Below are 53,776 nucleotides of genomic sequence, written 5' to 3'. Positions count from 1 at the left end.
CGACCTGGTCGAGAACGCGCTCGTAGTCGGCGAGGGCGGCGTCCGGAACCTCGATCCCGAGGTCCTTCTGCGCACGGAGCACGGCGAGCCACAGCTGACGCTCCAGCTTCACCTTCTGCTCGGGGGACCAGAGGACGGCGAGCTCCGCGGAGGCGTAGCGGCCGGCCAGAACGTTGGGGATGCGGGGCTTCGCAGTCACAGCAGTCACGTGGACAGAGTTTACTGGTGGTTTCTGCAGGCCAGCGCCACGGTCCGGTGTGGAGCTTGCTACGAGACGCAGGTCACGCGCACGGGGGCGCCGGGGCTACGCACCCGCCGGGGGCTCGTACGGCAGGAGGTCGGGACGCTTGGGTGCGCGGCCGTCCCCCGAGGAGCGGCCGGTCAGGCGCCGTCCGATCCAGGGCCCCAGGTGCTCCCGGGCGAAGCGGGCGTCCGCGACCCGGCGGCTCGCCCAGCCGGGCCGTACGGCCGGGGGCAGCGGCGTGCGCCAGTCCTCCTCCGGCGCCAGGCCGAGCGTCTGCCACACGGCCTCGGCGACCCGCCGGTGCCCGTCGGGCGTCAGGTGGAGCCGGTCCACGTCCCAGAGCCGGGGGTCGCCGAGCGACGGCGCCCCGTACAGATCGACGACCAGGGCGCCGTGCTCGGCGGCGAGCCCGTCGATGTGGGCGAACAGCTCCTCCATGCGGGGCCGGAAGCGCTCCATGACCGGGCCGTTGCGGCCGGGGCTGCGCATGAGGACCAGCTGCCCGCAGGAGGGTGTGAGGCGTTCCACTGCCTCGGTGAGCAGGTCCCGCACGCGGACCATGTCGACCTTGGGGCGCAGGGTGTCGTTGAGCCCGCCGACCAGGGTCACCACATCGGCCTTCATGCCTGCGGCCAGGTCGACTTGCTCGTCGACGATCTGTCCGATGAGCTTGCCGCGCACGGCGAGGTTGGCGTAGCGGAAGCCGGGCGAGCGGGCGGCGAGCCGGCCCGCGAGGACGTCGGCCCAGCCCCGGTAGGAACCGTCGGGCTTCAGGTCCGACATACCCTCGGTGAAGCTGTCCCCGACGGCGACGAGACTGTTGTACGTGGCATTCATCTCCATGGCGGAGCGATCATACCGTGCGGTATGCGCGGGCGCCGTGGAGAACCCGGGAGGGGAGATCCGATGAGCGACGCGCTCCTGAGCACGCTGGCCGAGGCGCTGGCTGAGCTGGTGACGGCGGTCGATACCTCCGACGACGAGGTCCTCGATCCGGACACGGCCGTGAAGTGGCTGGAGAACACCGGGCACACCCTGTCCGGACTCGGGGCCGCCGACCGCCGCGCCCTCGACGGCCTCCTCCGCGAGGCCGCGCTGCGGCAGCCGCCCGGCCCCTGGCGCGAGGACCTCCTGAAGGTCTCCGAGGGCTTCGGGCTCACGGAGGACACCCACACGGCGGGCTGCGACGCGGCCCTGGAGGGCGCCCGGCGCTTCGCGGCGACCGTCCGCACGGCCGACCCCGCGACCCCCGTCCCCACCTGCCCCGGCTGGACCCTGGCGGACCTGACCCGGCACCTCGGCACCGTGCACGGCTGGGCCGAGCACGTCGTACGGACCGGGGCCACCGCCCGGGTCCTCGCCCGCGACGTCCCCCTCGACGCGCCCGGCGACCCCGCCGCGTACCCCGACTGGCTCGCCGCCCGCGCCGAGCGGTTCGCCGCCACCGCGCGCGGGGCCGACCCGGACGCCCCGGTCTGGTCGCCCGGCGCCGACCCGCACGTCCGCCACTACCCCCGCCACGTGCTCTTCGAGACCCTGGTCCACCTCGCCGACGCCGAGATCGCCGTCACCGGGGCGGCGGGACCCCTCGACCCCGGCACGGCGGCGGACGCCGTCGACCACTTCCTCGGGAACGCTCCGTACATCCCCTGGATCGCCGAGCCGCTCGCCCACCTCGACCGCGACGGCGCCGTCCTGCGCCTCGCCGCCCGCGACACCGGCGCCGTCTGGACCCTCACACTCGGCGGGGGCGGCTTCACCTGGAGCCGGGGGAGCCGGGGGAGCCAGGCCGGGCCGGGAAGCCCGGGGAGCGGCGGCGCGCGGCCGACCGCCGGTGTCACGGCGGACACCGGGGAGCTGCTGCTCCTGCTGCACCGCCGGTACGCGGCCGACGACGCGCGCTTCACGCACACCGGCGACCGCGACCTGCTCGACGACTGGCTCGCGGCCACAGCGCTCTGACACGCCGGAAGGGCCCCGGGATCCACTCCCGGGGCCCTTCCCTGCGGCGCGTCAAGGCGTCACGGCGCCGCGGGGCGCCCCACCAGCTCGCGCAGCACGTCCTCCATCGTCACGAGACCGGCCGGCTTGCCGTCCTCGTCGAGCACGGCCGCCAGGTGGGTCCGGCTGCGGCGCATCGCGGTGAGGACGTCGTCCAGCGGCGTCGCGGCCCGCACCCGGGCGATCGGCCGCAGCGCCGACACCGGGAACGGCAGGTCGCGCGGGGTGATGTCCAGGGCGTCCTTGACGTGCAGATAGCCCAGGATGCGCCGCTCGGCGTCCACCATCGGGAAGCGGGAGAACCCGGTCCGCGCCGACAGCGCCTCCAGCTCCTCCGGAGTGGTGCCGACCTGTGCGTACACCACCTTCTCGGCCGGCATCACGACGTCCCGCACGGGACGGCGGCCCAGTTCGAGGGCGTCGTGCAGCCGCTCGGCCGCCCGGTCGTCCAGGAGGCCCGCGTCGCCCGCGTCGGTGACCATCCGGGCCAGCTCGTCGTCCGAGAAGGTCGCCGCGACCTCGTCCTTGACGTCCACCCGCAACAGCCTGAGCAGGGCGTTGGCGAAGGCGTTGATCGCGAAGATCACCGGCCGCAGCGCCCGCGCGAGCGTCACCAGCGGCGGCCCGAGGAGAAGGGCGGAGCGCGTCGGCTCGGCGAGCGCGATGTTCTTCGGCACCATCTCGCCGAGCAGCATGTGCAGGTACGTCGCGACCGACAGCGCGATCACGAACGAGATCGGGTGCACGAGTCCGTGCGGGACACCGACCGCGTCGAAGACCGGTTCGAGCAGGTGGGCGATGGCCGGCTCGGCGACGATGCCGAGGACCAGGGTGCAGAGCGTGATGCCGAGCTGCGCCGCCGCGAGCATCGCGGAGACGTGCTCCAGGCCCCAGATGACGCTGCGCGCCCGCCGGTTCCCGGACTCGGCCAGGGGTTCGATCTGACTGCGGCGGACGGAGATCAGGGCGAACTCGGCGCCGACGAAGAAGGCGTTGACGACCAGGGTGAGCAGACCGATCAACAGCTGGATCGCGATCATCGGCCGGCCTCCCCGGACTCGTCCCCGGCGTCCTGCGCGGGGGCGTGCAGCAGCACGCGCGCGGCCCGCCGGCCCTGGGCGTCGACGACGTCGAGCCGCCAGCCGGCCAGCTCCACGCTGTCCCCGGCGGCGGGGATGCGGCCCAGCTCGTGGGCGACGACGCCCGCGAGCGTCTCGTACGGGCCGTCCGGCGCCCGCAGGCCGATGGCGGCCAGCTGGTCCGTACGGGCGGCGCCGTCGGCGGACCACAGCTCACGCCCGTCCGCGTCCTCGCCCGCCCGCGCCAGGTCCGGCGTCTCGTGCGGGTCGTGCTCGTCGCGCACCTCGCCGACGACCTCCTCGACGATGTCCTCCAGGGTGACGACCCCGGCCGTGCCGCCGTACTCGTCGATGACGACGGCCATGGTCTGCCTGCCCGACAGGCGGTCGAGCAGCCGGTCCACGGTGAGCGTCTCGGGGACGAGCAGCGGCTCGCGCAGCATCTCGCCGATCCGGCGGCGGGGCCGCTCCTCGGCGGGTATCGCGAGGACGTCCTTGATGTGGGCGATGCCGACGACCGCGTCGAGGCTGCCCCGGTAGACGGGGAAGCGGGACAGGCCGGTCGCGCGGGTCGCGTTGGCGACGTCCTCGGCGGTGGCCTGCACCTCCAGGGCGGTGACCTGCACGCGGGGCGTCATCACGTTCTCCGCGGTCAGCTCGGCCAGGTTGAGGGTACGGACGAAGAGCTCGGCCGTGTCCGCCTCCAGGGCGCCCTCCTTCGCGGAGTGCCGGGCGAGCGCCACCAGCTCCTGCGGGGAGCGCGCCGAGGCGAGTTCCTCGGTCGGCTCCATGCCGAGGCGGCGCAGGATCCGGTTCGCGGTGTTGTTGAGGTGGCTGATCAGCGGCTTGAAGGCGGCCGTGAACACGCGCTGCGGGGTGGCCACCACCTTCGCTACGGCGAGCGGGGAGGAGATCGCCCAGTTCTTGGGGACCAGCTCACCGACGACCATCAGGACGACGGTCGACAGGGCGGTGCCCAGGACGAGGGCGAACGAGGAGGCCACCGAGGCCGAGAGCCCGATCGCCTCCATGGGGCCGCGGAGCAGTGCGGCGATCGAGGGCTCGGAGAGCATGCCGACGACCAGGTTGGTCACGGTGATGCCGAGCTGCGCGCCGGAGAGCTGGAAGGTGAGGGAGCGGACGGCCTTGAGGGCGCCCGCCGCACCCCGCTCGCCGCGCTCGACGGCGGCTTCGAGCTCGCCGCGCTCGACCGTGGTCAGGGAGAACTCGGCCGCGACGAACGCACCGCACGCGAGAGCGAGCAGGAGCGCCACCACGAGCAGAAGCACTTCGGTCATCGGTTCACCTCCGTCCCATGATCAGTCAGCGGGAGGGGGATCGCTCGATGTCGATGGTCGGAACCAGTGCTACTGGGAGGCTCGCCCATGGGCGGACGCTCACACCTTTCGGTCGTCGGGATGAGTCACCATGGTAAAGGACCGGCAAAGTGGTGCGATGATCGGGCCGCTCTTACGAGGTGAACGGCTTCACCCACCGGCGCCACTGCTCCTGCCGCTCGTACCCCGCGGCTCCCCACGCGGCGTGCGCCGTCTCGTTCGCCACCAGGACCATCGCGTCCGCGCGACGCCCGCCGAGCGCCGCGAAACGATCCTCCGCCGCGCGCAGGAGCGCCGACGAGATGCCGAGCCGGCGGTGTGAGGGCAGCACCGCCAGCCGGTAGAGCGAGGCCCGCCACCCGTCCCAGCCGGCGATCACGGACCCCACGATCCGCCCGTCGGGCAGCGTGGCCAGGATCAGCGCCTCGGGATCGCGCTCCAGGAGCCGGGTCACCCCGCGCACGTCGTCCGAGATGGACGTCCCCTCGGCGGACTCCCGCCAGAACTCCAGCACGGCCTCCGCCTCGTCGCTCACGGCGGCGCGAATCTTCACATCGATCATGGCCCGATCCCATCACGCGGCACGGCGGCGCTGCCAGGGATTACCGCCGGGCCGTGCCCAGGACACAGGGCGAGGACGGCAGCCGGGGGCCCTGCTCCGGCACGTCGAAGGCGCGGTACGAGACGAGGTCGAAGCCGGCCGCCCCGATCGCCGCGACCGGGCGGCGGGCGGTGTGGCAGCCGCCGAAGAGCAGCGGCCAGACCGTGCGGTCCAGGACCCGCTGCACCCGTGCGAGGCCGGGCGTGTCCGCCGCCCCGTGCTCGAAGAACCGCAGCTCGCCGCCGGGACGCAGGACCCGCCGCAGCTCGGCGAGGGCCGCCGGCACGTCCCGTACGGTGCAGAGCACCAGCGAGGCCACCGCCGCGTCGAAGGATCCGTCCGGCCCCGGCAGCGACTCGGCCGTGCCCGCCACCACGGTCACCGGGACCGGAGCCCGGCGCGCGGCCTCCACCGCGAGAGCCCGCAGATGGGCCTCCGGTTCCACGGCGACGACCTCGGTGACCCCGGCCGGGTAGTGCGCGAAGTTCAGACCGTTCCCGGCACCGATCTCCACGACCCGGCCGGAGAGCCCGTCGAGCAGCTCGGTCCGCAGGGCACCGAGCCCGCCGCGCGCGTCGGCGGAGGCGCTGAACCGGGCGTAGAAGCGGGCGAACAGCGGATGGTGCACGCGCGGAGCGCGGGCCGCCGCGGGATCCGGAGCCATCACGGCCGCCCCTCAGCCCGTCACGAAGCAGAACTCGTTGCCCTCCGGGTCCCGCATGACCTGGAAGGAGCCCTGCTCGTCGGTGACGAGCCCGCCGACCGTGACCGCCCCGAGCGGCAGCACCTCCTCGGCCGCCCGAGCCGGGTCCGGCACCTCCAGGTCGAGGTGGAGCCGGTTCTTCGCGGACTTGCCCTCCGGCACCCGCTGGAAGGCGATCCGTACGAACTCCGGCGGATCCACGTACGACCAGTCGTCGCTCCGGTCGACGGGTTCGCCGCCGAGGAGCCCGGCCCAGAAACGGACGAGCGCCGCCGGGGCCCCGCAGTCGAAGACGATCTCCTGAACGTGTGCGCGCATGCCGTCAGCCTACGGAGACCGGGGCCGCGTGCACCCCCGCGAACGCCTCCGCGTCCCACGTGCCGCCGAGCTCCGGCGCCAGCCAGCCGCCCGCCGCCGCCCGGAACTCCGCCGGGTCGAGCGTCCCCGAACCCTCCGGTACGGCCCCGAGCAGCGGAGCGCCGGCCGCCTCCGGCAGGTCCCCGAGGTTGCAGCGCTCCGCGAGGTCCGGCGCGTCCGGCCAGCTGCCGACGACCACGCCGAGCTGCTCGATCCCGCGCGCCCGCAGCGCCTCGGCCGTCAGGGTCACCGAGTTGAGCGTGCCCAGACCGGCCTGGGCCACCACCAGGACCGGGGCGCCGAGCAGCGCGGCCGCGTCGGCGAGCGTGCCGCCCTCCTCGTCGAAGCGGACGAGGAGCCCGCCCGCCCCCTCCACGAGGACCAGGTCGTGCTCGGCGGCCAGCTCCCGGGCGGCCTCGGCGACCTCCCGGGGCCCGACCGGGGCGAGCCCGGCCCGGCGGGCGGCCGTCCCGGGGGCCAGCGGCTCCGGGAAGCGGCCCAGCTCGGCGGAGGCCACGGCGCCCGAGAGCCGTACGACCTCGTCCGCGTCGCCCCGCTCGTCCGGCCCGACGCCCGTCTGCGCGGGCTTCAGGACGGCGACGGACCGCCCGGCGGCCGTGGCGACGGCGGCGACGGCCGCGGTGACGACGGTCTTGCCGATCTCGGTGCCGGTACCGCTGACGACGATGACGCTCATGAAGGAAGGTGTCCTCTCTCGCTGATGTACAGGGGGCGACCGGGCGGGACCACGCCGATCGGGGCGCGGTCCCGCCCGCGGTCAGCCCGCGGCCGCGGCCGCCCGCACCGCCGCGCAGATCCGGGCCAGGTCCTCGTCGCCCGTCACGTACGGCGGCATCGTGTAGATCAGGTCGCGGAACGGGCGCAGCCACACGCCCTCCCGGACCGCCGCGCGCGTCGCCGCCGCCATGTCGACCTCGTGGTCGAGCTGGACGACGCCGATCGCGCCGAGCACCCGCACCTCGCGGACGCCCGGGAGCCCGGCCACCGGGGCGAGCCCGGCCCGCAGGCCCGTCTCGATCCGCTTGACCTCGACCTGCCAGTCCTGGGAGAGCAGCAGGTCGATCGAGGCGAGGGCGACCGCCGACGCCAGCGGGTTCCCCATGAAGGTCGGCCCGTGTGCCAGGACGGGGACCTCACCCTGCGAGATCCCGTCGGCGACGCGGCCCGTGCAGAGCGTGGCCGCCATCGACAGATAGCCGCCGGTCAGCGCCTTGCCCACGCACATCACATCGGGGGAGACCCCGGCCTGGTCGGCGGCGAACAGCGCGCCCGTCCGCCCGAACCCGGTCGCGATCTCGTCGAACACCAGCAGGACGTCGTGCGCGTCGCAGGCCTCGCGCAGCACCCGGAGGTACGCCGGGTCGTGGAAGCGCATCCCGCCGGCGCCCTGCACGACCGGCTCCACGATCACCGCGGCCAGCTCGTGCGCGTGCTCGGCGATCCGGGTCCGCAGCTGCTCCGCGTACGACTCCTCGTACGCGGCCGGCGGCGCGTCCAGGAACACCTGCCGCTGGAGCACCCCCGTCCACAGCTCGTGCATCCCGCCCTGCGGGTCGCACACGGACATCGGCTGCCAGGTGTCCCCGTGGTAGCCGCCGCGCCAGGTGAGGAGCCGCTGCTTCTCGGGGCGCCCCAGGGAACGCCAGTACTGCAGGCACATCTTGGCCGCCACCTCGACGGAGACCGAGCCCGAGTCGCTGAGGAAGACGTGCCGCAGCGGTTCCGGGGTGATCTCCACGAGCCGTGCGGCGAGCCGGACGGCCGGCTCGTGCGTGAGCCCGCCGAACATGACGTGGCTCATCTTCTCCAGCTGGCCGCGCACCGCCTCGTTGAGCACGGGGTGGTTGTAGCCGTGGATCGCCGACCACCACGAGGACATGCCGTCGACCAACTCGGCCCGCCCCTCGGCGGGTTCGGCGAGCCGGAGCCGCACGCCGGACGCGGACGCGACGACCAGCGGCTCCGCCCGGCCCGGCATGGGGCCGTAGGGATGCCAGACGTGCGCCCGGTCCAGGGCGAGGAGTTCGCCGTTGCCGAGGCGCTCGCCGTCACGCATTCGGCGCGAGGTCCGTGCCGGCGCCCCGGCGGCGCACGGCCACCAGGTCGGTGCGTGCCTCGTTCGCGGCGGGCGCCGCCGGAGCCGCGTGACCGCCGCAGGGGCCGCAGCCGCCGCCCTCCTCGCCGTGCGAGCCGCAGCCGGCCGAGGCCTCGGAGCCGCAGCCCGCCGAGGACGCCGTACCGCAGCCGCCCGTCGCGCCGGCCGCCGCGAGGGCGTCCGCGCGGTGCTTCGGCAGCGTGGTCGTGCCCGCGCCCTCCACCTCGAAGCCCGCGTCCGCGATCATGTCCAGGTCGGCCTGGCCGGCCTGGCCCTCGCTCGTCAGGTAGTCGCCGAGGAAGATCGAGTTCGCGATGTTCAGCGCCAGCGGCTGCATCGAGCGCAGGTGCACCTCGCGGCCGCCCGCGATCCGCACCTCGACGTCGGGGCAGACGAACCGGACCATCGCGAGGATCCGCAGGCAGCGCTGCGGCGTGAGGTTCCACTCCTTGGCGAGCGGGGTGCCCTCGAAGGGGATGAGGAAGTTGACCGGCACCGAGTCCGAGTCGAGCTCGCGCAGCGCGTAGACGACGTCGACGAGGTCCTCGTCGGTCTCGCCCATGCCCGCGATCAGACCCGAGCAGGCCGACAGACCGGCGGCGTGCGCCTTCTGCACGGTGTCCACCCGGTCCGCGTACGTGTGGGTCTTGGTGATCCCCTCGTACGTCGCCTCGGACGTGTTCAGGTTGTGGTTGTACGCGTCGGCGCCGGCCTCCCGCAGCCGCTCCGCCTGGCCGTCCGAGAGCAGACCGAGGCAGGCGCACACCTCGACGCCCTCGTTCTGCTCCTTGATCGCCTCGATCGTCTTCCCGACGCGCTCCACGTCCCGGTCCGTCGGACCGCGGCCGCTGGCCACCAGGCACACGCGCTTGGCGCCGCCCGCGACACCCGCCGCCGCGGCCTGCGAGGCCTCGTCCGGCTTCAGCCACGTGTACTTGAGGATCTCGGCCTTCGAGCCGAGCCGCTGCGAGCAGTACGAGCAGTCCTCGGGACAGAGACCCGACTTCAGGTTGACCAGGTAGTTGAGCTTGACCCGGCGCCCGAACCACTGACGGCGCACCTTCCCGGCCGCCGCCACCACATCGAGCAGTTCGTCGTCGGACGTCGCCAGGACGGCGAGCGCTTCTTCACGGGTCGGCAGCTCGCGCCGCAGCCCCTTCTCCACCAGTGTGTTCAGGAGGTCCATAACCGGAGATCCTTGCCTACCGCCCGCCCCCGGGCCAAGGAGGATCCGAACAAACGCCCCCGATAGAGGTGTGTGGATGACCACATCCCGACCTCGGCATCCTCCGGTTAGGGTCTGTGCGCTGCCTACAAAAGGATCGCCGCATGCCACGGGACGACGACGCGCGGGCCGGGGGCCCCCGCCGCACCGCCTTCGACTGGACCGACGCCGAGGCGCGCCGCCGGGCCGAGGCCGGTCTCGTACGGACGCTGCGGCCCCGTGCGGCCGAGTCGGACCTCCTGGACCTGGCGGGCAACGACTACCTCGGCCTCACCCGCCGCGCCGAGGTCACCGAGGCGGCGGCCGAGGCGGCCAGGCGCTGGGGCGCCGGCTCCACCGGCTCGCGGCTCGTCACCGGCACCACCCGGCTGCACACCCGTCTGGAGCGCGAACTCGCCGAGTTCTGCGGCTTCGAGGCGGCCCTCGTCTTCTCCTCCGGCTACACGGCCAACCTCGCCGCGCTCACCGCGCTCGGCGGCCGGGACGCCCTGATCGTCTCCGACGCCTCCAACCACGCCTCGATCGTGGACGGCTGCCGCCTCGCGCGCGCCGAGACCGCCGTCGTCCCGCACACCGACCCCGAGGCCGTCGCCAAGACCCTGGACGCGCACCCGGGGCGCCGGGCGCTGGTCGTCAGCGACTCCGTCTTCTCCGTCGACGGCGACAAGGCCCCGCTCCGCGAGCTCGCCGACGCCTGTCGCGCGCACGGCGCCGGGCTCGTCGTCGACGACGCCCACGGCTTCGGCGTCCTGGGCGACGGCGGCCGGGGCGCCCTGCACGAGGCCGGGCTCGCGGGCGACGAGGACGTCGTCGCCACCCTGACCCTCTCCAAGTCCCTCGGCAGCCAGGGCGGTGCCGTCCTGGGCCCGGCCCGGGTGATCGAGCACCTGGTGAACGCGGCCCGCACCTTCATCTTCGACACCGGGCTCGCCCCGGCCGCCGCGGGCGGCGCGCTCGCGAGCCTGCGTCTGATCGCGGCGGAACCGGGCCTCGCCGGGGGGCGCGTACGGTCGCCACGACCCTGCATGGGCTCCTCACGGAGGCCGGTCTCACCGCCGCGCGGCCCGACGCGGCCGTCGTCTCGGTCCACGCGCCCTCCCCCGAGGCGGCGCTGCGATGGGCGGCGGACTGCCGCGAACAGGGCCTCGCGGTGGGCTGCTTCCGGCCCCCGTCCGTCCCGGACGGCATCTCGCGGCTGCGTCTCACGGCCCGGGCCGATCTGTCGGACGCGGAGATCGGGCGCGCGGTGGAGACGATCCTGCGGACGATGCCGGCCGTCTGACATCCCGTCGGGAGGCTCAAGGGCGGTCACCGGCAGCAGAGTTCACCGCTTCGGGCGACAGATGGGGACATATCTTGGTGGAACGCCCGCTGGGGCGGCAGGATCGGTGGGACTCTGACGCGAAGCGCGATCCGGGGCCGAAGCCCCGGCGGGAAAGGGACAGCGTCGCCATGGCAGACCACCAGGAAGCATCCGTCACGCTGCCGAGCGATCCCGCGTCGGTCCCCACGGCCCGGCGGTACGTCGCGGAGGTCCTCGGCGGATGGGGCCTCGACGGCGCCGACGACCTGGCGGACGCGATCCGCCTGATGGTCTCGGAACTGGCCACCAACGCGGTCCTGCACACCTTCGGCCAGTCGCCGACCTTCACGGTCGACGTCCGCCTGGAGCGCGATGAGCGCCTGTACATCGGCGTCACCGACAGCCACCCGCGGTGGCCCCGGCGGCTTCCCGCGGCGGTCCAGCAGGACAACGGCCGGGGCATGGTCATCATCCGCTCCCTGGCGGCCGAGGCGGGCGGCCGGCTCTCGGTCACTCCGACCGAGGAGGGCGGCAAGACGGTCTGGATCACCCTCCCGTGGACCGGGGCGGCCGCCTCGTACGCCTGACGCCCCGGCTCCGGGGGTGCGGCGGCGCCACCGCACCCCCCGGACCGGGTCAGTGCCCGGCGGGCGTCATCGGACGCGGCCGTAGTAGACCTTCGACGTCCAGATCCTGTCGAGCTTCACCCAGGATCCCGTCTTGGGCGAGTGCCAGATCTTGCCGCTTCCGGCGTAGATGCCCACGTGGTAGACGCTCCCGCCGGAGTGGAAGAAGACCAGGTCCCCCTTCTGTCTGCTGGACGCGGAGATGTGCCGGGTCTTGTTGTACTGCTGCTGCGCGGTGCGGGGCAGCGACTTGCCCGCCTTCTTGTACGCGTAGAGCGTCAGACCGGAGCAGTCGAACCTCGTGGGTCCGGTGCTCCCGTACCGGTACGGGGCTCCCTTCTTGGACGCGGCGACGCTCAGTGCCTTGTTCGCGTATGTGGTGGCTGCCTGGGCCTCGGACGCCGCACCGGGTGCGAGCATCGTGCCGCCGACGGCGGCGAGGGTGAGAGCCGAGACGGCTCCGGCCCGGGACAGCAGGGACGGGACGTGCATCTGCGCAGTCATGCGCAACCCTTCGTCAGCCGCCTGCGAAGGATGACCTGTCGGGTTCGGGCTGGCGAAGATGCCCGGCCGCGGCTGCGGCTTCACCCCAAGGGACGGCCCCGCTGCGGAAACAGCGCGTACGTCCCGTACTGCTCGGGTCCTCCACTCCTGCCGATCCACTCCTGTCGACCAGACATCCGGGACAGCGGCAGGACTCGGCGTCCGCCCGGACCGCCCCGCCTCGGATGGCGGGGGCTTGTCGTCGACAGGGATCTTGACCCACACCGAGGGCGAAATCCGAGCTGAAACGGCGATATGTGAGGCTCCTCACGACTGATCCGTTCGGGTGGACAGGCTGCTTTCGTGATCGTCGGAGGTTTGGCCCACGAGCCTCGCACCAGCAACGGAGTGCCCGATTCCGCCAGATGCGTACACCTGTTGCGCAACTCACCCCGCACATATGTCGACTCGTCGACTACGCCGAACGGGGGAGCGATTCTGCGAGCCGTGTCGGCCGTCCGGGCCTCGACACGACATGCCGGAATGTCAACTCTCTGGTGTGCGGTGGATGGTGACGCGGCATGTGCGGCGCTCTCCGTCCAACACCCGCAGGGCGCGCGCCAGGGTGTCCGCGTGCACCTCGCTCTCGCCCCGCACATGCATGAGCGTCAGGGCCTCGCGCAGCGCCTCCGCGCGTCCCACCAGGGCCTGCGCCGCCCGTAGTGCCCCATAGGTATGCGTACTCCTGGATGGGTTGATCTTCCCCAGGAGGTCGACGACTTCGAGGTACGCGTCGATCAACTCGCCCTCGGCCCGCGTCAGCGCGGGCAGCGGCGGCAGCTCGGGCACCACGGCCGGCTCACCGCGCCGCGCCGGTGTCGCGCCGGCTCGTGATCACGTGGTCCACCAGGCCGTACGCGACGGCCGCCGGCGCGTCCAGGACGGTGAGGCGGTCGATGTCGGCGTCGATCCGCTCCGGGCTCCGTCCGGTGTACTCGGTGAGCATCCCGGCCACCAGGGCGCGCAGCCGCAGCAGCTCGCGCGCGTGGATGTCGAGGTCGCTCGGCTGTCCCTGGAGGGGTTCGTCCATGGCCGGCTGACGGAGGGTGATCCGGGCGCCGGGGAGGACGAGCCGCTTGCCGGGGGTGCCCGCGGCGAGCAGGACGGCGGCGGTGGACGAGGCCTGGCCCAGGCAGGTGGTCTCCACGTCGCAGGAGAGCGTCTGCATCGTGTCGTGGATCGCGGTCATGGCGGTGATCGAGCCGCCGGGGGAGTTGATGTAGAGCGAGATGTCCTGGCCGGGGGCCGCGTGGTCGAGGTGCAGGAACTGCGCGATGACGTCGTTGGCCGAGATCTCGTCGATCGGCGTGCCGAGGAAGACGATCCGGGCCTCCAGGAGCTTCGAGTACGGGTCGAGGGTCCGCGTTCCGAAACTGGTCCGCTCCGTGAACTCGGGCAGGACGTGGCGGGCGTCCATGGCTGAGCACCTCCAGCTGTCTGTAAAAAATGTACAGGACGTACAGACCGTAAGATGAGGAGCATGACCTACGAGATCCCGGTGACGCAAGCGCGGGCTGAGCTCGCCGACCTCATCAACCGCGTCGTCTACGGCGGCGAACGCGTCGTCGTCACCCGCCACGGGAAGCCGCTCGTCGCCCTGGTCTCCGCCGCTGACCTGGAGGAACTGGAGGCGGCCGAGAAGCCCGCGGACGAGCAGGTGGTCAGCTCGCTCTCCGGCCTCCACCCGGTCGACTCCGCTCCCGGCGAACAGCGCCGCTTCGGCATCGCCGCCCACCACCGCGAGCCCGGCGCCTCCTGACCGGCCCTCCCGGCGGGCATGAAGAAGCCGCGCACCCCCGTCCGCTACAGCGGGGGTACGCGGCCGTTCTCGGGTGCGGGCCTCAGCCCACCGGCACGGGCGCGGGGGCCCGCTCGGGTGCGGGGGCCGCGTCCGCTCGGCGCCGGGCGCCCAGCGCGGTCGCGGCCAGGCCCGCCGCCGCCCAGAGGGAGAGGACGAGGAGCGGGCCGCCCGCCGCCGCGCCGTCGAAGGCGGACACCGACCGGAGGGCCGAGCCCGCGGCGCCCGGCGGCAGCCACTGGCCGAGCGCGCCCACGCCGGTGGGCAGCAGTTCCGGCGCGCTCGACATCCCCGAGAACGCGTTGCCGAGCAGGATCGTCAGGGCGGCCGCGAGCCCGAAGCCGGGCTTCCCGAGGAGCGTGGCGAGCCCCGCGAAGGCCGAGCCGATCGCCAGGACGGTCAGGCCGAGGACCCCGGCCTCGGCCCACCAGCCGCCGTTCAGCGCGCCGAGCCAGCTGTCGGCGAGCGCCGCGCCCACGAGCCCCGCGAGCGCCGACGCGCCCACCAGGACCGCCGCGGCGCGTGCGCCGCGCAGGCCGAGCAGGACCGTGACGACGCCCGTGGCCGCTCCGGCGAGGGCCAGGGGCAGCAGACTCGCGCCGAGCACGGCGCCGCGCGGGTCGCCCGCCGGTGCCGCGACCACGTCCGTCACCGTGACCGGTGCCCCCGCCGGGGCCTGCGCGGCCACCGCCTCGCGCAGCAGTCCGGCCACGACGGGGCTCCCGGCCGAGGCCGTCAGGAGTTCCGTGCCGCCCGGGGTGACGACCATGGCTCCGTATACGTCGCGGTCCTCGATCGCGGCCCGGGCGGCGCCGGCGTCCGCGTAACGGTGGACCTCGAAGGCCCCGTCGTGCCGTCCGAGCTCCCGCTCGACCCCGTCGGCCGCGGTGGCGGGCCCGGCCACGCCGATCGGCAGGTCGCGCGGGGCGATGCGGGCGGCGGGCCAGGCGAAGACCGCGAGGACGAGGGCGGCGACGACGGGTATCAGCACGAGGACCGCGAGGGCTCTGCGCCCCGCGGCGGCCGAGGGGGCGGTGGCGGCGGACATGACGGCCTCGATTCAAAGAGAAGGATCGTTCGTTTTAGGTCGGCCCCAGCGTGCGCCGCCCCTCGGGAGTTGTCAAGAATGAACATTCGTTTTAGGTTCTGGTCATGGCACGTGTCTCCCAGGAACACCTCGACGCCCGGCGGCGCCAGATCCTCGACGGCGCCGCGCGCTGCTTCGCCCGCAACGGCTTCCACGCCACGTCCATGCAGGACGTGCTCGCGGAGGTGGGCCTGTCCGCGGGCGCGGTCTACCGCTACTTCCGCGGCAAGGAGGAGCTGATCGGGGCCATCGCGACCGAGGCCTTCACCTCGATCCGCGGCGCCTTCGAGGAGGCCTCCCGCGCCACGCCGCCGCCCACCCCCGACGTCCTCCTCGGTGCGGTCCTCCGGCTCTTCCTGGAGGAGCGGGTCGAGGGTGCCGACCGGCAGGCCTTCGCGCGCCTGATCATCCAGGTGTGGACCGAGACCCTGCGCAACGAGGAGCTGGCCGCGACCCTCTCCGAGGGCTACGACGGCATGCGGGTCGCCTGGACGAGGCTCGTGACCGCCTATCGCGAGAGCGGCCTGCTGCTCGCGGACGTCCCTTCCGACCATGTGGCACGCACCCTCATCGCCACCGCCCAGGGTTTCATCGCCCAGCAGGCGCTCTTCGGCGACGTGGCGGTCGAGGTCCTGGAGGACGGTCTGCGTGGCCTGATGTCGATGTCCGTGCCGGACGGCACTCCTCCGGTTCGATGATCATGAGATCGCAAAGCCGGAGTTAACGAGCCGGAAAAACTTCCGCCCTAACGTGCAATGTCTGGCCGCGCACCGCATCTTCGCAGTTCAACAAAGTGTTGACGGTCGGTAGGGTCCGCAGCTGTCCGGGTCCCGTCCCGGTCGACGACTGTGAGGTGGAAGAGTGCAACTGAGCCCGCACGAGCAGGAGCGCCTGCTCATCCATGTGGCGGCCGACGTGGCCGAGAAGCGCCGGGCCCGCGGTGTGCGGCTCAACCACCCCGAGGCCGTCGCGCTCCTCACGTCCCACATCCTGGAAGGCGCCCGGGACGGCCGCACCGTCGCGGAGCTGATGGCCTCCGGGCGCAAGGTGCTCACCCGTGACGAGGTCATGGACGGCATCCCGGAGATGATCCACGACGTCCAGGTCGAGGCCACCTTCCCGGACGGCACCAAGCTCGTCACCGTCCACGACCCCATCATCTGAGCGGCGGCCGACGATGATCCCCGGAGAGATCCTGTACGCGGACGGCCCCGTCGCCCTCAACGAGGGGCGCCCCGTCACCCGTCTGAGCGTGCTCAACGCCGCCGACCGGCCCGTCCAGGTCGGCTCCCACTACCACTTCGCCGAGGTCAACCCCGGCCTGGAGTTCGACCGCGCCGCCGCCCACGGGCGGCGGCTGCACATCGCCGCCGGAACTGCCGTCCGCTTCGAGCCCGGCATCCCCGTCGAGGTCGAGCTCGTGCCGATCGCCGGCCGCCGGATCGTCCCCGGCCTGCGCGGCGAGACCGCCGGCCCCCTCGACACCGCCGGCCCCCTCGACACCGCCGCCTCCTCCGGCACCACCGAACAGGACAAGGACGGCGACCGTGCCTGACCTCCACCGCGCCGTCTACGCCGACCTGTTCGGCCCCACCACCGGCGACCGCATCCGGCTCGCCGACACCGACCTCCTCGTCGAGATCGAGGAGGACCGCTGCGGCGGCCCCGGCCGCGCCGGCGAGGAAGCCGTCTTCGGCGGCGGCAAGGTCGTGCGGGAGTCCATGGGCCAGGCCCGGACCACCCGCGCCGAGGGCGCCCCCGACACCGTCATCACCGGCGCCGTGGTCATCGACCACTGGGGCGTCGTCAAGGCGGACATCGGCATCCGGGACGGCCGGATCACCGCCCTCGGCAAGGCCGGCAACCCCGACACCATGGACGGGGTCCATCCCGACCTCGTCATCGGCCCCGAGACCGAGATCATCGTCGGCAACGGCCGGATCGTCACCGCCGGGGCCGTCGACACCCACGTCCACTTCATCTCGCCGACCGTCGTCGAGCAGGCCCTCGCCACCGGTGTGACCACCCTCGTCGGCGGCGGCACCGGACCGGCCGAGGGCACCAAGGCGACCACGATCACGCCCGGCCCCTGGCACATGGCCCGGATGTTCGAGGCCCTGGACACCTTCCCCGTCAACATCGGCCTGCTCGGCAAGGGCAACACGATGTCCCGGGAGGCGATGCACTCCCAGCTGCGCGGCGGCGCGCTCGGCTTCAAGATCCACGAGGACTGGGGTGCCACCCCCGCCGTCATCGACGCCTGCCTGAGCGTCTGCGAGGAGACGGGCGCCCAGCTCGCCATCCACACCGACACCCTGAACGAGGCGGGTTTCGTCGGCGACACCCTCGCCGCCATCGCCGGACGCACGATCCACGCGTACCACACCGAGGGCGCCGGCGGCGGGCACGCCCCCGACATCATCACGGTCGTCTCCGAGCCGTACGTGCTGCCCAGCTCGACCAACCCGACCCGGCCGCACACCGTCAACACCATCGAGGAACACCTCGACATGCTGATGGTCTGCCACCACCTCAACCCGGCCGTCCCCGAGGACCTCGCCTTCGCGGAGTCCCGCATCCGGCCCTCCACGATCGCCGCCGAGGACGTCCTCCACGACCTGGGGGCCATCTCGATCATCTCCTCCGACTCCCAGGCCATGGGCCGGATCGGCGAGGTGATCATGCGGACCTGGCAGACCGCCCACGTCATGAAGAAGCGCCGCGGCGCCCTGCCCGGCGACGGCGCCGCCGACAACCACCGGGCCCGCCGCTACGTCGCCAAGTACACGATCAACCCCGCCGTCGCCCAGGGCATGGACCACCTCGTCGGTTCCGTCGAGCCCGGCAAGCTCGCCGACCTGGTCCTCTGGGAGCCCGCCTTCTTCGGTGTGAAGCCGCTCGTCGTCGTCAAGGGCGGCCAGATCGCGTACGCGCAGATGGGCGACGCCAACGCCTCCATCCCCACCCCGCAGCCGATCCTGCCCCGCCCGATGTTCGGCGCGCTGGGCCGTGCCGCGGCGGCCGGTTCGGTCAACTTCGTCGCCCGGGCGGCGATCGAGGACGACCTGCCGCGGAGGCTCGGGGTGCACAAGGAGTTCGTCCCCATCGGCTCCACCCGGCGGGTCACCAAGGCCGACATGCGCGAGAACGACGCCCTGCCCCGGGTCGAGGTCGACGCCGACACCTTCTCGGTCAGCATCGACGGCGAGACGGTCGAACCGGCCCCGGCCGCCGAACTGCCCATGGCCCAGCGTTACTTCCTCTTCTGATGTCGCGCGCGACCCTCCTCGTGCTCGCCGACGGGCGATTCCCCGCCGGCGGGCACGCCCACTCCGGCGGCGCCGAGGCCGCCGTCCGGGCCGGCCGCATCAATGACGCCGCCGGCCTGGAGTCCTTCTGCCGGGGCCGCCTGCACACCACGGGCCTCACCGCCGCGGCGCTCGCCGCCGGAGCCGCGCACGGACTCGACCCGTACGAGCTCGACGCGGCGGCCGACGCCCGTACCCCCTCACCGGCCCTGCGAGCCGCCGCCCGCAGACTCGGCCGACAGCTGATGCGGGCCGCCCGCGCCACCTGGCCGGGCCCCGAACTCGACGCGCTCGCCGCCGCGTTCCCGCGCGGCGCCCACCAGCCCGTCGTCCTCGGCACCGCAGCCCGCGGTGCCGGACTCGGCCCCGAGGACGCGGCCCACTGCGTCGCGTACGAGACGGTCGGCGGACCGGCGACCGCCGTCGTCCGCCTCCTCGGCCTCGACCCCTATCAGGCCACCGCCGTCCTCGCCCGCCTCGCACCCGAGATGGACCGGGTGGCCGAGCGCGCCGCCGCGGCCGCGCGGGAGGGGATCGACGCCCTGCCCGCCGCCTCCGCGCCGCTGCTCGACCTCACGGCCGAACAGCACGCGGCCTGGCCCGTCCGCCTCTTCGCCTCCTGAGACCCCTGGAGCCCACCCGTGCACCTCGACCACGCCCACACCCACCACGGCGCCGTCTCCGCCGACGCCCACCGCCCCGACGGCACCCGCCGCGCGCTGCGCATCGGGCTCGGCGGACCGGTCGGCTCCGGCAAGACCGCCACCGTCGCCGCCCTCTGCCGGGACCTGCGCGACACCCTCTCCCTCGCCGTCGTCACCAACGACATCTACACCCGCGAGGACGCCGAGTTCCTGCTCCGCAACGCCGTCCTGCCGCCCGAGCGCATCCAGGCCGTGGAGACCGGGGCCTGCCCGCACACCGCCATCCGCGACGACATCTCCGCCAACCTGGAGGCCGTCGAGGACCTGGAGGACACCGTCGGACCGCTCGACCTGATCCTCGTCGAGTCCGGCGGCGACAACCTCACCGCCACCTTCTCCAAGGGACTCGTCGACGCCCAGATCTTCGTCATCGACGTGGCCGGCGGCGACGACATCCCCCGCAAGGGCGGCCCCGGCGTCACCACCGCCGACCTCCTCGTGATCAACAAGACCGACCTCGCCCCGCACGTCGGATCCGACCTGGAGCGGATGGCCCACGACGCCAAGGACCAGCGCGGCGAACTGCCCGTCGCGTTCACCTCCCTGCGCGGCGAGAACGGTGTCGCCCCCGTCGCCGACTGGGTCCGGGCACAGCTCGCGGCGTGGACCGCGTGAGCCTGCGCGCCACCGCCCGGATCGCCGCCGACGCCGACGGCGGGCTGCCGCTCCTGGTGAGCGACGGCCCCCTCGCCCTGCGCCGCACCCGGGCCGCCGGACCTCACACCCGGGTCACCGTGGTCGGGGCGATGAGCGCCCCGCTCGGCGGCGACCGGCTCGCGATCGAGACCGAGGTACGGGACGGGGCCCGGCTCCAGGTCGACTCGGCCGCCGCCACCCTCGCCCTGCCCGGCCGGAGCGCCGACCCCGCCACGTACGACGTCCGGATCTCCGTCGGCGAGGCGGCGGTGCTGCGCTGGCTGCCGGAGCAGCTCGTCTCCGCCGCCGGCTCGCACCTGCGGATGCGCACCACCGTCGACCTCGCCCCCACGGCACGGCTCGTCCTCCGCGAGGAGCAGGTCCTCGGCCGGCACGGCGAGGAGCCCGGCACCCTCGTCACCCGCCTCACCGTCCGCCGCGCCGGACGCCCGCTGCTCGACCAGGAGCTGGCCTTCGGGCCCGGCGCGCCCGGCGGCTGGGACGGCGGGGCGGTCCTCGGGGGCCACCGGGCGACCGGACAACTCCTCGTCGTCGACCCGGCGTTCGCCGAGAAGCCGGTGGAGACGCGGCTGTACGGGGAGAACGCCGTGGTCGGCCCGCTCGCCGGGCCCGCCGCCCTCGTCACCGCCGTCGCCCCGGACGCGCTCACGCTGCGCCGCGTCCTCGACGAAGCACTTGCCGGACTTGCCCCGTTCTGACCGTCTCCATGTGTTCACCGCTCAGCGGTACACCGCTCACCGGTTATTGGTTCGGCAAAGAAACAGGCGTTCGCTCTATCATCGTGAGCCCCAAGGACGAAAGGATCCCCCGGACACACAGACTCCTTCTGGGGGAGGACCATTGAGACGCACAGCAGTGCTCGGTTCGGCCGGCACTCTGATAGCGGGCACGCTCATGGCGACCGCGCTCGCGGCGCCCACGGCCGGTGCCGCCACCGGCCATGACCGGGACGACGAGGCGCGAGGCGCGGCCGTCGCCGCCGCCCGGGCCGCGCAGGCCGGCATCGACTGGCAGGACTGCCCGGCCGACTGGGGCCTGGAGAAGCCGATCCAGTGCGGCTGGGTCACCGTCCCGGTCGACTACGCCGAGCCCAACGGCAAGAAGATCAAGATCGCGGTGGACCGCGCCAAGTCCACCGGCACCGCGGGCGAGCGCCAGGGCGCGCTGCTCTACAACCCCGGCGGCCCCGGCGGCTCCGGCCTGCGCTTCCCGCGCCGGGTCACCACCAAGAGCGCGCTCTGGGTGAACACCGCGAAGGCGTACGACTTCGTGGGCTTCGACCCGCGCGGTGTCGGCCACTCGGCGCCCATCTCCTGCGTCGACCCGACCGAGTTCGTCAAGGGCCCCAAGGCGGACCCGGTGCCGGACAGCGAGGCGGACAAGCTCGCCCAGCGCAAGCTGGCCGCCGAGTACGCCAAGGGCTGCGCCGAGAAGAGCGGCGACATGCTGCCCTACATGACGACGCGCAACACCGCCCGTGACCTCGATGTCATCCGGGCCGCGCTCGGCGAGAAGAAGCTCAACTTCATCGGCGTCTCCTACGGCACCTACCTGGGCGCCGTCTACGGCACGCTGTACCCGACCCACGTGCGTCGCATGATCGTCGACAGCGTGGTCAACCCGGCGAAGAGCAACATCTGGTACCAGGCCAACCTGGAGCAGGACATCGCCTTCGAGGGTCGCCTCAAGGACTGGATGAACTGGGTCGCCCAGAACGACGCCACCTACCACCTCGGGGACACCCTCGCGGAGGTCCAGCAGCAGTGGGTGACCCTGCGCGCCGCCGCCAAGAAGGCGCCGCTGGGCGGCAAGGTCGGACCGGCCGAGCTCATCGGCTTCTTCCAGAGCGCTCCGTACTACGACTCCTCGTGGGCCCCGGTCGCGGAGGCCTGGAGCGCGTACGCCGCCGGTGACCCGCAGCCGCTCATCGACGGGGCCGCCGCCGACCTCACCGACACCGCCGGCAACGCCGCGTCGGAGAACGGCAACGCCGTCTACACCGCCGTCGAGTGCGCCGACGCGCCCTGGCCGACGAGCTGGAACAGGTGGAACCGGGACAACTCCCGCCTCCACGAGCAGTACCCGTTCATGACCTGGGCGAACGCCTGGATGAACCTGCCGTGCGCCACCTGGTCCGGGCCTTCGCAGAAGCCGACCCAGGTCAAGACCGGCAAGGGCCTTCCGCCCGTGCTCATCGTCCAGTCCGAGCGTGACGCGGCCACGCCGTACGCCGGCGCGGTCGAGCTGCACAAGCGCTTCAAGGGCTCGCGTCTCATCACCGAGAAGGACGCGGGTTCGCACGGTGTCACCGGTCTGGTGAACCCGTGCATCAACCCGAAGGTCGAGACGTACCTGCTGACCGGCAAGGTCGACGCGACGGACCAGACGTGCGCCCCGCACGCCACTCCGAAGCCGTAACACCGCCCGGGACCGGGTGAGGGAGGGGCGGGCCGTCCGACGGCCCGCCCCTTCCGCCGTCAGCGCGAGGCCAGCCAGGCGTCCTCGGCCGCGTAGTCGAAGAAGTCCACCCCGTACTTCGCGAGACCCGGGAAGGCCTCGCGCCATTCACGGCCCTCCAGATGTCCGGCCAGCCAGTCGACCGTCGCGGGCAGCGACGCGGCGTACGACACCACCGGCCGGTAGCCCAGCTCCCGTTCGGCCGCCGTCATGTCGTAGACGACGGGGTGCGGCGCGGTCCACGGGGTGAGCCCCACCCCGTCCTCCGCCGGTGCCCCCTCGATCAGCACCGTCTCGCTCTTCACCCCCAGGACGGCGTCGATCGCCGCCCCGATCTCCGCCACCGTCGGCGCCTCCGGGTCGGCGCCGTTCAGCACGCGGCTGCCCGGGGCCGCCGCCGCGAGCCGGACGAGCTCGGCCAGGTTGTCCACGTGCGCCGGATGGAACCGCGAGGTGCCCCCGTACGACAGGAGGCGCACCGGCCTTCCGTCGAGTGCCCGCTTCACGAACCACAGCTCGCGCGGCCCCGGGCAGTACGGGCCGTGGATCGCGCCCGCCCGCAGCAGGGTCGTCGGCAGCGCGTCGCCCGCCGCCAGCAGCTCCCGCTCCAGGGCGATCTTCCGCGTGCCGTACGTGGTGTCGCCGGGCGCGACCGTCCGCCAGTCCTCCGCGACCGGCACCGGGAAGGCGGGAAAGCCGTCCGGCTGGTCCTGGGTGTCGAAGCTGCGGCCCCGCTCGTCCTCGTAGACCGCACCGCTCGACACCACCACCGCCGAGCCGATCCGGTCGGCGAGCCCGGTCAACTGCCGTCCGTGTCCACCGTCGTAGGCGACGATGTCCACGAGCACGTCCGTGCCCGCGCCGAGCGCCTCCGCCAGCGCGCCCTCCTCGTTCCGGTCGAACCGGACCGAGCGGACCTCCTCCGGCCACCTCTCGTCCCTCGCGCCGCCCCGCGAGGCGGCCGTCACCTCCCAGCCGTCCGCGACGAGCGCCCGCACGGCCGCCCGTCCCACCTGTCCCGTCGCACCCAGCACGAACGCGTTTCCCTTGGTCATGAGGAGGACGCTAGAGGGGCGCAGGGCGCCGGCCCAGGGGATTGCGCCGTGCGCGGATCCGCCCTCGGCGTCACCCGCGCGGGAACTATTCCGCCGCGTCGCCGCCGGACTCCGCGGCCTTCACCACCGCCGCGTACTCGTCCACGTACTCCTGTCCCGACAGGCGCAGGATCTCGTACATGATCTCGTCCGTCACCGCGCGGACCACGGCCTTCTCCCCGGCCGACCCGGCGAACCGGGAGAAGTCCAGCGGCTCCCCGAACCGGATGGTCACCCTGCGGATCCTCGGCACGACCTTCCCCGGCGGCTGGATCTCGAAGGTCCCCACCATCGCGCAGGGCACCACCGGGACGCCGGCGGTCAGCGCCATCACCGCCACCCCCACCTTGCCCTTGTACAGCCGTCCGTCGTGCGAGCGCGTCCCCTCGGGATAGATCCCGAGGAGTTCGCCGCGGCCGAGGACGCCGAGCCCCTCCCGGATCGCCGCCTTCCCGGCCTCCTTCCCCGACCGGTCCACCGGGATCTGCCCGGCGGCCCGGAAGAAGGCGGCCGTCAGCCGGCCCTTGAGACCCGGCCCGGTGAAGTACTCCTGCTTCGCGAGGAAGGTGATCCGCCGGTCCAGGACGACCGGCATCAGGAAGTGGTCCGAGAAGGAGAGGTGATTGCCCGCCACGATCGCGGCCCCGTCCTCCGGGATGTGTTCGAGCCCCTCGATCCGCGGCCGGAACAGCAGCCTGAGGAGCGGTCCGAGCAGGACGTGCTTCATCAGCTGGTAGAACACGCGCGACCCCCGTTCGACGTCCGTCACGCCCGTTGTATCCCCCCGCGGGCCCGTGGTCCACTGGTGGAGGAGCGTCACATGACAGGCGAGCGCGGGGTCAGGCGCCCCGGCCGCGTCCTCACCGCGCTGCTGTGCGCGCTGACGGCGGCCGGGCTGTACGGCTGCTCCGGCACGCGCCCGCCGGAGCCGAGCCCCACGCCGACGCCCGCGCCCGCCACACCCACCGCCCCCACGAGTCCCGCGACCCCCACGGCGCCCGCCGGCCTCTCGCCCTTCACGGGGCTCCCCGCGCGGTCCGCCCCCGTCCTGGCCGTCAAGATCGACAACGTGGCGGCGGCCCGCCCCCACACCGGCCTCGGCGCGGCCGACCTCGTCTACGTCGAACAGGTCGAGGGCGGGGTGACCCGGCTCCTGGCCGTCTACTCCTCACACCTCCCCGAACTCACCGGACCCGTCCGCAGCGCCCGCGAGTCCGACATCGCGCTGCTCGGCGACTTCGGCCGCCCGGTCCTCGCCTACTCCGGAGCCCAGTCCGCCCTGAACCCGCTGCTCCGGGCCGCGCCCCTCGACCTCGTCACCGAGAGCACCACGCCCCGGGCCTTCCGGCGCTCCGCCGACCGGCCCGCCCCGCACAACCTCTACCTGCGCCCCGGCCGCGCCCTCGCCGCCGCCCCCGGGGCCGGCGACGCCCGCGACATCGGTTTCCGCTTCGGGGCCGCCCCGCCCGGCGGCACCCCCGTCACGACCTCGACCGTCCGCTTCCCGGCGGCCCGCTACACCTTCACCTGGTCCGCCGCCGACCGCGCCTGGCGGGTGGCCATGGACGGCCGCGAGGCCCGTGCCACCGACACGGGCCCGCTCGCCCCGGAGACGGTCGTCGTCCAGCGCGTGACGATCCGGCCCTCCCGGTTCCACGACCGGCTCGGCTCGGTCTCCCCGTACAGCGAGACCGTCGGCAGCGGCACCGCGCTCGTGCTGCGCGACGGCCGCGCGTACGAGGCCCGCTGGTCGCGCCCGTCGGCCGGCTCCGGCACCACGTTCACCACCCCGGACGCAGCGCCCCTGCCCTTCGCCACGGGCCAGGTCTGGATCGTCCTGGCCCCGAAGGGCTAGGGGTCCCGCGCCGCCGATCAGACCGGGTTCGCGGCGTGGTCGACACGACACCCCCTGGGCCCACGAGCGGTCAGCGGCGCCCGCCCAGGTCCAGGCGGTCGGCCAGGCCGGCCGACGCGAAGGCCGCGATCAGGTCGTCGGCGCCCTCCGTGAAGTGGGCCCAGCTGTCGTAGTGGACGGGGACGACCCGGCGGGCGCCGAGGATCCCGGCGGCCTCGGCGGCCTGGGCGCTGTCCAGGACGATCGTCTCGCCGCCGAAGAGCACGGAGAAGCGGGGCGCGCCGGCGAACAGGACGGCGGTGTCGACCGGGGCGAAGCGCGCGGCGATCTCCTTGACCACGTCGAGCGAGGCGTTGTCGCCGCTGACGTAGACCGTGGGCAGTCCTTCCCCGGTCAGGACGAAGCCGACGACCTGACCGGTGACCGGCTCGATCTCCTCGCGGGCGCCGGGACCGTGGAGGGCGGGCACCCCGGTGACGGTGACGGTGCCGCCGCCGGGGCGGTCGAGCTCGACGGACTCCCAGTCGGCCAGCCCCCGGGCCCCGGCCCCGAGGCGCCGCCCGCCGCCCGGGGTGGTGAGGGTGAGCGGTACGTCGGCGAGCAGGGCCCGGCCCGAGGCGTCGAGGTTGTCGGGGTGCTCGTCGTGGGAGAGCAGGACCACGTCGACGCGTCCCAGGTCGGCGGGGGTGCCGCTGGAGGGCTCGGTCTTGACCAGGAGGCCGCCCGGCACCGGGTAGTCGCCGGGGGCGTCGAAGGTCGGGTCGGTCAGGAAGCGCAGGCCGCCGTACTCGAAGAGGGCGGTGGGGCCGCCGAAGACGCGGACGGGGAGACGGTCGCCGGCGGGGCTGGTGGCAGACATCGGGCACCTCACGGATGGAGAGCTGTTGATCCGTGAACCGTAGGTGCTTCTCACGGATCACCGCAACCCGTACCATGAGAATCATGAACGAGTCCGTGACCGCCGAACCGCCCCCGGACGCCCCCGGAGGCGACACGCCGCCCGCCGCACCCGGCGCCGAGCAGTACCCGGCCCTCGACCTCGCCAACAGCCTGATCGTCGCGCCCGGCGGGCACCGCACCGATCTCCTCGGCACGCCCGCCGCCGCGGAACAGTGGCTCGTCCGGCACGGCCTCGCCCCGGCCGGCACCGGCATGGCCGACCTGTGCGCCGCCCTGCTGCGCTCCCTGCGCGACCACGTCCGCGCGCTGCTGGCCGCCCACGTCGCCGGTCTGCCCGCCCCCGCCGAGTCGCTGGCCGCCGTCAACGAGGCGCTCACCCGGGCGCCCTGCGCCGCGCTGCTCCACTGGGACCCGGCCCGGGGCCTGTACCGCGAGGCGTCCCACCCCGTCACCCAGATCGTCGAGCACGCCCTCGCGGTACTCGCCGCCGACACCGCGGACCTGCTCACCGGCCCCGACGCCGAACGCCTCACCGCGTGCGGCTCCACGCCCTGCAACCGCTATCTGCTGCGCCACGGCCGCCGCCACTGGTGCTCGGTCCGCTGCGGCGACCGCGCCCGCGCCGCCCGCGCCTACGCCCGCCGCACCGGGGCCGCGACGAACTGAACCGGCAGTCCCCTCAGGGGCCCGCGGGCCCCTGAGGCCGGGGGCGGGGAGGAGGGGGCGAGGGTACGGCGCTGTCGGCAGCCGCCATCCCGATCGTCGCCACGACCAGCACCACCAGGCCGAACCAGAGCCAGCCGCTGCTGCCGAGCGCGACCGTGTAGGCCGTCGTCAGCAGCAGCGCGGCGCAGGTGAGCACCGTCATCGTCTTCGTGGGACCGGACATCAGCCCGCCTCCTCCCGACCGGGGCCGCGGAAGCCGTCCAGCCCATCGTGACCCCGCGAGAGGGGCGCGCGCTACTCCCTGGACGCTCCGGCGTGCGCCGGAACGCGAACCCGGGCCGGTCGGCCGGCCCGGGACATGGTCCGGCGGCGGCCGGGACGCCGGCCCGGACACGCGAACCGGGTCCGGCGCCGCGAGCGGCACCGGACCCGGAGGTGGTCCATGGAGGGACGGCGTCAGCGGCTCCGCGTCTGGAGCGAGGCCAGATACGCGTTGTACGCCTCCAGCTCCTTGTCGCCGTCCCGGTCCGCGGCCCGGTCCTTGCGGACCGCCTGCCGCTGCTCGGAGTGGTACCACTGGTAGACCAGCGCGATCAGCACCAGCACGGACGGGATCTCGCTGAACGCCCAGGCGATGCCGCCCGCCGCGTTCTGGTCGGTGAGGGCGTCGATCCCGAGCGAGGCCGGCGGGTTCTTGTACGCCTCCACCAGCGGCTGCGTCGCCATCATCATCGCGATGCCGAAGAACGCGTGGAACGGCATGCCCGCGAACAGCTCCAGCATCCGCATCACGTACCCCGGCCGGTGCGGACCCGGGTCCACGCCCATGATCGGCCAGAAGAAGATCAGGCCCACCATCAGGAAGTGCACCATCATGCCGATGTGACCGGCCTTCGAGCCCATCAGGAAGTCGAAGAGCGGTGAGAAGTACAGCCCGTACAGGCTCGCGATGAACATGGAGATCGTGAACGCCGGGTGCGTGATCACCCGCATGTACCGGCTGTGCAGCAGCTTCAGGAGCAGCTCGCGCGGGCCCGTCGAACCCCGGCCCGCCACCGGCAGCGCCCGCAGCGCGAGGGTCACCGGCGCGCCGAGCAGCAGCAGGATCGGCGACAGCATGGAGATCACCATGTGCTGCACCATGTGCACGCTGAACATGACCATGCCGTAGTCGTTGAGCTTGGTGCACATCATCAGCGCGACCGACAGCACGCCGACCGTGAACAGCACCGTCCGGCTCACCGGCCACGCGTCACCGCGCCGCCGCAGGCGCGCCACGCCCCACCCGTACAGACCGAGCGCCGCCAGGCATCCGATCAGGAAGAAGAGGTCGGGAGAGAACTCCAGGCCCCGCCCCAGCGTGAACGGCGGCAGATCCGTGGTCATGCCGTGCCCGCTGTGATCCATCCGTACACTCCTGGAGCCCGATTCGCGCTTGTTGTCCGCACCAGACTAGAACCGCCCCCGGCCGCGACTGCGACCGGGGGCGGTTGTGACGTCCGCGGGTCGTCAGAGCACGCACTCCGCCTCGGCGTACCGGTCGGCCGGAACCGTCTTGAGGGTCTCCACGGCCTGGGCCAGCGGAACCATCGTGATCTCCGTGCCGCGCAGCGCCGTCAGCATGCCGAACTCGCCGCGGTGCGCCGCCTCCACCGCGTGCCAGCCGAAGCGGGTCGCGAGGACGCGGTCGTACGCGGTGGGCGTGCCGCCGCGCTGGACGTGGCCGAGGATGACCGGGCGGGCCTCCTTGCCGAGGCGCCGCTCCAGCTCCACGGAGAGCTGGTTGGCGATGCCGGTGAAGCGCTCGTGGCCGTAGATGTCCGTGCCGGCGGTCTTGAAGTCCATCGAACCCTCGGCCGGCTTCGCGCCCTCGGCGACGACCACGATCGCGAACCGCTTGCCGGCCTCGAAGCGCTCGCCGACCCGGGAGGTCAGCTCGTCGATGTCGAAGGGGCGCTCGGGGACGACCACGGCGTGGGCGCCGGCGGCCATGCCGGAGTGCAGCGCTATCCAGCCCGTGTGGCGGCCCATGACCTCGACGACGAGGACCCGCTGGTGGGACTCGGCGGTGGTCTTCAGCCGGTCGAGGGCCTCGGTGGCGACGGTGACGGCCGTGTCGAAGCCGAAGGTGACGTCGGTGGAGGCGATGTCGTTGTCGATCGTCTTCGGCACGCCGACGATCGGGAGCCCCGCCTCGGAGAGCAGGTTCGCCGCCTTGAGGGTGCCCTCGCCGCCGATCGGGATGATGGCGTCGAGGCCGAGGTCCGCGACGTGGCCCCTGGCCCGCTCGACGCCGCCGACGAGGTGCGCGGGCTGGACCCGCGAGGAGCCGAGGATGGTGCCGCCCCGGGCCAGGATGCCGCCCACCGCGTCGAGATCGAGCTTGCGGTAGTCGCACTCCAGGAGGCCCTTCCACCCATCGTGGAAGCCGATGACCTCGTCGCCGTGGTCGACGACGGCGCGGTGCACGACGGAACGGATGACAGCGTTCAGACCGGGGCAGTCTCCGCCGGAGGTGAGCACGCCAATGCGCATAGCCCAAAAACCTTTGCAACGTGGGCCGACTCCCGGACCACGTCGTCCGGCTGGATCCCCGCCACCCTATCGCCGCAGGGTGGCGGGGCCGAACCGGATGTCCGCACAGTGGACAACGTACGTTCGTACGAGGGACCGCCGGCGGTGCGCGGATTGACTCAGGCGGGCTGCGTGGCCGCCGCGATGCGCTCGGCGCGCAGCGCCTCGTACCAGCGGTCGTCGGTCGGCGGCAGCGCGTTCACGTCGAGGGCCAGCTTCAGGAGCAGGTCCGCGATCTGCGGGTTCCGCGCCATGACGGGGCCGTGCATGTACGTGCCGAAGACGGTGTCGTTGTACGCGCCCTCGGTGCCGTCGCCGGTCCCGTTGCCGTTGCCGAAGACGGTCCGGGCGAACGGCCGGGCCGTCGGGCCGAGGTGGGTGATGCCCTGGTGGTTCTCGAAACCGGTGAGCTGGGGGAGGCCCAGGCGCGGGTCGATGTCCGCGAGGACGTCGCCGACGCAGCGGGCTCCCTCGCCGCGGGTCGAGATCACGTCGATGAGCCCGAGGCCGGCCTCGCGCTCGCCGAGGTCGTTGATGAACTCGTGGCCCAGGATCTGGTACCCGGCGCAGACCGAGAAGATGATCGCGCCGTTGGAGGCGGCCCGGCTCAGGCCGCCGTCCCGCCGCAGCCGCTCGGCCGCGAGCCGCTGCGGACGGTCCTCGCCGCCGCCGATCAGGTAGATGTCGCCCGAGGTCGGCACCGGCTGGTCGCTGCGGACGTCGACGCGCTCGACGCTGAGGCCGCGCTGTTCGGCACGGCGCTGGACGACGAGGACGTTGCCCTGGTCGCCGTAGGTGCTGAGCAGGTCCGGGTAGACCCAGACCAGGCGCAGGCTGCTGTCACTCATGCTGCATGTCCTCTACGGGTCAGTTGCCGACGCGGCGGCGGACGTCCTGGAAGGCGGTGTAGTTGGCGATCAGCTCGATCTGCCCGGGCGGGGCCATCGTGACGGCCTCGTCCAGCGTCTCGCAGACGCGGAAGTCCACGCCCGCGACCTCCAGGCGGACCGCGAGGTCCAGCTTCCGGTCGCCGATCACCATGATCGGGTGGCCGGCGAGCCGGCCGTAGTCCACGTCCCACAGCCAGGAGGTGTCCGTGCCGTCGGCGCCCCGCGCGTTGACGGAGAGGATCACCGGGGCGGGCGGCCCGTCGATGAGGGAAAACGTTTCGAGCCAGCCGGCCGGGTTCTTCGCCAGCAGCAGACGCAGGTCGCGGTTCTGGAAGGAGACCACGTCGTAGCGCCCGGCGACGGCCTGCACCTGGTACATGCGCTCCAGGGCCACCTGCGGCGGCACCCCGAAGACCGCGGCGACGGCGGCCGAGGTGGCCGCGTTCGCCTTGTTGGCGCGGCCCGGCAGCTGGAGCCGGATCGGCCAGGCCGAACCGTGCGGGTCGAGCACGTGGTCGCCGCTCAGCGCCCAGCTCGGCGCGGGACGGCGGAAGCCGCACTCGCCGCAGAACCAGTCGTCGCCAGGACGCTGCATCACGCCGCCGCAGGCGGGGCACGACCAGGCGTCGTCCTTCCACTCCTGGCCGGCGGCGACCCACACCACGTTCGGGGAGGAGGAGGCGGCCCACACGATGAGCGGGTCGTCGGCGTTGGCGATGACCACGGCCTTGGTGCCGTTGAGGCCCTCGCGCCACTTCTCGGCGAGCATCCGGGTCTCGGCCGCGCGGTCGAGCTGGTCGCGGGAGAGGTTGAGCAGCGCGATCGCCTTGGGCGTGGTGTCCCGGGCGACGCCGGCGAGGTACTTCTCGTCGACCTCGATCACACCGAACTTGGAGTCCGAGCCGCCGGCCAGCGCCGAGGTGATGCCGGCGGGCATGTTGGCGCCCAGGGCGTTCGAGACGACGGGACCGGCGGCGCGCAGTGCCTCCGCGATCAGCCGGGTCGTCGTCGTCTTGCCGTTCGTCGCCGACACCAGGACGACGTCCAGATGCTGCGCGAGCCGTCCGAGCAGGTCGGGGTCGAGCTTCAGCGCCACCCGGCCGCCGATCACCGATCCGCTGCCGCGTCCCGCCGCACGCGACACCGCGGCCGCGGCCTTGCCCGCCGTCACGGCCAGCTTGGCGCGCGGCGACAGCGGCTCTGGATTACCGGGGTGTCCAGACATCGTTCTTGTTCCTCCTTGCGTCGGTCCGGGCTCAGCCTATCGAGATCCGGCCAGCAGCCCGAACAGCGGCACCGTGGAGCGGCCGCACGAAACAGGGAGGTCACAGTGGACCGTACCCTTACCGCCATGCGAAACCGCCCCATCCCCGGCAGTTCCGGCCTCGTCCGAGCGATGACGCTCCTCGGCGACCCCGTGCTGCACACGCCCTGCGCGCCCGTCACCGACTTCGGACCCGAACTGGCCCGGCTCGTCGAGGACATGTTCGCCACGATGTACGCGGCGCACGGCGTGGGCCTGGCGGCGAACCAGGTCGGCGTGGGCCTGCGGGTCTTCGTGTACGACTGCCCCGACGACGAGGAGAACCGTCATCTGGGGCACGTGGTGAACCCGCGTCTGGTGGAGGCGGACGGCGACGAGATCCGTGGCCCCGAGGGCTGTCTCTCCCTGCCGGGCCTGGAGGCGCCGACGCCCCGCTTCGACCGCGCGGTGGTCGAGGGCGTCCGCCTGGACGGCTCTCCGATACGGATCGAGGGCACGGGTTTCTTCGCCCGCTGCCTGCAGCACGAGACGGACCACCTGGAGGGCGGGGTCTACGCGGACCACGTCACGGGGTGGCGCAAGTCACGCCTGATCCGCGCGATCCGCAAGGAGCCGTGGGGGAGCGGAGCGGACCGGATCGCCTAGGGGGGCGTCGCGGGCCGGGCCCGAGCGACAGCCTCCCGGCCGGGAGCCCCGGCCCCCGTCACGTCCGTCAGGTCGTGCCTAGAAGCCCGGACCGCCCGGGAGGTCGTCGGCCTCGGCGAGGCGGCCCCACAGGAGGTCGGCGAGGCTCTTGACGAGGTCCGCGCGGGAGCAGGGGCGTTCGCCGAGCCACCAGTCGCCGGCCGCGTGCATCATGCCGACGATGCCGTGCCCCCAGATCCGGGCCTGGGCCTCGGCGGCCGGGCCCAGGTCGACGCGCTCGGCGATGACCTGGCCGAGCTCCTCGCCCATGCGGCGCAGCAGCGGGGCGGAGTGGCGGCCGACGTCGAAGCCCTGCTCGGTCTGGTGCGTCTCCTCCGCGGGGTGCATCAGGAAGCGGTAGACCTGGGGCATCGCCTCGATGGAGGCCAGGTAGGTGTCGAGGGTGGCCTCGACGCGGCGGCGCCGGTCGGCGGGCGCGTCGAGGGAGGCCCGGAGCGAGGCGAGGAGCGCGTCCGTGTGCCGGGTGGCCAGGGCGCGGTAGAGCCCGCCCTTGTCGCCGAAGTGGCGGTAGAGGATGGGCTTGGTGATGCCGGCCTCGGCCGCGATCGCGTTCATGGAGGCCTTGGGGCCGTCCCGGAGCACCACCCGGTCCGCCGCCTCCAGCAGCTCGCGGCGCCGCTGCTCGGCGGGCGTCTGCTGGTCGGTGGTCCGGTGTGCGATGTCCATGTGCGTGTCTCCCCGCCCGTGCGATTCGTGAGGCTGTCGCAACGTAACACCCGGCCGGGATCCGGTGTCGGTCGGGCCGAACCGCTCCACCGCAGGTTGACAGCCTCTACCCGCCGGTAACACACTACTGTTACCGCAAGTAACGTCATGCTGGGAGGGAACATGGGCGAGTTCACGCTCGATCTCAACGAGGACCAGAAGCAGGTCCGCGACTGGCTCCACGGCTTCGCCGCCGATGTGATGCGCCCCGCGGCCGCCGAATGGGACGAGCGTGAGGAGACTCCCTGGCCGATCATCCAGGAAGCGGCCAAGCTCGGCATCTACTCCCTCGACTTCTACGCCCAGCAGTTCTTCGACCCGACCGGCCTCGGCATCCCGATGGCGATGGAGGAGCTCTTCTGGGGCGACGCGGGCATCGCCCTCTCCATCGTCGGCACCGGCCTCGCCGCCGTCGGCGTCCTCGCCAACGGTACCGAGGAGCAGATCGGCACCTGGGTCCCGCAGATGTACGGCGACGCGAACGACGTCAAGGTCGCCGCCTTCTGCTCCTCCGAGCCCGACGCCGGCTCGGACGTCGCCTCCATGCGGACCCGCGCCGTGTACGACGAGGCCAAGGACGAGTGGGTCCTCAACGGCACCAAGACCTGGGCGACCAACGGCGGCATCGCCAACGTCCACGTCGTCGTCGCCGTCGTCGACGCCGAGCTCGGCTCCAAGGGCCACGCCTCCTTCATCGTGCCGCCGAACACCCCGGGCCTGTCCCAGGGGCAGAAGTTCCAGAAGCACGGCATCCGCGCCTCCCACACCGCCGAGGTCGTCCTGGAGGACGTCCGCATCCCCGGCTCCTGCCTGCTCGGCGGCAAGGACAAGCTGGACGAGCGGCTGGCCCGCGCCCGGGAGAAGGCCAAGTCGGGCGGCGAGCGCGTGAAGAACGCCGCCATGGCCACCTTCGAGGCCTCCCGCCCGGCCGTCGGCGCCATGGCCGTCGGCACCGCCCGCGCCGCGTACGAGGTCGCCCTCGACTACGCGAAGACCCGCGTCCAGTTCGGCCGCCCGATCATCGAGAACCAGGGCGTCGCCTTCCAGCTCGCCGACATGGCCACCCAGATCGACGCCGCCCGCCTGCTCGTCTGGCGCGCCTCCTGGATGGCCACCGCCGGCAAGCCCTTCACCGCGGCCGAGGGCTCCATGTCCAAGCTGTACGCGAGCGAGGTCGCCAAGAAGGTCACCGCCCAGGCCATCCAGATCCTCGGCGGCAACGGCTACACCCGCGAGTACCCGGTGGAGCGCATGCACCGCGACGCCGCCATCTACACGATCTTCGAGGGCACGAGCGAGATCCAGCGCATGGTCATCAGCCGAGCCCTCGCGAAGTAGCCGAGCCTCCGCGAAGTAGCCGCGCCCTCGCGGAGCAGCCGCCGGCTCAGACGAGGCAGAACTCGTTGCCCTCGGGGTCCTGGAGGACCACCGCGTAGTAGTCCATGCCGTTCGGCTCGTCCATCGTGTACAGGACGGTCGCGCCGAGCGCCGTCAGCCGGGCCACCTCGCCGTCCACGCGCTCGCGCCGGACGGCGAGGGGGACCTCGCGGCCGCCCCCGACCTTCAGGTCGAGGTGGACGCGGTTCTTGACGGTCTTGGGCTCCGGGACGTGCTGGAACCAGACGCGGGGGCCCACGCCCTTCGGGTCGACGATCGACTCCGGGAGATCCCCGGCGTCCTCGCCGAGCTCGTCCTCCGGCACGCCGATCGCCTCCCAGTACGCCCGCCAGGTCGCGTGCCCGGCGGGCGGCGGGTCGGGCACGTACCGCAGGGCGTCCAGCCAGAAGGGCACCAGGCGCTGGGGGTCGGCGCAGTCGATGGTCAGTTGCAGGGTCAGCTCGGGTCGCTCCATGGAAAGGAGCTTCGCAGACGCCACTGACAACGGCACCGTGAGGACGGGCGGCCGGGCGTGTGGCGCCAACGGGCCGGAACCGACCCGCTGTTCGGCCCCGAACACCTGTGAGTTACTTCCTGAGGGACAATCACCGGGCCAGTGACGATCAAGGGGGAACCGATCATGGCCACGACCACCACCACCGGAACCGCAGCACCCCAGCTCACGGGAAGTCCGTTCCTCGGCTCCATGCTCGACCTCAAGCGGGACTCGCTGGGCACCTTCCTGCGGGCCCGGCGCGACCACGGGGACGTCGTGAAGCTGACCGCGGGCCCGCCCGGGATCCGCGCCGTCTTCTACGGCGTCTTCTCCGCGGAGGGCGCCCAGCAGGTGCTCGCCGGCGAGTCCGCCAACTTCCGCAAGGACAACGCCTTCTACCAGGAGATCCGCGAGTCCTTCGGCAACGGCCTGCTGACCAGCCAGGACGAGGACTACCTCCGCCAGCGCCGGCTCGTCCAGCCCCTCTTCACCAAGCGCCGCGTCGACAGCTACGCGGGGGCCGTCGCCGCCGAGGTCACCACCCTCGTCGGCGAATGGCAGGACGGTGGCGCGGAGACCGTCGACGTCCTCCAGGAGATGACCCGCCTCGCGCTGCGCGCGGTCGCCCGCATCCTCTTCGGCACCGACGTGGACGCGGCCGTGGAGATCGTCGAGCGCTGCTTCCCCGAAGTCGGTGCCTACGTGCTCCACCGCGGCTACTCCCCGGTCAAGTTCCCGCGCGACTGGCCCACCCCCGGCAACCGCAAGGCCGCCGACGTCCACCGGGCGCTGTACGAGGTCTGCGACCGGATCATCGCCGAGCGCCGCGCCTCGGGCCGGGCCGCCGGCGAGGGCGACGACCTCCTCACCCTGCTCGTCGAGGCCGAGAGCGCCGAGGACGGCAGCTTCGACGCCACCGAGCTGCGCGAACAGGTCCTCGTCTTCCTGCTCGCCGGGCACGAGACCACCGCCACCTCCCTCGGCTTCGCCCTCCACCTCCTCGCCCGCCACCCGGAGGTGCTGAAGCGGACCCACGAGGAGGTCGACCGGGTCCTCGGAGGCCGTACCCCCGGCGCCGCCGACCTCGACGCGCTGCCGTACGTCACCCAGGTCCTCAAAGAGACCATGCGCCTCTTCCCCGCCGCCCCGGCCATCGGCCGGCGAGCCGTCGCCGCCACCGTGATCGACGGCGTGACGATCCCGGCGGGCGCGGACGTCATCGTCTCCAGCTGGGTCACCCACCGGCACCCCGGCTACTGGGAGGACCCGGAGCGCTTCGACCCGGACCGCTTCACGCCCGAGGCGGAGGCGGCCCGCCCCCGGTACGCCTGGTTCCCGTTCGGAGGCGGCCCGCGCGCCTGCATCGGCCAGCACTTCTCGATGCTGGAGTCGGTGATCGCGCTGGCGATGATCCTGCAGAAGTACGGCTTCGAAGCCGTCGACACGGAGGTGCCCGTGGGCTCCGCGATCACCCTCACCACGCTCGGCCCTGCCCGCTGCCGCCTGGTGCCCAGGACGGCTTGACCGGGAGGGGGAGCGGCCCGGCCCGGGCCGCTCCCCCCGCCTCACGGCCGGGTCGCGACGACGATCGTCGCCCACCACTCCTCTGACGTGACGACGCGCGGGGTCAGACCGGCCGCGGACATCACCGCGAGGGCCGTCTCCGCCTGCCGCTCGCTCGTCTCCACCAGCAGGTGCCCGCCCGGCGCCAGCCACTCCGGCGCCTCGGCGGCGACCCGCCGCATGACGTCGAGCCCGTCGGTGCCGCCGTCGAGCGTGACGTGCGGTTCGTGATCGCGCGCCTCGGGCGGCAGCAGCCCGATCTCCCCGGTCGGTACGTACGGCACGTTCGCGACCAGGACCCCGACCCTGCCCCGCAGCTCCCGCGGCAGCGGTGCGAAGAGATCCCCCTCGTACACCCGGCCGCCGCGCGGCTCCACGTTCCGCCGGGCGCAGCGCACCGCCGCCGGCTCGATGTCCGAGGCGTGTACCTCCACGCCCTCGACCTCGGCGAGCAGCACGGCGCCGGCCGCGCCCGAGCCGCAGCACAGGTCGACGCAGACGGCGCCCGGCCGGGCCAGCTCCACCGCGTGGCCGACCAGGAACTCCGTACGCCTCCGGGGCACGAAGACCCCGCCGTCGACCTCGACGCGCAGCCCGGCGAACTCGGCCCAGCCCACGACGTGCTCCAGGGGCAGGCCCGAGGCCCGCCGCTCGACCATCAGGTCGAGTTCGGCGGGCCCGGCCGCGGTCGTGAGGAGCATCTCCGCCTCTTCCTCGGCGAAGACGCACCCGGCGGCCCGCAGCCGTTCGACAACCCCCAGGTCAGACAAGCTGGGCCTCGATCGCGGCGACGACCTCGGGAGCCTCGGGCTCGGTACGGGGACGGAAGCGGGTGACCTCGCCGTCACGCCCGACGAGGAACTTCTCGAAGTTCCACTGCACGTCACCGGCCTCGCCCTCGGCGTCGGCGACCTTCACCAGCTCCGAGTAGAGCGGGTGGCGGCCGTCGCCGTTGACGTCCGTCTTCTCCAGGAGGGGGAAGGACACGCCGTACGTGGCCGAACAGAAGGTCGCGATCTCGTCGGCGCTGCCCGGCTCCTGCCCGGCGAACTGGTTGCAGGGCACGCCGAGCACGGTGAAGCCGCGCTCCCCGTACGCCTTCTGCAGCCGCTCCAGACCGGCGTACTGCGGGGTGAGCCCGCACTTCGAGGCCACGTTCACCACGAGCACGGCCCGGTCGCGGTAGTCGGCAAGGGAGACCGGTTCGCCGGTCAGCGTCTTCAGGGGGATGTCGTACAGGCTCATGGGAGTGCTCCTCGTCGGAATAGGGTTTGATCTCAGCATGGGAGACGAACCACTGGCAATCGCGATCGATTCCACACCGGGGGAGGGACCGCGCCGGGTGCACTGCCGCCTCTGCGGCCGCCCCCTGACCGGCGCGGACTCCCGCCGTACGGGCCTGGGCCCCACGTGCGACGCCAAACTCCACCCGGCGCCCCCGGACATCCGCACCCGCCGCCACGAGGTGGAGCAGGACACGCTGCCGGGGATGGACGGGTCAGCCGGCTGAGGCGATCAGCTCGGAGTACGCCACCCAGCGCTCCTCGTGTGCGAGCGCGAGCAGCGCCGCCTTCCGCGCCAGCAGGGGATCGGGGTGCCCGGCGAGCCTGTCCACGGCGTGCCCGGCGAGCCATGCCTGGAGCTCGGGCAGGAGTGATTCGTCCTCCGCCCACCCGAGGACGGTCGAACCGTCGTCCCGGAGCAGATCTTCGATCCAGCAATCCACGAAGTCCGCCAGATGCCGGTCCTCGTTCCCGCCCCGGGGCACGGCGGCCCAGACGCGGAGCAGGGGCGCGAGCTGCTGGTGGAAGTCCACGCACAGCTCCCACACCGCGTTCACGCCGTGCACCGGCGCCGGATCACCGAGCGTCTCTCGCCACCACGCGTCGAGGAAGCCCTCGACCGCCGCCGCCTGCTCGGACGGCCAATCCCGCCAGGCGGTGCGGCCGAGCCCGGTGGGCATGTACCCCATCCCGGAGAACCGCCCGGCGGCGAGACAGGCGAAGAACTCCGGCAACAGCCGCCGGAGGACCGCCGGATGGTCGAGGAAGTGGTCGACCCCCTCGTGGATCAGCTCCCGCACCAGCTGGTCTCCGAGCGGAGCCCGGGGCACCGCGAGCAGCGACAGCTCCTCCTCCGTGTAGCAGCGCAGGCACCCCTCGGCGGGCGCCGTCATGCCACCGAAGACGGCCTCGACGCGATGGAGGGCGGAGGTCAGCGCAGCAGAGTTCATGGCGCGATCGTCCTTTGACGTGACTCCACCGGGCCGCGCCCGGCGAAGATCGCGACGCTACCAGCCGCCAAAACCGCTGGGCCACCCGTTTCCCGGCCCGTCAGGGTGGGCCGCGATGAGACCGAAACCCGAGCAACCGGAGTCCTGACCCGTGTCCACCCTGCGTGTCACCGCCGAAGTCCTCACCGTCCATCCCCATCCGAACGCCGACGCCCTGGAGCTCGCCCAGGTCGGGCTCTACCGGGCCGTCGTCGCCAAGGGGGCCTACCGGACGGGCGACGCCGCCGTCTACATCCCCGAGCAGGCCGTGCTGCCCCTCGCGCTCGTCGAGGAGCTGGGGCTCACCGGGCGGCTCGCCGGAGGGAACGCGGACCGCGTGAAGGCGGTGCGGCTGCGCGGGGAGCTGTCGCAGGGGATCGTGTGCCGGCCGGGCGCGCTCGCCGGTACCGACCTGGCGCGTGCGGCGGCCGAGGGGACCGACTTCGCGGAGGCGCTCGGGATCACCAAGTGGGTGCCGCCGATACCGCCGACCATGAGCGGGGACGTCGAGCCCGCGCCCGACCTGCTGCCGTGGGTCGACATCGAGAACCTGCAGCGGTATCCCGATGTGTTCGAGCCCGGCGAGCCCGTCGTCCTGACGGAGAAGCTCCACGGGACCGCGTGCCTGCTGACCTTCCACGCCGAGGAGGGGCGCGTACAGGTCTCCTCGAAGGGGTTCGGCGCGAAGGGCCTCGCCCTCCGCGAGGACCCGCGCAACCTGTACTGGCGCGCCGTCCACGGCCACGGCCTCGCCGCCGTCGCCGAACGGCTCGCGAAGCGCCTCGGCGCCCGCCGGGTGGGGTTCTTCGGCGAGGTGTACGGCTCCGGGGTGCAGGACCTCGCCTACGGCGCCGACGCCCGCTCCGAGACCGTCGGGTACGCCCTCTTCGACGTGTCGGCCGAGATCGACGGGCAGGTCCGCTGGTTCGACCCGGAGACCGTCCTCGACGCCGGTGAGGTCCCGCTCGTCCCGCGGCTGCACTCCGGGCCGTACGACCTGGACACCGTCCTCGCGCACGCGAGCGGCCGGGAGACCGTCTCCGGCCGCCAGACGCACCTGCGGGAGGGCGTCGTCATCAGGACCGCGACCGAGCGGTACAGCCCGGTCACCGGCGGCCGGGCCATCGCCAAGGCGGTCAGCCCGGCCTACCTGACCCGCAAGGGCGGCACCGAGTACGAGTGACCCGGGAGGGCCACGGCCGGTCACAGCTTCCGGAACAGGCCCTCCTGGACCACCGACACCAGCAGCCTGCCCTCGCGGTCGTAGATCCGGCCCCGCGCGAGTCCCCGGCCGCCCGTGGCGATCGGGGACTCCTGGTCGTACAGGAACCACTCGTCCGCCCGGAACGGCCGGTGGAACCACATCGCGTGGTCCAGCGAGGCCATGTCGAAGCCGCGCGGGCCCCAGAGGGGTTCGACGGGGATCCGCACCGCGTCCAGGAGCGTCATGTCCGAGGCGTACGTCAGGGCGCAGGTGTGGACGAGCGGGTCGTCGCCCAGTGGGCCCACCGCCCGCATCCACACCGCGCTCCGCGGGTCCGCGCCCCTGGCCTCCTCCGCGGTCCAGCGCAGCCGGTCCACGTACCGGATGTCGAAGGGCTGGCGCCGGGCCATCCGCTCCAGCGCCTCCGGCAGCGCGCCCAGGTGCTCGCGGATCTCGTCGGCGAGGTTCGGCAGGCTCTCCGGGTCGGTCAGGTGCCGCGGCGGCAGCTGGTGCTCGAAGGCGCCCTCCTCCGGCTTGTGGAAGGAGGCCGTGAGGTTGAAGATCGTCCGCCCCTCCTGGATCGCCGTGACCCGCCGGGTCGTGAACGACCGCCCGTCGCGCACCCGCTCCACCTGGTACACGATCGGCACCCCGGGCCGGCCCGGGCGCAGGAAGTACGCGTGCAGCGAGTGCACGGGCCGGTCACCCTCCGTGGTGCGGCCGGCCGCCACCAGGGCCTGCCCGGCGACCTGCCCGCCGAAGACCCGTTGCAGCGACTCCTGTGGGCTGCGCCCGCGGAAGATGTCGACCTCGATCCGCTCCAGGTCGAGCAGATCCACGAGCCTCTCGGCGGGATTGGTCACCACAGCACTCCTCTACAGCTCTCCGACGGACGTCACGCGGACCACCGCCCGGCCCTCCTCGTCGGAGGCGGCCAGGTCCACCTCCGCGCTGATGCCCCAGCCATGGTCGCCGTTCGGGTCGGCGAAGGTCTGCCGGACGCGCCACAGCCCGTGCGCCGCGTCCTCCTCGATCGCGAGCAGCTTCGGGCCGCGCGCGTCCGGACCCGTCCCCAGGTCGTCGTACTCGTCCCAGTACGCGTCCATCGCCTCGCCCCACGCGTCCGCGTCCCAGCCGGACTCGGCGTCCAGCTCGCCCAGCGCGTCGACGTTGTCGAGGGCGGCCAGCTCCACCCGGCGGAACATCGCGTTGCGCACGAGGACCCGGAAGGCGCGGGCGTTCGCCGTGACCGGCTTGACCTGGTCGGCCTTCTCCTGGGCCTCCTCGGCCGTCTGGACCTCGGGGTTCGCCAGCTGCTCCCACTCGTCGAGGAGCGAGGAGTCCACCTGCCGCACCATCTCGCCCAGCCAGGCGATCAGGTCCTCCAGGTCCTCGGTCTTCAGGTCGTCCGGGATGGTGTGGTCGAGCGCCTTGTACGCGCTCGCCAGGTAACGCAGGACGATGCCCTCGGTCCGCGCCAGCTCGTACCAGGAGGTGAACTCCGTGAAGGTCAGGGCCCGTTCGTACATGTCACGGATGACCGACTTCGGCGACACCGGGTGGTCGCCGACCCACGGGTGCGACTTCCGGTAGACGTTGTACGCGTGCCAGAGCAGCTCCTCCAGCGGCTTCGGGTACGAGATGTCCTGGAGGCGCTCCATGCGCTCCTCGTACTCGACGCCGTCCGCCTTCATCTGCCCGACGGCCTCCCCGCGCGCCTTGTTCTGCATGGCGGCCAGGATCTGGCGCGGGTCGTCGAGCGTCGACTCGACGACGGACACCATGTCCAGGGCGTACGAGGGGGACTCCGGGTCCAGCAGGTCGAAGGCCGCGAGCGCGAACGTCGACAGCGGCTGGTTGAGCGCGAAGTCCTGCTGGAGGTCGACCGTCAGCCGGATCGTGCGGCCCTCGGCGTCCGGCTCGTCCAACTGCTCCACCACACCGCCGTCGAGCAGCGAGCGGTAGATCGCGATGGCCCGGCGGATGTGCCGCAGCTGCGCCTTGCGCGGCTCGTGGTTGTCCTCCAGGAGCTTGCGCATCGCCTCGAAGGCGTTGCCCGGACGGGCGATCACCGAGAGCAGCATGATGTTGGTGACCTTGAAGCGGGAGGTCAGCGGCTCCGGCTCGGCGCCGATCAGCTTCTCGAAGGTGGTGTCGCTCCAGGCGACGAAGCCCTCGGGGGCCTTCTTGCGGACCACCTTGCGGCGCTTCTTCGGGTCGTCGCCGGCCTTCGCGAGCGCCTTCTCGTTCTCGATGACGTGCTCGGGGGCCTGGGCGACGACCAGACCGGCCGTGTCGAAGCCGGCCCGCCCGGCCCGGCCCGCGATCTGGTGGAACTCACGGGCGCGCAGGGTCCGCACCCGGTTGCCGTCGTACTTGGTGAGGGCCGTGAAGAGCACCGTGCGGATCGGCACGTTCACGCCGACGCCGAGGGTGTCCGTCCCGCAGATCACCTTCAGGAGACCCGCCTGCGCGAGCTTCTCCACGAGCCGCCGGTACTTCGGCAGCATGCCCGCGTGGTGCACGCCGATGCCGTGCCGGACGTACCGCGAGAGGTTCTGGCCGAACTTGGTGGTGAAGCGGAAGTTGCCGATGAGCTCGGCGATCTGGTCCTTCTCCTCGCGCGTGCACATGTTGATGCTCATCAGCGACTGCGCGCGCTCGACGGCCTGCGCCTGCGTGAAGTGCACGATGTAGACGGGCGCCTGCTTGGTCTCCAGGAGCTCGGTCAGGGTGTCCGTGATGGGCGTCAGCCGGTACTCGTACGACAGCGGCACCGGCCGGGTCGCCGAGCGGACCACCGAGGTGGGCTTGCCCGTGCGCCGGGTCAGGTCCTTCTCGAACATCGACACGTCGCCGAGCGTCGCCGACATGAGGACGAACTGCGCCTGGGGGAGCTCCAGGATCGGGATCTGCCACGCCCAGCCGCGGTCCTGCTCGGCGTAGAAGTGGAACTCGTCCATGACGACCTGGCCGATGTCGGCGTACTTGCCGTCCCGCAGGGCGATCGAGGCGAGCACCTCCGCCGTGCAGCAGATCACCGGGGCGTCCGCGTTCACGGAGGCGTCGCCGGTCAGCATGCCGACGTTCTCGGTGCCGAACAGCTTGCACAGGTCGAAGAACTTCTCCGACACCAGCGCCTTGATCGGCGCGGTGTAGAAGGTCACCTGGTCGTTCGCGAGCGCGGTGAAGTGTGCCCCCGCCGCGACCAGCGACTTTCCCGATCCGGTGGGTGTGGACAAGATCACGTTCGCCCCGGAGACGACCTCGATCAGCGCCTCTTCCTGGGCCGGGTAGAGCGTGATGCCCCGGTCCTCGGCCCAGGAGGAGAAGGCCTCGAAGAGGGCGTCGGGGTCGGCGGTCGGCGGCAGCTGATCGATAAGGGTCACGCCCCCATCTTGCCCGCATTCCGCTCGGATGAGGGAACCGGCCATCAGCAGTCTTGATCACGGACGATAGGCTCGTCCGTCGACCGGTCGTCAACTGGGCGCCGGCAGGGGAGAAACGGGGCGGGTCAACCATGATGGGACCGGCGCACTCGCTGTCCGGAGCGGCGGCCTGGCTGGGCGTCGGAGCGGCCGCCGCCGCCTTCGACCACCCGATGCCCTGGCCGGTTCTCGTGGTCGGCGCGCTCATCTGCGCGGGTGCCGCCCTCGCGCCCGACCTCGACCACAAGTCGGCCACCATCTCCCGCGCCTTCGGACCGGTCTCCCGGGGCCTGTGTGAGATCGTCGACAAGCTGTCGTACGCCGTCTACAAGGCCACCCGCTCCTCCGCCGACCCCCGCAGGTCCGGCGGTCACCGGACCCTCACCCACACCTGGCTCTGGGCGGTCCTCATCGGTGGCGGGGCCTCCGTCGCGGCCGTCACCGGCGGCCGCTGGGCCGTCCTCGCGATCCTCTTCGTGCATCTGGTCCTCGCCGTGGAGGGCCTGCTCTGGCGGGCCGCCCGGATGTCCAGCGACGTCCTGGTGTGGCTGCTCGGCGCCACCAGCGCCTGGATCCTCGCGGGCGTCCTCGACAAGCCCGGCAACGGCTCGGACTGGTTCTTCACCGGCCCCGGCCAGGAGTACCTGTGGCTCGGCCTGCCGATCGTCCTCGGCGCCCTCGTGCACGACATCGGTGACGCCCTGACCGTCTCCGGCTGCCCGATCCTGTGGCCCATCCCCGTCGGCCGCAAGCGCTGGTACCCGATCGGTCCGCCCAAGGGCATGCGCTTCCGGGCCGGCAGCTGGGTCGAGCTCAAGGTCCTGATGCCCGCCTTCATGCTCCTCGGCGGAGTCGGCGGAGCCTCGGCCCTCGGCTTCCTCTAGGCCCTGTCGCGCGGGACCCCGAGGGCGGTCACCAGCCGCGCCAGCTCCTCCTCGAAGAGCTTGTCCGGGCTCGCCGTCTGGCGGCCCAGATGCCCGTACACCTCCAGGGCCACGAGCCCGTGCAGGTGCCCCCAGAGGCGCAGGGCGAGCGCGACACCGGCGGGCGGCAGCTCGGGGAAGGCCGGACGCACCTTGTCGAGGAGTCCGGTGTCGAAGTCGGACCAGGTGAACGCGCTGTCCCGGTAGAGGGGTTCGGCGTGGGGCCAGGCCGCCGCCGCGAGCCCGGCGAGCCCGGTGCACACCCGGCGGGCCGCGTCCGGGGCGGGACCTGCCTCGGGGGCCCGGTAGCCCGGCACGGGGTCGCCGTAGACGAGGCGGAACCCCTCCGGGTTCGTCAGCGCCCAGGCGCGGAAGGCGCGGGCCCAGGCCAGGATCCGGGCAGCGGGGCCCTGGGCGTCGGCGGCGCTCCAGGCCGACTCGACGGCGTCGGCGAGCGCCGAGTACACGTCGTCGATGAGGGCGGTCACCAGGTCGTCGCGGGTGGCGAAGTAGCCGTAGATCGCGTTGGCCGTCATGCCCATCTCACGGGCGATGGCCCGCAGGGTGATCGCGTCGGGGCCGCCCGAGGCCATCAGGCGCAGGGCCGTTTCCTTGATCTCGGCCGTCGTCTCGGCCCGTAGCCGCTCACGGCGTCCTCGGGTGGCCGGAGCCGCCCCCGTCCGTGTCTCCGAAGTCCCGCTCATCCGGCCACCTTACCGCTTCCTTGGTGGGCGTATGGAAACTGCACGCTGTGAACTTCACGGCGTATAGTTTTCGCACGCCGTCACGTCAGATGTGATCACAGGGGAGAGACATGCACATCGGAGTCATCGGAGCCACCGGCACCCTCGGCAGCCGCGTCGTCGCGGAGGCACTGGAACGCGGGCACCTCATCAGGGCCTTCAGCCGCGACGCCACGGAGGCGGCGGCCGGCGAGACCCGCGCGAACATCACCTGGGCGAGCCTCGACGTGCTCGACCCCGAAGCCGTCGCCGCCGCCCTGCCCGGACTCGACGTCCTCGTCAGCGCCTTCCAGCCCGGGAACGCGTCCCGCGACCTCGCGGACACCGTGCGCCGCTCCATCGCCGACGCCGGCGTCTACGCCACCGCGGCACGTTCCCTGCTCAAGGCCCTGGAGAGCCACCCCAGGACCCGGCTGATCGTGATCGGCGGGGCGGGCAGCCTGGAGGTCGAACCCGGAGTGGTCCTCGCCGACGCGGAGGACCGGCTCCACGCGACCCTCGACGGGGTGGGTCTGCCCCGTGAGTACGGGGCAGCCGTTCGTGGCCACCGGGACGCCCTGAACGTGCTGCGCGTCTCGAACCGCCGGTGGACCTACTTCAGCCCCGCCGAGGACATCGCCCCCGGTACCCGCACCGGCCGCTTCCGCATCGGCGAGGACCAGCCGGTGCGGGACGCCGAGGGGCGCAGCCGCGTCTCGGCCGAGGACGCGGCCGTGGCCCTCGTCGACGAGGCGGAACTGCCCCGCTTCGTCCAGCGCCGCTTCACGATCGGCTACTGAACACCGCCGGGCCGGGCCGTCGAAGGACGGCCCGGCCCGGTCCCTCCCCCCCCGCCCGGCGGGTCAGCCGTGCCAGGACCGCCACAGGGCCGCGTACGCGCCGTCCGCCGCCACCAGTTCCTCGTGGCTGCCGAGCTCGCTGATCCGGCCCGCCTCCACCACCGCGATCAGATCGGCGTCGTGCGCGGTGTGCAGCCTGTGGGCGATGGCCACGACCGTCCGGCCCTCCAGGACCCGGCCGAGCGAGCGCTCCAGGTGCCGGGCCGCGCGCGGGTCGAGCAGCGAGGTCGCCTCGTCGAGGACCAGGGTGTGCGGGTCCGCGAGGACGAGGCGGGCCAGCGCGATCTGCTGGGCCTGCGCCGGGGTCAGGGACCTGCCGCCCGAGCCGACCTCGGTGTCCAGGCCCCCGTCGAGACCCCGGGCCCAGACCTCCGCGTCCACCGCCGCGAGCGCCGCCCACAGATCGGTGTCGGAGGCCCCGCTCCTGGCGAGCAGCAGGTTGTCGCGGAGGGACCCCACGAAGACGTGGTGCTCCTGGTTGACCAGGGCCACGTGCTCGCGGACCCGCTCGGCGGGCATCCGGGCCAGCTCGGCGGTGCCGAGGGTGACCGAGCCCGACCTCGGGGCGTAGATCCCCGCGAGGAGCCGGCCCAGGGTGGACTTGCCCGCGCCGGACGGGCCGACCAGGGCGAGACGGGTGCCGGGCGCCACGTCCAGGGACACCTCGTGCAGCACGTCGACGCCCTCGCGGTAGCCGAACCGGACCTCGTCCGCCCGCACCGCCCGGCCCTCCGGCCGTACCTCCCGGTCGCCCGCGTCGGGCTCGATGTCCCGGACGCCGACGAGGCGGGCCAGCGACACCTGCGCGACCTGGAGTTCGTCGTACCAGCGGAGCACGATCCCGATCGGGTCCACGAGCATCTGCGAGAGCAGCGCGCCCGTCGTCAGCTGCCCCACGTCGATCCACCCCTGGAGCACGAACACCCCGCCGAGCAGGAGGACCGCGCACAGCACCGTCGTATGGGTGAGGTTGACGACGGGGAAGAGCACCGAGCGCAGGAAGAGCGTGTACCTCTCCCACGCGACCCACTCCGAGATCCGCCGGTCCGACAGGGCGATCCGCCGCGCGCCGAGGCGGTGCGCCTCGACCGTACGGCCCGCGTCGACCGTCTCGGCGAGCGCGGCGGCCACCGCCGCGTACCCCGCGGACTCCGAGCGGTACGCGGACGGCGCCCGCCTGAAGTACCACCGGGCGCCCACGACGAGCAGCGGCGCCGCCAGGAGCGCGGCGAGCGCGAGCGGCGGCGCGGTCAGCGCGAGGCCGCCGAGCAGCAGCCCCGCCCAGACGACGCCGATGGCCAGCTGGGGCACGGCCTCGCGCATCGCGTTCGCGAGCCGGTCGACGTCCGTGGTGATCCGGGAGAGCAGATCGCCCGTCCCGGCCCGCTCCAGGACGCCCGGCGGCAGGCCGACCGCGCGCACCAGGAAGTCCTCGCGCAGGTCCGCGAGCATCTCCTCGCCGAGCATCGCGCCGCGCAGCCGGACGAGCCGCGTGAACACGGTCTGGACGAGCAGCGCGCCGGCGAACAGCGCGACCGTACGCTCCAGATGGAGGTCACGGGCCCCGTCCGCGAGACCGTCCACCACCGAACCGAGCAGGTACGGGCCGGCCATCGAGGCGGTCACGGCGACCGCGTTCACTCCGATGAGCAGCGCGAACGCCCGGCGGTGCCGCCTCAGCAGCTCGCGGACGTAGCCGCGGACGGTGGCGGACCCGGCGACGGGCAGCGTCGTCGCCGTCTTCGGGGCCGCCGGGTCGTACTCCGGCGGCGCCAGGCCGATCATGCCGATTCCCCTTCCAGTGCTTCGAGTTCGCCGGCGGGGCCGCCGGCCGTGGCCAGTTCCTCGTCCGTCTCGCGGGTGACCACCGCGCGGTAGCGGGGCTCGCCGGCGAGCAGTTCGCGGTGGGTGCCGACGGCGACCGCCTGTCCCTCGTCGACCAGGACGACCCGGTCGGCGCGGTCCAGGAGCAGCGGCGAGGAGGCGAGGACCACCGTGGTCCTGGTCCTGCGCAGCTCCGCGATCCCGGCGGCGACGGCGGCCTCGGTGTGCGCGTCGACCGCCGAGGTCGGCTCGTCGAGGACGAGCACCTCCGGGTCGGCGACCAGGGACCGGGCCAGCGCGAGCCGCTGGCGCTGGCCGCCGGACAGCGAGCGGCCCCGCTCGGTGATGCGGGTGCGCATCGGGTCGCCGCCGGAGTCGGCCGAGGCCTGCGCGAGGGCGTCGAGGACGTCGTCGCACCGGGCGGCGGCGAGCGCCTCCTCGGCCCGGACCGCGCCCGATGCGGGCACGTCCAGCAGTTCGCGGAGGGTGCCCGACAGCAGGACCGGTTCCTTGTCCTGGACGAGCACGACACCACGGGCGTCCGCCAGCGACAGCTCGTCGAGCGGCACCCCGCCGAGGAGCACCGAGGTGTGGCCGGCCTCCGCCTCGGCCGGGTGCCCGCCGAGCCGGTCGGCGAGCCGCCCGGCCACGTCGGGATCACCGCAGACCACGGCCGTGAAGACGCCGGCCGGGGCACGCAGCCCGGTCAGCGGGTCGTAGAGGTCACCGCCGGCCCCGGTCCCGGCGGCCTTCCGGACCTCCGGGACCGTGGTCGTGGTGCGGGCCAGGGCCAGGACCCGGGCGGCGCGCTTCGCGGACGGCCGCGAGAAGGAGTAGGCCTGGGCGATCTCCTCGAAGTTGCGCAGCGCGTGATGGGTGAGGGCCACCGCGCTGTAGACCGTGACCAGTTCGCCGACCTCGATCCGCCCGTCGAGCGCCAGCTTCGTCCCGTACGCCACCACGGCGATGAGCAGCAGGCCCGGCAGCACGACCTGGATCGCGGCGATCAGCGCCCACATCCGCGCGCTGTGCACGGCGGCCCGGCGGACCTCCTGGGACGCGGCGCGGTAGCGGCCGAGGAACAGCTCCTCGCCGCCGATGCCGCGCAGCACCCGGAGCCCGGCGACCGTGTCCGAGGCCAGCTCGGTGGCCCGGCCCGCCTTCTCGCGCTGGACGTCCGCCCGGCGGGTCGCGCGGGGGAGCAGAGGCAGCACGGCGAGCGCGAGGACCGGGATGCCGGCGGCGACGACGACCCCCAGGGCCGGCTGGTAGACGACGAGGCCCACACAGATGATCACCAGGGTGACGGCCGCCGCGGCGAACCGGGACAGCGCCTCGACGAACCATCCGATCCGCTCCACGTCACCCGTCGACACGGCGACGACCTCGCCCGCGGCGACGCGCCGGGTCAGGACGGAGCCGAGCTCGGCGGTCTTGCGGGAGAGGAGCTGCTGCACCCGGGCGGCCGCGGTGATCCAGTTGGTGACGGCGGTGCGGTGGAGCATCACGTCACCGGCGGCGATCGCGGATCCGAGGACCACGAGCAGGACCCCGGCGAGCGCGAGCCGCCCGCCGTCGTGGTCCACGACCGCCTGGACGGCGAGGCCGACGCCGAGCGGCAGACCGGCGATGCCGAGATGGTGCAGCAGACCCCACAGCAGGCACTTCACCTGCCCGGCGAGCTGTTGACGGCCGAGCCAGAGGAGGAACCGGGTGCCCGAACGGACATCGGGGACCCCCGGGTCGGCATAGGGAAGATCTCGAATCTGCATGGCTGCCCAGGATCTCCGGGTCTGTTCGGGGGATCGCGCGCCGGTGGTGTGCGACGGCGGTGTCCGAGGACGAGGGGGAAACCGTGCAAGGTTCGCTTTTCCGCCGCGGAGCGGCAATCGAATTTCCCCACGGGGGAACAGATCGCGCCATGTCCGCTCATCGTCCTCTGGACCACGCAGCATGACCGCGCTTCACTTCCGGCCCATGAGATCACTCAAGATCACGAGCGTGATCGGTGCTCTGGTGCTCGCCGCCGGAGCGCTGTTCACCGCCCACCCGGCCGCCGCCGACGGTCCGAACGGCCCGACGCCGCCCGCCGAGTTCACCAGCGACTGGCACGACCCGGTCACCGCCTCCCCGGCCGTCGACACCCCCGGAACCCGCAGCTGCGAGGTCACCCTCGCCACCGCACAGTTCCGCGACTTCACCCCCTACCAGGGGGACTACACCCCGCCGAAGGAGTGCGGCACCCGCTGGAACAAGGTCGTCCTGCGCCTGGAAGGAAAGGTGAAGGGCCGCCAGTACGACCGGCTCGGCCACCTCTCCGTCGGCGGCGTGGAGATCCTCCGCACCTCCACGCCCCAGCCCTCGCCCGACGGCATCGCCTGGTCGGTCGAGAAGGACGTCACCCGCTACCGCGACACCCTCAGCCGCCCGCAGCCCGTCGAGATGCTCATCGGCAATGTCGTGAACGAGACGTACACCGGTGTCATCGACGTCCGCGTCACCCTCACCTTCCACACCGCACAGGGCCGGGTGAAGCCCGCCGCCGGCACCCCCGACCGGGTCCTCCCGCTCACCGGCGCCACCCTCACCACCCCGCGCAACACCGAACGCGTCCTCGCCGAGGTGTACGCCACCGGGTCGGGCGGCGGCTGCGAGGAGTACTGGTACCTCTCCGTCCCGGACACCGCCCCCTACTCCTGCCGGGCGACCGACGGACCCCACCGCGAGGTCCGGGTCTCCGTCGACGGCCGGCTCGCGGGCATCGCCGCACCCTTCCCGACGGTCTGGACGGGCGGCTGGTCCAATCCGTTCCTCTGGTACGTCACCCCGGGGCCGCGCGCCTTCGACGTCCAGCCGGTCGTCTACGACCTGACGCCCTTCGCCGCCCTCCTCAACGACGGGAACGCCCACCGCGTGGAGGTCTCGGTCGCCGGGGTCCCCGCCGGTCTGAGCGGCTGGTCGGTCCCCACCAACGTGCTGCTCTGGCAGGACGAGGGCAGCCGGGTCGTCAGCGGAGGCCTCGACCGCCACGAGGAGAGCGCCCCGTACAACTCCGCGGTGTACACGGCGGGTTCGCCGGAGCGCGTCGACACGGAGGCGCACCACCGGCTCACCGTCGCCGGGCACCTGAACACCTCGCACGGCAGGGTCGACACCACCGTGAGCAGGACCGTCACCAGCGACATCGTGCACCGCTGGGGCCAGGACGAGAACCCTGACGCGCTCACCGCGCGCTGGACCGACCGGGAGACCGTGACCAGCGGCCGGACCGTCACCCGCACCGACCGCTCGTACACCATGGACGGCGAGACCACGATCGGCGCGGGCGACCGGCTGCGGACCGTCCTCACCCTCGGGGACCGCGCCGACACCGTCGTCCTGCGCGACGGACGGCGGCTCTCCTGGTCGCGGCTCGACGACACGTACACCGGGGACGCCACGTACACCACCGGCGTGCCCCGCGACCAGCGGCACGCGGTCGGCACCACGAGCGAGCGCTACCGGCTGTACGGCTCCGGCGGCTGCCACGACCGGTCCCTGACGACCGTCCAGGGGACGGTCACCCAGGACCTGCGGCGCTGCTGACGGCACGGTGCCCGGCCCCGCTCGGGAGAGCCGGGGCCGGGCACGGGGCGCCGGGGGTCAGGCGGGCTTCGCCGAGTCCACGCCCGACCGGGCGTTCTGCCACGCGCCGCGCGTGAAGTCGGGGATCTCCTGCGCCGCGCCGTCCGCCTTGATCGAGGCGTGGCTGAGCGGCACCGGAGCCGTCCAGGTGGCGGCGTCGTACACGTCGAAGTCCGGCGGCAGGCCCAGCTGGAGGCACTGCATCAGGCGGTAGACCATGATGTAGTCCATGCCGCCGTGGCCGCCCGGCGGGTTCGCGTGCTCCTTCCACAGCCAGTGGTCGAACTCGGCCGCGTACGCAGAGAAGTCGCCCCACACGTCGTCCTTGTGGTCCGGCTCCAGATAGATCCGGGCCGGGTAGTCCTCGAAGACCCCGCGCGTGCCGCCCAGGCTGTTGATCCTGCTGTACGGGTGCGGGGTGGAGACGTCGTGCTCCAGGCGGATCAGCCGGCCCTTGGCCGTCCGGACCACGCTGATCGTCCGGTCGCTCTCGACGTACGTCTCCTTCCAGCTGGGGTCGCCGGACGGCATGTGCGCCGCGCGGTACTCGGCGAGCCCGAGCGCCGGCGTGCCGAAGCTGCTGATGCTCACCACCCGGTCGCCCCGGTTGATGTCCATGTAGGTGGCGACCGGGCCGAAGCCGTGGTTCGGGTAGAGGTCCCCGCGGAGCCGGGTGTGCCACAGGCGGCGCCAGGGCCCTTCGTAGTACTTGGGATCGAACATCAGGCCGCGCAGGTCGTGGTTGTACGCCCCCGCGCCGTGCAGCAGCTCCCCGAACCTCCCCGCGTGCGCCATCCGCAGCACCCGCATCTCGTTCCGCCCGTAGCAGCAGTTCTCCAGCTGCATGCAGTGGCGTCGGGTCTGCTCCGACAGGTCGACGAGCTCCCACAGTTCGGCGAGCTCCATCGCGGCCGGACACTCCACGCCGACGTGCTTGCCGTTCAGCATCGCCGACCGGGCGATCGCGAAGTGGCTGTCCCAGGGGGTCGCCACGTACACGAAGTCGACGTCGGTGCGGGTGCAGAGGTTCTCGTAGTCGTCCTCGCCGTTGGTGTACAGCGCGGGGGCGGGCTGTCCGGCAGCGACGACCGCCGCGGAGGCCCGCTCGGCCTTCCCGCGCACCGGGTCGCAGACGGCGACCACCCGGACCCAGGGGAGGGCGAGGAAGTTGCCGATCATTCCGGCACCGCGGTTGCCGAGCCCGACGAGGGCGATCCGGACCGTGGAGCGGCGCTCGAACGGAACCCCGGCCATGGTGGCGCCCCGGCGCTTCGGCACGGCCGTGGCCTCCGGCGCCCGGGCGGACCCTTCGGCGGCCTGGGCGGTCCGCCCGCTCGTGGCGGCGATGCCGAGCCCGGCTCCGGCCGCTCCCGCCGTGGTCCTGAGGACCGTGCGACGGCTCGGCGGGCGCGGTGTCTGGTCGTCCATGGAACCTCCCTGCTGACGGGTGGTTGGACTGTACTGTTCCGGTTCGTCCGCCCGGCCGCACCGGCCGCGGATGATCACCCGAACATACGAAGGCCCCCTCACCGTAGGGGTGAGGGGGCCTGTCCGCGGGGGACGGTCAGGGGCGGGTGGCGCGCTCCAGGGCGAGCAGCACCGATCCGTAGCTCCGGCCCGTCGCCCGGTCCATCCCGATCTCGCACATGCGGTTGGCCGAGAGGTGCGCGTCGAACGGCCGGGCCGTGACCTCGGCCGCCTCCCGAGCCGTCGCCGAGGCCGTCAGCTCCGGGTGCAGCATGCCCCGGTCCCCGGCGAAGGCACAGCAGCCCGCGTCGGCGGGGACGACGACCTCCTCCGCGCAGGCCCCGGCGAGCGCGGTGAGCCGGTCCTCGTCGCCCAGGTGCCGCATCGAGCAGGTCGGATGGACCACGGCCGAGGCGACGCGGCGCCGCACGTCGAGCCGGGGGAGCAGCTCGTCCGCCGCCCACACCAGCGAGTCGAGCACGGTCAGTTCGGCGTGCAGTTCACGGTTGTCCTCCGTCAGGTACGGCACCACCTCGTGCGCGATCCCGAGGGTGCACGAGGAGGCGTCCACCACGAGCGGCAGCTTCCCGCCGGCCGTCCAGCCCCAGGCGGCCTCGACGATCCGGTTCGCCATGATCTCGTTGCCCCGCTCGTACCCCTTGGAGTGCCAGATCGTCGCGCAGCACGTGCCGGCCACGTCGTCGGGGATCCACACCGGGCGCCCGGCCCGCGCGGACACCGTGACGACGGCCTCCGGGAGCGAGGGCCCCGGCTCGCCGTCCGGGCCGCCGAAGACGCGGTTCACGCAGGCCGGGTAGTAGACGGCGACCGCCGCGGGACGGTGGGTGCGGGGCAGCCGCCGCGCCGCGGCGCCCGGGATCTCCGGCAGCCACTCGGGGACGAGGTCGGGACGGACGGCCCGGCGGGCGACGCCCGTCACCGATCCCAGGACGCGGTCGCCGATCCGGTCCGCGGCGGCGACCGCGAGCCGCGCGGAGGCCTCCACGGCACGGAAGTTCCGCGCGGCCAGGGCGGCGATCCGCTCCTCGCGCGGCGAGTGCCGCTCGTGCCGGAACTCCTTCATGAGCGCCCCCGTGTCGATCCCTACCGGGCAGGCCAGCTTGCAGGTGGAGTCGCCGGCGCAGGTGTCGACGGCGTCGTACCCGTACGACTCCAGGAGCCGGGTCTCGACGGGGGAGCCGTCGGACTGGCGCATC

The 53,776-nt window shown here is 73.1% G+C and carries 55 protein-coding genes, 1 pseudogene and 1 riboswitch (2 of these 57 cut by a window edge); of the genes and pseudogenes, 22 read left to right on the top strand and 34 right to left on the bottom strand.

Translation table 11 applies throughout. The features are described 5' to 3' along the window. A protein-coding gene (gene purB, locus ACN9MM_RS06430; protein WP_382860501.1) for an adenylosuccinate lyase crosses the window boundary here: on the bottom strand, window positions 1–208 show its 5' portion. The gene continues 1,235 nt to the left of window position 1, outside the view; only the first 208 of its 1,443 coding nucleotides appear in the window; it begins with the start codon at window positions 206–208; its stop codon lies off the left edge, out of view. 96 nt (window positions 209–304) lie between these two features. Beyond that, window positions 305–1,087 carry an SGNH/GDSL hydrolase family protein gene (locus ACN9MM_RS06425; protein WP_426362731.1) on the bottom strand — a complete coding sequence of 261 codons (783 nt, stop codon included), beginning with the start codon at window positions 1,085–1,087 and terminating at the stop codon, window positions 305–307. 63 nt (window positions 1,088–1,150) lie between these two features. Between ACN9MM_RS06425 and ACN9MM_RS06420 the strand changes: the two genes are divergently transcribed. After that, on the top strand, window positions 1,151–2,206 hold the full coding sequence (locus ACN9MM_RS06420; protein ID WP_426362730.1) for a maleylpyruvate isomerase N-terminal domain-containing protein: 1,056 nt from the start codon (window positions 1,151–1,153) through the stop codon (window positions 2,204–2,206). Between the two features lie 59 nt (window positions 2,207–2,265). Here ACN9MM_RS06420 and ACN9MM_RS06415 read toward each other — a convergent pair whose 3' ends face one another. The 8 genes from ACN9MM_RS06415 to bioB all read right to left on the bottom strand — a co-directional run bounded on the left by ACN9MM_RS06415 (window position 2,266) and on the right by bioB (window position 9,624). Continuing rightward, the gene (locus ACN9MM_RS06415) at window positions 2,266–3,285 is read right to left on the bottom strand and encodes a hemolysin family protein (protein ID WP_426362729.1); all 1,020 of its coding nucleotides are present in this window, start codon (window positions 3,283–3,285) and stop codon (window positions 2,266–2,268) included. Beyond that, window positions 3,282–4,622, bottom strand: coding sequence for a hemolysin family protein (locus tag ACN9MM_RS06410; RefSeq protein ID WP_426362728.1), 1,341 nt, complete (start codon window positions 4,620–4,622; stop codon window positions 3,282–3,284). The genes ACN9MM_RS06415 and ACN9MM_RS06410 overlap by 4 nt, the downstream gene beginning before the upstream one ends. A 172-nt stretch (window positions 4,623–4,794) precedes the next feature. Then, on the bottom strand, window positions 4,795–5,223 hold the full coding sequence (locus ACN9MM_RS06405; RefSeq protein WP_426362727.1) for a GNAT family N-acetyltransferase: 429 nt from the start codon (window positions 5,221–5,223) through the stop codon (window positions 4,795–4,797). A gap of 40 nt (window positions 5,224–5,263) precedes the next feature. Beyond that, window positions 5,264–5,926: a class I SAM-dependent methyltransferase gene (locus ACN9MM_RS06400; protein ID WP_426362726.1), complete on the bottom strand. Its 663-nt coding sequence runs from the start codon at window positions 5,924–5,926 to the stop codon at window positions 5,264–5,266. A gap of 12 nt (window positions 5,927–5,938) precedes the next feature. Next, window positions 5,939–6,283 (bottom strand): VOC family protein, encoded by a 345-nt coding sequence (locus tag ACN9MM_RS06395; protein ID WP_383663547.1) that lies wholly within the window; start codon window positions 6,281–6,283, stop codon window positions 5,939–5,941. Between the two features lie 4 nt (window positions 6,284–6,287). After that, window positions 6,288–7,019 carry a dethiobiotin synthase gene (gene bioD, locus ACN9MM_RS06390; protein ID WP_426362725.1) on the bottom strand — a complete coding sequence of 244 codons (732 nt, stop codon included), beginning with the start codon at window positions 7,017–7,019 and terminating at the stop codon, window positions 6,288–6,290. 81 nt (window positions 7,020–7,100) lie between these two features. Then, window positions 7,101–8,399 (bottom strand): adenosylmethionine--8-amino-7-oxononanoate transaminase, encoded by a 1,299-nt coding sequence (locus ACN9MM_RS06385; protein ID WP_426362724.1) that lies wholly within the window; start codon window positions 8,397–8,399, stop codon window positions 7,101–7,103. After that, window positions 8,392–9,624 carry a biotin synthase BioB gene (gene bioB, locus ACN9MM_RS06380; RefSeq protein WP_426362723.1) on the bottom strand — a complete coding sequence of 411 codons (1,233 nt, stop codon included), beginning with the start codon at window positions 9,622–9,624 and terminating at the stop codon, window positions 8,392–8,394. The genes ACN9MM_RS06385 and bioB overlap by 8 nt, the downstream gene beginning before the upstream one ends. A gap of 143 nt (window positions 9,625–9,767) precedes the next feature. Between bioB and ACN9MM_RS06375 the strand changes: the two are divergent. After that, a pseudogene (locus tag ACN9MM_RS06375) lies at window positions 9,768–10,945 on the top strand (8-amino-7-oxononanoate synthase). Window positions 10,946–11,115: 170 nt separating this feature from the next. Beyond that, window positions 11,116–11,553 (top strand): ATP-binding protein, encoded by a 438-nt coding sequence (locus ACN9MM_RS06370; protein ID WP_426362722.1) that lies wholly within the window; start codon window positions 11,116–11,118, stop codon window positions 11,551–11,553. Window positions 11,554–11,619: 66 nt separating this feature from the next. Here ACN9MM_RS06370 and ACN9MM_RS06365 read toward each other — a convergent pair whose 3' ends face one another. The 3 genes from ACN9MM_RS06365 to ACN9MM_RS06355 form a co-directional block, all read right to left on the bottom strand. Next, window positions 11,620–12,096, bottom strand: coding sequence for a C40 family peptidase (locus ACN9MM_RS06365; RefSeq protein ID WP_382860536.1), 477 nt, complete (start codon window positions 12,094–12,096; stop codon window positions 11,620–11,622). Between the two features lie 3 nt (window positions 12,097–12,099). Beyond that, a riboswitch (cyclic di-AMP (ydaO/yuaA leader) is annotated at window positions 12,100–12,221 on the bottom strand. Between the two features lie 400 nt (window positions 12,222–12,621). After that, on the bottom strand, window positions 12,622–12,927 hold the full coding sequence (locus ACN9MM_RS06360; RefSeq protein WP_426362721.1) for a hypothetical protein: 306 nt from the start codon (window positions 12,925–12,927) through the stop codon (window positions 12,622–12,624). Window positions 12,928–12,934: 7 nt separating this feature from the next. Further along, window positions 12,935–13,552, bottom strand: coding sequence for an ATP-dependent Clp protease proteolytic subunit (locus ACN9MM_RS06355; RefSeq protein WP_426362720.1), 618 nt, complete (start codon window positions 13,550–13,552; stop codon window positions 12,935–12,937). Window positions 13,553–13,615: 63 nt separating this feature from the next. Between ACN9MM_RS06355 and ACN9MM_RS06350 the strand changes: the two genes are divergently transcribed. Then, on the top strand, window positions 13,616–13,894 hold the full coding sequence (locus tag ACN9MM_RS06350) for a type II toxin-antitoxin system Phd/YefM family antitoxin (protein WP_225800649.1): 279 nt from the start codon (window positions 13,616–13,618) through the stop codon (window positions 13,892–13,894). An 82-nt stretch (window positions 13,895–13,976) separates the two neighbouring features. On the opposite strand, the gene ACN9MM_RS06345 is transcribed toward ACN9MM_RS06350, so the two are convergent. After that, the gene (locus tag ACN9MM_RS06345) at window positions 13,977–14,981 is read right to left on the bottom strand and encodes an ABC transporter permease (protein ID WP_426362719.1); all 1,005 of its coding nucleotides are present in this window, start codon (window positions 14,979–14,981) and stop codon (window positions 13,977–13,979) included. A gap of 104 nt (window positions 14,982–15,085) precedes the next feature. On the opposite strand from ACN9MM_RS06345, the gene ACN9MM_RS06340 reads away from it, so the two are divergent. The 8 genes from ACN9MM_RS06340 (at window position 15,086) to ACN9MM_RS06305 (ending at window position 22,107) form a co-directional block, all read left to right on the top strand. After that, window positions 15,086–15,718: a TetR/AcrR family transcriptional regulator gene (locus tag ACN9MM_RS06340; RefSeq protein ID WP_426362718.1), complete on the top strand. Its 633-nt coding sequence runs from the start codon at window positions 15,086–15,088 to the stop codon at window positions 15,716–15,718. A 163-nt stretch (window positions 15,719–15,881) separates the two neighbouring features. After that, complete coding sequence (locus ACN9MM_RS06335; protein ID WP_383789426.1) at window positions 15,882–16,184, top strand: urease subunit gamma; 303 nt, start codon at window positions 15,882–15,884, stop codon at window positions 16,182–16,184. A 13-nt stretch (window positions 16,185–16,197) separates the two neighbouring features. Continuing rightward, window positions 16,198–16,575 carry an urease subunit beta gene (locus ACN9MM_RS06330; RefSeq protein WP_426362717.1) on the top strand — a complete coding sequence of 126 codons (378 nt, stop codon included), beginning with the start codon at window positions 16,198–16,200 and terminating at the stop codon, window positions 16,573–16,575. Then, window positions 16,568–18,289 carry an urease subunit alpha gene (locus tag ACN9MM_RS06325; RefSeq protein ID WP_426362716.1) on the top strand — a complete coding sequence of 574 codons (1,722 nt, stop codon included), beginning with the start codon at window positions 16,568–16,570 and terminating at the stop codon, window positions 18,287–18,289. The genes ACN9MM_RS06330 and ACN9MM_RS06325 overlap by 8 nt, the downstream gene beginning before the upstream one ends. After that, on the top strand, window positions 18,289–18,951 hold the full coding sequence (locus ACN9MM_RS06320) for an urease accessory protein UreF (RefSeq protein ID WP_426362715.1): 663 nt from the start codon (window positions 18,289–18,291) through the stop codon (window positions 18,949–18,951). The genes ACN9MM_RS06325 and ACN9MM_RS06320 overlap by 1 nt, the downstream gene beginning before the upstream one ends. Window positions 18,952–18,969: 18 nt before the next feature. After that, window positions 18,970–19,647: an urease accessory protein UreG gene (gene ureG, locus ACN9MM_RS06315; protein ID WP_426362714.1), complete on the top strand. Its 678-nt coding sequence runs from the start codon at window positions 18,970–18,972 to the stop codon at window positions 19,645–19,647. Next, window positions 19,644–20,387 (top strand): urease accessory protein UreD, encoded by a 744-nt coding sequence (locus tag ACN9MM_RS06310; protein WP_426368688.1) that lies wholly within the window; start codon window positions 19,644–19,646, stop codon window positions 20,385–20,387. Before ureG ends, ACN9MM_RS06310 begins: the two co-directional genes overlap by 4 nt. Before the next feature lie 142 nt (window positions 20,388–20,529). After that, a complete protein-coding gene (locus ACN9MM_RS06305) occupies window positions 20,530–22,107 on the top strand; it encodes an alpha/beta hydrolase (RefSeq protein WP_426362713.1) in 1,578 nt (525 codons plus the stop codon). A 59-nt stretch (window positions 22,108–22,166) separates the two neighbouring features. Here ACN9MM_RS06305 and ACN9MM_RS06300 read toward each other — a convergent pair whose 3' ends face one another. Both ACN9MM_RS06300 and ACN9MM_RS06295 read right to left on the bottom strand, forming a co-directional pair. Beyond that, on the bottom strand, window positions 22,167–23,201 hold the full coding sequence (locus tag ACN9MM_RS06300) for an NAD-dependent epimerase/dehydratase family protein (RefSeq protein WP_426362712.1): 1,035 nt from the start codon (window positions 23,199–23,201) through the stop codon (window positions 22,167–22,169). An 85-nt stretch (window positions 23,202–23,286) separates the two neighbouring features. After that, entirely contained in the window at window positions 23,287–23,967 is a 681-nt protein-coding gene (locus tag ACN9MM_RS06295) for a lysophospholipid acyltransferase family protein (RefSeq protein WP_382860981.1), read from the bottom strand. Between the two features lie 93 nt (window positions 23,968–24,060). On the opposite strand from ACN9MM_RS06295, the gene ACN9MM_RS06290 reads away from it, so the two are divergent. After that, complete coding sequence (locus ACN9MM_RS06290) at window positions 24,061–25,095, top strand: DUF3048 domain-containing protein (RefSeq protein ID WP_426362711.1); 1,035 nt, start codon at window positions 24,061–24,063, stop codon at window positions 25,093–25,095. Window positions 25,096–25,165: 70 nt separating this feature from the next. On the opposite strand, the gene ACN9MM_RS06285 is transcribed toward ACN9MM_RS06290, so the two are convergent. Next, window positions 25,166–25,954, bottom strand: coding sequence for an MBL fold metallo-hydrolase (locus ACN9MM_RS06285; protein ID WP_426362710.1), 789 nt, complete (start codon window positions 25,952–25,954; stop codon window positions 25,166–25,168). Window positions 25,955–26,037: 83 nt separating this feature from the next. Between ACN9MM_RS06285 and ACN9MM_RS06280 the strand changes: the two genes are divergently transcribed. After that, window positions 26,038–26,661, top strand: coding sequence for a CGNR zinc finger domain-containing protein (locus ACN9MM_RS06280; RefSeq protein WP_426362709.1), 624 nt, complete (start codon window positions 26,038–26,040; stop codon window positions 26,659–26,661). 13 nt (window positions 26,662–26,674) lie between these two features. Here the strand turns inward: ACN9MM_RS06280 and ACN9MM_RS06275 are convergent, their stop codons facing one another. From ACN9MM_RS06275 to ACN9MM_RS06255, 5 genes are all read right to left on the bottom strand, one after another. Continuing rightward, window positions 26,675–26,884 carry a hypothetical protein gene (locus ACN9MM_RS06275; RefSeq protein ID WP_426368962.1) on the bottom strand — a complete coding sequence of 70 codons (210 nt, stop codon included), beginning with the start codon at window positions 26,882–26,884 and terminating at the stop codon, window positions 26,675–26,677. Between the two features lie 233 nt (window positions 26,885–27,117). Further along, entirely contained in the window at window positions 27,118–28,068 is a 951-nt protein-coding gene (locus ACN9MM_RS06270) for a cytochrome c oxidase assembly protein (RefSeq protein WP_426362708.1), read from the bottom strand. A gap of 102 nt (window positions 28,069–28,170) precedes the next feature. Further along, window positions 28,171–29,196, bottom strand: a complete 1,026-nt coding sequence (locus ACN9MM_RS06265) for a 6-phosphofructokinase (protein ID WP_426362707.1) — start codon at window positions 29,194–29,196, stop codon at window positions 28,171–28,173. Window positions 29,197–29,354: 158 nt separating this feature from the next. After that, window positions 29,355–30,083, bottom strand: a complete 729-nt coding sequence (locus ACN9MM_RS06260; RefSeq protein ID WP_189803859.1) for a type 1 glutamine amidotransferase — start codon at window positions 30,081–30,083, stop codon at window positions 29,355–29,357. A 19-nt stretch (window positions 30,084–30,102) separates the two neighbouring features. Then, complete coding sequence (locus ACN9MM_RS06255; RefSeq protein ID WP_426362706.1) at window positions 30,103–31,350, bottom strand: MurT ligase domain-containing protein; 1,248 nt, start codon at window positions 31,348–31,350, stop codon at window positions 30,103–30,105. A 126-nt stretch (window positions 31,351–31,476) separates the two neighbouring features. Between ACN9MM_RS06255 and def the strand changes: the two genes are divergently transcribed. Next, window positions 31,477–32,034, top strand: a complete 558-nt coding sequence (gene def, locus ACN9MM_RS06250) for a peptide deformylase (protein ID WP_426362705.1) — start codon at window positions 31,477–31,479, stop codon at window positions 32,032–32,034. A 78-nt stretch (window positions 32,035–32,112) separates the two neighbouring features. On the opposite strand, the gene ACN9MM_RS06245 is transcribed toward def, so the two are convergent. After that, on the bottom strand, window positions 32,113–32,760 hold the full coding sequence (locus ACN9MM_RS06245) for a TetR family transcriptional regulator (RefSeq protein WP_382860580.1): 648 nt from the start codon (window positions 32,758–32,760) through the stop codon (window positions 32,113–32,115). Window positions 32,761–32,922: 162 nt separating this feature from the next. On the opposite strand from ACN9MM_RS06245, the gene ACN9MM_RS06240 reads away from it, so the two are divergent. Then, window positions 32,923–34,137 (top strand): acyl-CoA dehydrogenase family protein, encoded by a 1,215-nt coding sequence (locus ACN9MM_RS06240; RefSeq protein ID WP_383663594.1) that lies wholly within the window; start codon window positions 32,923–32,925, stop codon window positions 34,135–34,137. Between the two features lie 46 nt (window positions 34,138–34,183). On the opposite strand, the gene ACN9MM_RS06235 is transcribed toward ACN9MM_RS06240, so the two are convergent. Continuing rightward, complete coding sequence (locus tag ACN9MM_RS06235; protein ID WP_426362704.1) at window positions 34,184–34,651, bottom strand: VOC family protein; 468 nt, start codon at window positions 34,649–34,651, stop codon at window positions 34,184–34,186. 165 nt (window positions 34,652–34,816) lie between these two features. Here ACN9MM_RS06235 and ACN9MM_RS06230 point away from each other — a divergent pair, with 165 nt between their 5' ends. Then, window positions 34,817–36,196, top strand: coding sequence for a cytochrome P450 (locus tag ACN9MM_RS06230; RefSeq protein WP_426362703.1), 1,380 nt, complete (start codon window positions 34,817–34,819; stop codon window positions 36,194–36,196). A 41-nt stretch (window positions 36,197–36,237) separates the two neighbouring features. On the opposite strand, the gene ACN9MM_RS06225 is transcribed toward ACN9MM_RS06230, so the two are convergent. Together ACN9MM_RS06225 and ACN9MM_RS06220 are read right to left on the bottom strand one after the other, a co-directional pair. Next, window positions 36,238–37,005 (bottom strand): putative protein N(5)-glutamine methyltransferase, encoded by a 768-nt coding sequence (locus ACN9MM_RS06225; RefSeq protein WP_426362702.1) that lies wholly within the window; start codon window positions 37,003–37,005, stop codon window positions 36,238–36,240. Next, window positions 36,998–37,480, bottom strand: coding sequence for a glutathione peroxidase (locus ACN9MM_RS06220; RefSeq protein WP_426362701.1), 483 nt, complete (start codon window positions 37,478–37,480; stop codon window positions 36,998–37,000). The genes ACN9MM_RS06225 and ACN9MM_RS06220 overlap by 8 nt, the downstream gene beginning before the upstream one ends. A gap of 37 nt (window positions 37,481–37,517) precedes the next feature. Between ACN9MM_RS06220 and ACN9MM_RS06215 the strand changes: the two genes are divergently transcribed. Next, the gene (locus tag ACN9MM_RS06215) at window positions 37,518–37,745 is read left to right on the top strand and encodes a DUF6011 domain-containing protein (protein WP_426362700.1); all 228 of its coding nucleotides are present in this window, start codon (window positions 37,518–37,520) and stop codon (window positions 37,743–37,745) included. Here ACN9MM_RS06215 and ACN9MM_RS06210 read toward each other — a convergent pair. Continuing rightward, window positions 37,734–38,468: a hypothetical protein gene (locus ACN9MM_RS06210; protein ID WP_426362699.1), complete on the bottom strand. Its 735-nt coding sequence runs from the start codon at window positions 38,466–38,468 to the stop codon at window positions 37,734–37,736. The two genes, ACN9MM_RS06215 and ACN9MM_RS06210, sit on opposite strands and share 12 nt — an antisense overlap. Window positions 38,469–38,619: 151 nt before the next feature. Between ACN9MM_RS06210 and ACN9MM_RS06205 the strand changes: the two genes are divergently transcribed. Next, window positions 38,620–39,690, top strand: coding sequence for an RNA ligase (ATP) (locus tag ACN9MM_RS06205; RefSeq protein ID WP_426362698.1), 1,071 nt, complete (start codon window positions 38,620–38,622; stop codon window positions 39,688–39,690). 20 nt (window positions 39,691–39,710) lie between these two features. Here the strand turns inward: ACN9MM_RS06205 and ACN9MM_RS06200 are convergent, their stop codons facing one another. After that, complete coding sequence (locus ACN9MM_RS06200) at window positions 39,711–40,577, bottom strand: acyl-CoA thioesterase (protein WP_426362697.1); 867 nt, start codon at window positions 40,575–40,577, stop codon at window positions 39,711–39,713. A 9-nt stretch (window positions 40,578–40,586) separates the two neighbouring features. Next, window positions 40,587–43,145, bottom strand: coding sequence for a DEAD/DEAH box helicase (locus ACN9MM_RS06195; protein ID WP_426362696.1), 2,559 nt, complete (start codon window positions 43,143–43,145; stop codon window positions 40,587–40,589). A gap of 86 nt (window positions 43,146–43,231) precedes the next feature. Here ACN9MM_RS06195 and ACN9MM_RS06190 point away from each other — a divergent pair, with 86 nt between their 5' ends. Next, a complete protein-coding gene (locus ACN9MM_RS06190; protein ID WP_426362695.1) occupies window positions 43,232–44,023 on the top strand; it encodes a metal-dependent hydrolase in 792 nt (263 codons plus the stop codon). Here ACN9MM_RS06190 and ACN9MM_RS06185 read toward each other — a convergent pair. Next, window positions 44,020–44,766, bottom strand: coding sequence for a TetR/AcrR family transcriptional regulator (locus ACN9MM_RS06185; RefSeq protein ID WP_426362694.1), 747 nt, complete (start codon window positions 44,764–44,766; stop codon window positions 44,020–44,022). The genes ACN9MM_RS06190 and ACN9MM_RS06185 overlap by 4 nt on opposite strands. Window positions 44,767–44,876: 110 nt before the next feature. Here ACN9MM_RS06185 and ACN9MM_RS06180 point away from each other — a divergent pair, with 110 nt between their 5' ends. Then, on the top strand, window positions 44,877–45,584 hold the full coding sequence (locus ACN9MM_RS06180; RefSeq protein ID WP_426362693.1) for an NAD(P)-dependent oxidoreductase: 708 nt from the start codon (window positions 44,877–44,879) through the stop codon (window positions 45,582–45,584). A 63-nt stretch (window positions 45,585–45,647) separates the two neighbouring features. On the opposite strand, the gene ACN9MM_RS06175 is transcribed toward ACN9MM_RS06180, so the two are convergent. Beyond that, window positions 45,648–47,429, bottom strand: a complete 1,782-nt coding sequence (locus ACN9MM_RS06175) for an ABC transporter ATP-binding protein (RefSeq protein WP_426362692.1) — start codon at window positions 47,427–47,429, stop codon at window positions 45,648–45,650. Next, the gene (locus tag ACN9MM_RS06170) at window positions 47,426–49,240 is read right to left on the bottom strand and encodes an ABC transporter transmembrane domain-containing protein (protein ID WP_426362691.1); all 1,815 of its coding nucleotides are present in this window, start codon (window positions 49,238–49,240) and stop codon (window positions 47,426–47,428) included. The genes ACN9MM_RS06175 and ACN9MM_RS06170 overlap by 4 nt, the downstream gene beginning before the upstream one ends. A gap of 205 nt (window positions 49,241–49,445) precedes the next feature. Here ACN9MM_RS06170 and ACN9MM_RS06165 point away from each other — a divergent pair, with 205 nt between their 5' ends. Continuing rightward, window positions 49,446–51,053 carry a peptide-N4-asparagine amidase gene (locus ACN9MM_RS06165; RefSeq protein WP_426362690.1) on the top strand — a complete coding sequence of 536 codons (1,608 nt, stop codon included), beginning with the start codon at window positions 49,446–49,448 and terminating at the stop codon, window positions 51,051–51,053. A gap of 57 nt (window positions 51,054–51,110) precedes the next feature. On the opposite strand, the gene ACN9MM_RS06160 is transcribed toward ACN9MM_RS06165, so the two are convergent. Together ACN9MM_RS06160 and ACN9MM_RS06155 are read right to left on the bottom strand one after the other, a co-directional pair. Then, the gene (locus tag ACN9MM_RS06160) at window positions 51,111–52,520 is read right to left on the bottom strand and encodes a Gfo/Idh/MocA family protein (RefSeq protein ID WP_426362689.1); all 1,410 of its coding nucleotides are present in this window, start codon (window positions 52,518–52,520) and stop codon (window positions 51,111–51,113) included. A gap of 136 nt (window positions 52,521–52,656) precedes the next feature. Further along, window positions 52,657–53,776: the 3' end of an FAD-binding and (Fe-S)-binding domain-containing protein gene (locus tag ACN9MM_RS06155; RefSeq protein ID WP_426362688.1), read on the bottom strand. 1,805 nt of this gene lie beyond the right edge of the window; the window shows 1,120 of its 2,925 coding nt (coding positions 1,806–2,925); the start codon falls outside the window, past its right edge; it ends in the stop codon at window positions 52,657–52,659.

It is taken from the genome of Streptomyces sp. E-08 (genome assembly GCF_049913095.1).
Classification (GTDB): Bacteria; Actinomycetota; Actinomycetes; order Streptomycetales; family Streptomycetaceae; genus Streptomyces.
This window is presented reverse-complemented; position numbering and strand designations above follow the sequence as displayed.

Bases quoted from the DNA above. Each gene is read 5' to 3' on its own strand.
- ACN9MM_RS06400 (WP_426362726.1), bottom strand. From the start codon at position 5,926: ATGGCTCCGGATCCCGCGGCGGCCCGCGCTCCGCGCGTGCACCATCCG.
- ACN9MM_RS06300 (WP_426362712.1), bottom strand. From the start codon at position 23,201: ATGACCAAGGGAAACGCGTTCGTGCTGGGTGCGACGGGACAGGTGGGA.
- bioD (WP_426362725.1), bottom strand. From the start codon at position 7,019: ATGAGCGTCATCGTCGTCAGCGGTACCGGCACCGAGATCGGCAAGACC.
- ACN9MM_RS06350 (WP_225800649.1), top strand. From the start codon at position 13,616: ATGACCTACGAGATCCCGGTGACGCAAGCGCGGGCTGAGCTCGCCGAC.
- ACN9MM_RS06185 (WP_426362694.1), bottom strand. From the start codon at position 44,766: ATGAGCGGGACTTCGGAGACACGGACGGGGGCGGCTCCGGCCACCCGA.
- ACN9MM_RS06180 (WP_426362693.1), top strand. From the start codon at position 44,877: ATGCACATCGGAGTCATCGGAGCCACCGGCACCCTCGGCAGCCGCGTC.
- ACN9MM_RS06345 (WP_426362719.1), bottom strand. From the start codon at position 14,981: ATGTCCGCCGCCACCGCCCCCTCGGCCGCCGCGGGGCGCAGAGCCCTC.
- ACN9MM_RS06370 (WP_426362722.1), top strand. From the start codon at position 11,116: ATGGCAGACCACCAGGAAGCATCCGTCACGCTGCCGAGCGATCCCGCG.
- ACN9MM_RS06410 (WP_426362728.1), bottom strand. From the start codon at position 4,622: ATGACCGAAGTGCTTCTGCTCGTGGTGGCGCTCCTGCTCGCTCTCGCG.
- ACN9MM_RS06290 (WP_426362711.1), top strand. From the start codon at position 24,061: ATGACAGGCGAGCGCGGGGTCAGGCGCCCCGGCCGCGTCCTCACCGCG.
- ACN9MM_RS06245 (WP_382860580.1), bottom strand. From the start codon at position 32,760: ATGGACATCGCACACCGGACCACCGACCAGCAGACGCCCGCCGAGCAG.
- ACN9MM_RS06165 (WP_426362690.1), top strand. From the start codon at position 49,446: ATGAGATCACTCAAGATCACGAGCGTGATCGGTGCTCTGGTGCTCGCC.
- ACN9MM_RS06405 (WP_426362727.1), bottom strand. From the start codon at position 5,223: ATGATCGATGTGAAGATTCGCGCCGCCGTGAGCGACGAGGCGGAGGCC.
- bioB (WP_426362723.1), bottom strand. From the start codon at position 9,624: ATGGACCTCCTGAACACACTGGTGGAGAAGGGGCTGCGGCGCGAGCTG.
- ACN9MM_RS06235 (WP_426362704.1), bottom strand. From the start codon at position 34,651: ATGGAGCGACCCGAGCTGACCCTGCAACTGACCATCGACTGCGCCGAC.
- ACN9MM_RS06215 (WP_426362700.1), top strand. From the start codon at position 37,518: ATGGGAGACGAACCACTGGCAATCGCGATCGATTCCACACCGGGGGAG.
- ACN9MM_RS06255 (WP_426362706.1), bottom strand. From the start codon at position 31,350: ATGTCTGGACACCCCGGTAATCCAGAGCCGCTGTCGCCGCGCGCCAAG.
- ACN9MM_RS06365 (WP_382860536.1), bottom strand. From the start codon at position 12,096: ATGACTGCGCAGATGCACGTCCCGTCCCTGCTGTCCCGGGCCGGAGCC.
- ACN9MM_RS06195 (WP_426362696.1), bottom strand. From the start codon at position 43,145: ATGGCCGGTTCCCTCATCCGAGCGGAATGCGGGCAAGATGGGGGCGTG.
- ACN9MM_RS06230 (WP_426362703.1), top strand. From the start codon at position 34,817: ATGGCCACGACCACCACCACCGGAACCGCAGCACCCCAGCTCACGGGA.
- ACN9MM_RS06415 (WP_426362729.1), bottom strand. From the start codon at position 3,285: ATGATCGCGATCCAGCTGTTGATCGGTCTGCTCACCCTGGTCGTCAAC.
- ACN9MM_RS06420 (WP_426362730.1), top strand. From the start codon at position 1,151: ATGAGCGACGCGCTCCTGAGCACGCTGGCCGAGGCGCTGGCTGAGCTG.
- ACN9MM_RS06220 (WP_426362701.1), bottom strand. From the start codon at position 37,480: ATGAGCCTGTACGACATCCCCCTGAAGACGCTGACCGGCGAACCGGTC.
- ACN9MM_RS06320 (WP_426362715.1), top strand. From the start codon at position 18,289: ATGTCGCGCGCGACCCTCCTCGTGCTCGCCGACGGGCGATTCCCCGCC.
- ACN9MM_RS06190 (WP_426362695.1), top strand. From the start codon at position 43,232: ATGATGGGACCGGCGCACTCGCTGTCCGGAGCGGCGGCCTGGCTGGGC.
- ACN9MM_RS06295 (WP_382860981.1), bottom strand. From the start codon at position 23,967: ATGAAGCACGTCCTGCTCGGACCGCTCCTCAGGCTGCTGTTCCGGCCG.
- ACN9MM_RS06425 (WP_426362731.1), bottom strand. From the start codon at position 1,087: ATGGAGATGAATGCCACGTACAACAGTCTCGTCGCCGTCGGGGACAGC.
- ACN9MM_RS06330 (WP_426362717.1), top strand. From the start codon at position 16,198: ATGATCCCCGGAGAGATCCTGTACGCGGACGGCCCCGTCGCCCTCAAC.
- ACN9MM_RS06340 (WP_426362718.1), top strand. From the start codon at position 15,086: ATGGCACGTGTCTCCCAGGAACACCTCGACGCCCGGCGGCGCCAGATC.
- ACN9MM_RS06285 (WP_426362710.1), bottom strand. From the start codon at position 25,954: ATGTCTGCCACCAGCCCCGCCGGCGACCGTCTCCCCGTCCGCGTCTTC.
- ACN9MM_RS06270 (WP_426362708.1), bottom strand. From the start codon at position 28,068: ATGGATCACAGCGGGCACGGCATGACCACGGATCTGCCGCCGTTCACG.
- ACN9MM_RS06265 (WP_426362707.1), bottom strand. From the start codon at position 29,196: ATGCGCATTGGCGTGCTCACCTCCGGCGGAGACTGCCCCGGTCTGAAC.
- ACN9MM_RS06240 (WP_383663594.1), top strand. From the start codon at position 32,923: ATGGGCGAGTTCACGCTCGATCTCAACGAGGACCAGAAGCAGGTCCGC.
- ACN9MM_RS06385 (WP_426362724.1), bottom strand. From the start codon at position 8,399: ATGCGTGACGGCGAGCGCCTCGGCAACGGCGAACTCCTCGCCCTGGAC.
- ACN9MM_RS06395 (WP_383663547.1), bottom strand. From the start codon at position 6,283: ATGCGCGCACACGTTCAGGAGATCGTCTTCGACTGCGGGGCCCCGGCG.
- ACN9MM_RS06160 (WP_426362689.1), bottom strand. From the start codon at position 52,520: ATGGACGACCAGACACCGCGCCCGCCGAGCCGTCGCACGGTCCTCAGG.
- ACN9MM_RS06175 (WP_426362692.1), bottom strand. From the start codon at position 47,429: ATGATCGGCCTGGCGCCGCCGGAGTACGACCCGGCGGCCCCGAAGACG.
- ACN9MM_RS06260 (WP_189803859.1), bottom strand. From the start codon at position 30,083: ATGAGTGACAGCAGCCTGCGCCTGGTCTGGGTCTACCCGGACCTGCTC.
- ACN9MM_RS06275 (WP_426368962.1), bottom strand. From the start codon at position 26,884: ATGTCCGGTCCCACGAAGACGATGACGGTGCTCACCTGCGCCGCGCTG.
- ACN9MM_RS06355 (WP_426362720.1), bottom strand. From the start codon at position 13,552: ATGGACGCCCGCCACGTCCTGCCCGAGTTCACGGAGCGGACCAGTTTC.
- def (WP_426362705.1), top strand. From the start codon at position 31,477: ATGCGAAACCGCCCCATCCCCGGCAGTTCCGGCCTCGTCCGAGCGATG.
- ACN9MM_RS06280 (WP_426362709.1), top strand. From the start codon at position 26,038: ATGAACGAGTCCGTGACCGCCGAACCGCCCCCGGACGCCCCCGGAGGC.
- ACN9MM_RS06170 (WP_426362691.1), bottom strand. From the start codon at position 49,240: ATGCAGATTCGAGATCTTCCCTATGCCGACCCGGGGGTCCCCGATGTC.
- ACN9MM_RS06210 (WP_426362699.1), bottom strand. From the start codon at position 38,468: ATGAACTCTGCTGCGCTGACCTCCGCCCTCCATCGCGTCGAGGCCGTC.